The organism is uncultured Kluyvera sp., from assembly GCF_902485085.1.
GTDB lineage: Bacteria > Pseudomonadota > Gammaproteobacteria > Enterobacterales > Enterobacteriaceae > Kluyvera > Kluyvera ascorbata.
The window spans coordinates 1-55892 of sequence record NZ_CABTJS010000020.1; the positions used below are offsets into that span (position 1 = coordinate 1).

General features: G+C 55.0%; 48 protein-coding genes and 3 pseudogenes. 30 read left to right on the plus strand and 21 right to left on the minus strand.

Annotated features, from left to right (window positions below; translation table 11 throughout):
- Positions 1-12: 12 nt before the first annotated feature.
- Both RDN66_RS03450 and RDN66_RS03455 read left to right on the plus strand, forming a co-directional pair.
- Positions 13-99: a type I toxin-antitoxin system toxin Ldr family protein gene (locus RDN66_RS03450; protein WP_374043977.1), complete on the plus strand. Its 87-nt coding sequence runs from the start codon at positions 13-15 to the stop codon at positions 97-99.
- Positions 100-524: 425 nt separating this feature from the next.
- Positions 525-632 carry a type I toxin-antitoxin system toxin Ldr family protein gene (locus tag RDN66_RS03455; protein ID WP_115073682.1) on the plus strand — a complete coding sequence of 36 codons (108 nt, stop codon included), beginning with the start codon at positions 525-527 and terminating at the stop codon, positions 630-632.
- 86 nt (positions 633-718) lie between these two features.
- Here the strand turns inward: RDN66_RS03455 and bcsG are convergent.
- Positions 719-1255 (minus strand): annotated as a pseudogene (gene bcsG, locus RDN66_RS03460) (cellulose biosynthesis protein BcsG); the annotation flags it as partial.
- On the opposite strand from bcsG, the pseudogene bcsC reads away from it, so the two are divergent.
- The 4 genes and pseudogenes from bcsC to RDN66_RS03480 form a co-directional block, all read left to right on the plus strand.
- Positions 1231-2880 (plus strand): annotated as a pseudogene (gene bcsC, locus RDN66_RS03465) (cellulose synthase complex outer membrane protein BcsC); the annotation flags it as partial. The pseudogenes bcsG and bcsC overlap by 25 nt on opposite strands.
- A gap of 148 nt (positions 2881-3028) precedes the next feature.
- Positions 3029-5044 carry a biofilm formation regulator HmsP gene (hmsP, locus tag RDN66_RS03470; RefSeq protein ID WP_308537553.1) on the plus strand — a complete coding sequence of 672 codons (2016 nt, stop codon included), beginning with the start codon at positions 3029-3031 and terminating at the stop codon, positions 5042-5044.
- 145 nt (positions 5045-5189) lie between these two features.
- Positions 5190-6476 carry a dicarboxylate/amino acid:cation symporter gene (locus RDN66_RS03475; protein ID WP_035893929.1) on the plus strand — a complete coding sequence of 429 codons (1287 nt, stop codon included), beginning with the start codon at positions 5190-5192 and terminating at the stop codon, positions 6474-6476.
- 263 nt (positions 6477-6739) lie between these two features.
- Entirely contained in the window at positions 6740-8230 is a 1491-nt protein-coding gene (locus RDN66_RS03480) for a pitrilysin family protein (RefSeq protein WP_308537554.1), read from the plus strand.
- Positions 8231-8328: 98 nt separating this feature from the next.
- On the opposite strand, the gene RDN66_RS03485 is transcribed toward RDN66_RS03480, so the two are convergent.
- Entirely contained in the window at positions 8329-9258 is a 930-nt protein-coding gene (locus tag RDN66_RS03485) for a sugar kinase (RefSeq protein ID WP_035893927.1), read from the minus strand.
- A gap of 226 nt (positions 9259-9484) precedes the next feature.
- Here RDN66_RS03485 and pdeH point away from each other — a divergent pair, with 226 nt between their 5' ends.
- Entirely contained in the window at positions 9485-10255 is a 771-nt protein-coding gene (pdeH, locus tag RDN66_RS03490; protein WP_202217014.1) for a cyclic-guanylate-specific phosphodiesterase, read from the plus strand.
- A gap of 65 nt (positions 10256-10320) precedes the next feature.
- The gene (locus RDN66_RS03495; protein ID WP_308537555.1) at positions 10321-12363 is read left to right on the plus strand and encodes an AsmA family protein; all 2043 of its coding nucleotides are present in this window, start codon (positions 10321-10323) and stop codon (positions 12361-12363) included.
- Between the two features lie 77 nt (positions 12364-12440).
- On the opposite strand, the gene RDN66_RS03500 is transcribed toward RDN66_RS03495, so the two are convergent.
- The 3 genes from RDN66_RS03500 to RDN66_RS03510 all read right to left on the minus strand — a co-directional run bounded on the left by RDN66_RS03500 (position 12441) and on the right by RDN66_RS03510 (position 16006).
- Positions 12441-13757 carry an MFS transporter gene (locus RDN66_RS03500; RefSeq protein ID WP_123650924.1) on the minus strand — a complete coding sequence of 439 codons (1317 nt, stop codon included), beginning with the start codon at positions 13755-13757 and terminating at the stop codon, positions 12441-12443.
- A 263-nt stretch (positions 13758-14020) separates the two neighbouring features.
- Positions 14021-14983 carry an inner membrane protein YhjD gene (gene yhjD / locus RDN66_RS03505; protein ID WP_035893919.1) on the minus strand — a complete coding sequence of 321 codons (963 nt, stop codon included), beginning with the start codon at positions 14981-14983 and terminating at the stop codon, positions 14021-14023.
- A gap of 123 nt (positions 14984-15106) precedes the next feature.
- Positions 15107-16006, minus strand: a complete 900-nt coding sequence (locus RDN66_RS03510) for a LysR family transcriptional regulator (protein ID WP_123650923.1) — start codon at positions 16004-16006, stop codon at positions 15107-15109.
- Positions 16007-16125: 119 nt separating this feature from the next.
- Here RDN66_RS03510 and RDN66_RS03515 point away from each other — a divergent pair, with 119 nt between their 5' ends.
- Complete coding sequence (locus RDN66_RS03515; protein ID WP_308537556.1) at positions 16126-16884, plus strand: SDR family oxidoreductase; 759 nt, start codon at positions 16126-16128, stop codon at positions 16882-16884.
- Between the two features lie 346 nt (positions 16885-17230).
- Complete coding sequence (locus RDN66_RS03520; protein ID WP_035893914.1) at positions 17231-17857, plus strand: response regulator transcription factor; 627 nt, start codon at positions 17231-17233, stop codon at positions 17855-17857.
- Here RDN66_RS03520 and RDN66_RS03525 read toward each other — a convergent pair.
- Positions 17834-18274, minus strand: coding sequence for a lysozyme (locus tag RDN66_RS03525; RefSeq protein ID WP_202217015.1), 441 nt, complete (start codon positions 18272-18274; stop codon positions 17834-17836). The two genes, RDN66_RS03520 and RDN66_RS03525, sit on opposite strands and share 24 nt — an antisense overlap.
- A 56-nt stretch (positions 18275-18330) precedes the next feature.
- Positions 18331-18873, minus strand: a complete 543-nt coding sequence (locus tag RDN66_RS03530; RefSeq protein WP_202217016.1) for a GNAT family N-acetyltransferase — start codon at positions 18871-18873, stop codon at positions 18331-18333.
- Between the two features lie 134 nt (positions 18874-19007).
- On the opposite strand from RDN66_RS03530, the gene RDN66_RS03535 reads away from it, so the two are divergent.
- A complete protein-coding gene (locus RDN66_RS03535; protein WP_202217017.1) occupies positions 19008-20600 on the plus strand; it encodes an STY4199 family HEPN domain-containing protein in 1593 nt (530 codons plus the stop codon).
- Between the two features lie 57 nt (positions 20601-20657).
- Here the strand turns inward: RDN66_RS03535 and RDN66_RS03540 are convergent, their stop codons facing one another.
- The 4 genes from RDN66_RS03540 to RDN66_RS03555 all read right to left on the minus strand — a co-directional run bounded on the left by RDN66_RS03540 (position 20658) and on the right by RDN66_RS03555 (position 24374).
- Complete coding sequence (locus RDN66_RS03540) at positions 20658-21545, minus strand: bestrophin family protein (protein ID WP_035893907.1); 888 nt, start codon at positions 21543-21545, stop codon at positions 20658-20660.
- Between the two features lie 3 nt (positions 21546-21548).
- Positions 21549-21968 (minus strand): hypothetical protein, encoded by a 420-nt coding sequence (locus tag RDN66_RS03545; protein ID WP_035893906.1) that lies wholly within the window; start codon positions 21966-21968, stop codon positions 21549-21551.
- A gap of 55 nt (positions 21969-22023) precedes the next feature.
- The gene (locus tag RDN66_RS03550) at positions 22024-22911 is read right to left on the minus strand and encodes a LysR family transcriptional regulator (protein WP_035893904.1); all 888 of its coding nucleotides are present in this window, start codon (positions 22909-22911) and stop codon (positions 22024-22026) included.
- 374 nt (positions 22912-23285) lie between these two features.
- Entirely contained in the window at positions 23286-24374 is a 1089-nt protein-coding gene (locus RDN66_RS03555) for a YncE family protein (RefSeq protein ID WP_035893902.1), read from the minus strand.
- Positions 24375-24765: 391 nt separating this feature from the next.
- Here RDN66_RS03555 and fhuE point away from each other — a divergent pair.
- Positions 24766-26904, plus strand: a pseudogene (gene fhuE, locus RDN66_RS03560) (ferric-rhodotorulic acid/ferric-coprogen receptor FhuE).
- 26 nt (positions 26905-26930) lie between these two features.
- Here fhuE and RDN66_RS03565 read toward each other — a convergent pair.
- The gene (locus RDN66_RS03565) at positions 26931-27875 is read right to left on the minus strand and encodes a LysR family transcriptional regulator (protein ID WP_308537557.1); all 945 of its coding nucleotides are present in this window, start codon (positions 27873-27875) and stop codon (positions 26931-26933) included.
- A gap of 118 nt (positions 27876-27993) precedes the next feature.
- Here RDN66_RS03565 and RDN66_RS03570 point away from each other — a divergent pair, with 118 nt between their 5' ends.
- Positions 27994-28734, plus strand: coding sequence for a MipA/OmpV family protein (locus tag RDN66_RS03570; RefSeq protein ID WP_202217020.1), 741 nt, complete (start codon positions 27994-27996; stop codon positions 28732-28734).
- Positions 28735-28878: 144 nt separating this feature from the next.
- Here RDN66_RS03570 and gorA read toward each other — a convergent pair whose 3' ends face one another.
- Entirely contained in the window at positions 28879-30231 is a 1353-nt protein-coding gene (gorA, locus tag RDN66_RS03575; RefSeq protein WP_035893896.1) for a glutathione-disulfide reductase, read from the minus strand.
- Positions 30232-30335: 104 nt separating this feature from the next.
- Complete coding sequence (locus tag RDN66_RS03580) at positions 30336-31178, minus strand: 23S rRNA (adenine(2030)-N(6))-methyltransferase RlmJ (protein ID WP_202217021.1); 843 nt, start codon at positions 31176-31178, stop codon at positions 30336-30338.
- 193 nt (positions 31179-31371) lie between these two features.
- Between RDN66_RS03580 and RDN66_RS03585 the strand changes: the two genes are divergently transcribed.
- Entirely contained in the window at positions 31372-32643 is a 1272-nt protein-coding gene (locus tag RDN66_RS03585; RefSeq protein ID WP_202217022.1) for a phosphatase PAP2 family protein, read from the plus strand.
- Here the strand turns inward: RDN66_RS03585 and RDN66_RS03590 are convergent, their stop codons facing one another.
- Entirely contained in the window at positions 32644-33537 is an 894-nt protein-coding gene (locus RDN66_RS03590; protein ID WP_308537558.1) for a LysR family transcriptional regulator, read from the minus strand.
- A 120-nt stretch (positions 33538-33657) separates the two neighbouring features.
- Here RDN66_RS03590 and RDN66_RS03595 point away from each other — a divergent pair, with 120 nt between their 5' ends.
- The 3 genes from RDN66_RS03595 to rsmJ all read left to right on the plus strand — a co-directional run bounded on the left by RDN66_RS03595 (position 33658) and on the right by rsmJ (position 37160).
- Positions 33658-34272, plus strand: coding sequence for a LysE family translocator (locus tag RDN66_RS03595; protein WP_202217024.1), 615 nt, complete (start codon positions 33658-33660; stop codon positions 34270-34272).
- An 85-nt stretch (positions 34273-34357) separates the two neighbouring features.
- On the plus strand, positions 34358-36400 hold the full coding sequence (prlC, locus tag RDN66_RS03600) for an oligopeptidase A (RefSeq protein WP_035893886.1): 2043 nt from the start codon (positions 34358-34360) through the stop codon (positions 36398-36400).
- Between the two features lie 7 nt (positions 36401-36407).
- Complete coding sequence (rsmJ, locus tag RDN66_RS03605; RefSeq protein WP_035893884.1) at positions 36408-37160, plus strand: 16S rRNA (guanine(1516)-N(2))-methyltransferase RsmJ; 753 nt, start codon at positions 36408-36410, stop codon at positions 37158-37160.
- A 115-nt stretch (positions 37161-37275) separates the two neighbouring features.
- Here rsmJ and RDN66_RS03610 read toward each other — a convergent pair whose 3' ends face one another.
- Positions 37276-38475, minus strand: coding sequence for an NAD(P)/FAD-dependent oxidoreductase (locus RDN66_RS03610; protein WP_202217025.1), 1200 nt, complete (start codon positions 38473-38475; stop codon positions 37276-37278).
- A gap of 233 nt (positions 38476-38708) precedes the next feature.
- On the opposite strand from RDN66_RS03610, the gene RDN66_RS03615 reads away from it, so the two are divergent.
- Entirely contained in the window at positions 38709-39212 is a 504-nt protein-coding gene (locus RDN66_RS03615; protein WP_035894836.1) for an Rrf2 family transcriptional regulator, read from the plus strand.
- 51 nt (positions 39213-39263) lie between these two features.
- Here the strand turns inward: RDN66_RS03615 and uspA are convergent, their stop codons facing one another.
- Positions 39264-39701, minus strand: coding sequence for a universal stress protein UspA (gene uspA, locus RDN66_RS03620; protein ID WP_035894835.1), 438 nt, complete (start codon positions 39699-39701; stop codon positions 39264-39266).
- A gap of 382 nt (positions 39702-40083) precedes the next feature.
- On the opposite strand from uspA, the gene uspB reads away from it, so the two are divergent.
- Entirely contained in the window at positions 40084-40419 is a 336-nt protein-coding gene (uspB, locus tag RDN66_RS03625) for a universal stress protein UspB (RefSeq protein WP_035894834.1), read from the plus strand.
- Between the two features lie 56 nt (positions 40420-40475).
- Here uspB and pitA read toward each other — a convergent pair whose 3' ends face one another.
- Entirely contained in the window at positions 40476-41963 is a 1488-nt protein-coding gene (gene pitA / locus RDN66_RS03630; protein WP_035894833.1) for an inorganic phosphate transporter PitA, read from the minus strand.
- 230 nt (positions 41964-42193) lie between these two features.
- On the opposite strand from pitA, the gene RDN66_RS03635 reads away from it, so the two are divergent.
- Complete coding sequence (locus RDN66_RS03635) at positions 42194-43384, plus strand: NAD(P)/FAD-dependent oxidoreductase (protein WP_202217026.1); 1191 nt, start codon at positions 42194-42196, stop codon at positions 43382-43384.
- Between the two features lie 4 nt (positions 43385-43388).
- Here RDN66_RS03635 and RDN66_RS03640 read toward each other — a convergent pair whose 3' ends face one another.
- Positions 43389-44252, minus strand: coding sequence for a LysR family transcriptional regulator (locus tag RDN66_RS03640; RefSeq protein WP_035894831.1), 864 nt, complete (start codon positions 44250-44252; stop codon positions 43389-43391).
- A 96-nt stretch (positions 44253-44348) separates the two neighbouring features.
- Here RDN66_RS03640 and RDN66_RS03645 point away from each other — a divergent pair, with 96 nt between their 5' ends.
- The 9 genes from RDN66_RS03645 to RDN66_RS03685 all read left to right on the plus strand — a co-directional run bounded on the left by RDN66_RS03645 (position 44349) and on the right by RDN66_RS03685 (position 53937).
- Positions 44349-44858 carry a phenolic acid decarboxylase gene (locus tag RDN66_RS03645; RefSeq protein ID WP_202218056.1) on the plus strand — a complete coding sequence of 170 codons (510 nt, stop codon included), beginning with the start codon at positions 44349-44351 and terminating at the stop codon, positions 44856-44858.
- Positions 44859-45243: 385 nt separating this feature from the next.
- A complete protein-coding gene (gene arnB, locus RDN66_RS03650) occupies positions 45244-46383 on the plus strand; it encodes a UDP-4-amino-4-deoxy-L-arabinose aminotransferase (protein WP_202217027.1) in 1140 nt (379 codons plus the stop codon).
- Between the two features lies 1 nt (position 46384).
- Complete coding sequence (arnC, locus tag RDN66_RS03655; protein WP_185667379.1) at positions 46385-47365, plus strand: undecaprenyl-phosphate 4-deoxy-4-formamido-L-arabinose transferase; 981 nt, start codon at positions 46385-46387, stop codon at positions 47363-47365.
- Positions 47365-49350, plus strand: coding sequence for a bifunctional UDP-4-amino-4-deoxy-L-arabinose formyltransferase/UDP-glucuronic acid oxidase ArnA (gene arnA / locus RDN66_RS03660; protein ID WP_202217028.1), 1986 nt, complete (start codon positions 47365-47367; stop codon positions 49348-49350). The genes arnC and arnA overlap by 1 nt, the downstream gene beginning before the upstream one ends.
- On the plus strand, positions 49347-50249 hold the full coding sequence (gene arnD / locus RDN66_RS03665) for a 4-deoxy-4-formamido-L-arabinose-phosphoundecaprenol deformylase (protein WP_202217029.1): 903 nt from the start codon (positions 49347-49349) through the stop codon (positions 50247-50249). The genes arnA and arnD overlap by 4 nt, the downstream gene beginning before the upstream one ends.
- Positions 50246-51901 (plus strand): lipid IV(A) 4-amino-4-deoxy-L-arabinosyltransferase, encoded by a 1656-nt coding sequence (gene arnT, locus RDN66_RS03670; RefSeq protein ID WP_202217030.1) that lies wholly within the window; start codon positions 50246-50248, stop codon positions 51899-51901. Before arnD ends, arnT begins: the two co-directional genes overlap by 4 nt.
- A complete protein-coding gene (gene arnE, locus RDN66_RS03675; RefSeq protein WP_123650902.1) occupies positions 51898-52236 on the plus strand; it encodes a 4-amino-4-deoxy-L-arabinose-phosphoundecaprenol flippase subunit ArnE in 339 nt (112 codons plus the stop codon). The genes arnT and arnE overlap by 4 nt, the downstream gene beginning before the upstream one ends.
- Positions 52236-52625, plus strand: a complete 390-nt coding sequence (gene arnF, locus RDN66_RS03680) for a 4-amino-4-deoxy-L-arabinose-phosphoundecaprenol flippase subunit ArnF (protein ID WP_202217031.1) — start codon at positions 52236-52238, stop codon at positions 52623-52625. Before arnE ends, arnF begins: the two co-directional genes overlap by 1 nt.
- Before the next feature lie 121 nt (positions 52626-52746).
- The gene (locus RDN66_RS03685) at positions 52747-53937 is read left to right on the plus strand and encodes an MFS transporter (RefSeq protein ID WP_202217032.1); all 1191 of its coding nucleotides are present in this window, start codon (positions 52747-52749) and stop codon (positions 53935-53937) included.
- A gap of 33 nt (positions 53938-53970) precedes the next feature.
- Here the strand turns inward: RDN66_RS03685 and RDN66_RS03690 are convergent, their stop codons facing one another.
- Both RDN66_RS03690 and RDN66_RS03695 read right to left on the minus strand, forming a co-directional pair.
- Positions 53971-54528 carry a DcrB family lipoprotein gene (locus RDN66_RS03690; protein WP_035894816.1) on the minus strand — a complete coding sequence of 186 codons (558 nt, stop codon included), beginning with the start codon at positions 54526-54528 and terminating at the stop codon, positions 53971-53973.
- 73 nt (positions 54529-54601) lie between these two features.
- Complete coding sequence (locus RDN66_RS03695; RefSeq protein ID WP_035894815.1) at positions 54602-55267, minus strand: 7-cyano-7-deazaguanine/7-aminomethyl-7-deazaguanine transporter; 666 nt, start codon at positions 55265-55267, stop codon at positions 54602-54604.
- Positions 55268-55449: 182 nt separating this feature from the next.
- Between RDN66_RS03695 and tusA the strand changes: the two genes are divergently transcribed.
- Entirely contained in the window at positions 55450-55695 is a 246-nt protein-coding gene (gene tusA, locus RDN66_RS03700) for a sulfurtransferase TusA (RefSeq protein ID WP_035894813.1), read from the plus strand.
- The last annotated feature ends 197 nt before the right edge of the window (positions 55696-55892 follow it).

A 55892-nucleotide genomic window follows, 5' to 3' on the forward strand; every position in this document is an offset into this window, starting at 1 on the left:
GCAGAGCTTGGCGTGCTTTTCTGGCACGATCTGGCACCTCCGATTGCGGTGGGGATTATCACAAGCGCGATTCTGAGCTGGTGGCGTAACCGGAAATAACGTCAACTGACGGGCGTTTGTCCGCCGCAGTGGCAGCATGCGCCCGAACCGGGCCGCAGGGGTAAAATCCTGCGGCCTTTTTCGTATTGGTAGCCCGGGCGAGGCGTTTACGCCGACCCCGGGACTGCTCGGTACTCATCCCGGCGTCGCTGCGCTCGGCCGGGCTACGGGCAGGTCGGGTGCTATTCTGAAAATGGGGTGGAGACGGCGAGTTGAAGGGCTGATTGCAGTAGTATCGTCGGCAAGCCGGGTTTCCCGGTGAGGCGCAATGTTGCGGGGGCTTGATCCCCGGCGGCATCGGTTGCTGGAAAGAGAAAACCCCCGCACGTTGTTTGGTATAAACCAGCAACATAACGGGGGCTATCACTTGACCAGACATCAAGAGAATAGCCGCGAACTGTTGCTATTGCAACCAAGGCGGCTACATGACGCTCGCAGAGCTTGGCGTGCTTTTCTGGCACGATCTGGCAGCTCCGATTGCGGTGGGAATTATCACCAGCGCGATTCTGAGCTGGTGGCGTAACCGGAAATAACGTCAACTGACGGGCGTTCGTCCGCCGCAGTGGCAGCATGCGCCCGAACCGGGCCGCAGGGGTAAAACTCTGCGGCCTTTTTCGTTTTACTGTGGGTACGGCACCCAGGAACCGCCGTTCAGGCGAACGTATGGTTTACCCTGATACTGAACGACGACGGCGTTAGAGTTCTCTGACACCGCGGCGGTCTGCGGCAGGTTGCCGGTAAAGGCCGACCAGTCGACGCTATCTTCGGTGAAGATTTTACCGTCTACCGCGCGTGCAACCAATTCGGAAACCGCCAGGTAGCTGCTTGGCTGATTAATATCGATAGCGGCACCCTGATGCGGTGCTTTCATACCGAAGAATTTAATCGCAGCCGGTACGTGGGTAATCGACGGGCTTGGGATATCGCGCAGACCAGAAACCTGCATTTTATCGCCCTGCAGCGCCGCGCCGTGTTCCGGCACTACGATGACCATCACTCTACGACCCGACTTCTCCAGTTCGGTAAAGAAGTCGTCCAGTTCATCAAACAATTTCTGCGCTCGAGTCTTATAGTCCGCCGTTTTGCTCTGCCCCTGATAATGGTTACCGTCATGCAGTGGGAGAATGTTGTAGAAGGTCGCGGAGCGTCCACCGGCAGGCATATCCGGTGATTGTAACTAACGCCGTGCTGGCGAAAGACCCGCATGACGACGATGCGCATCTGGGCATGGCGGAAGTCTATGCTGCTGATGGCAACGCGCTGGCAGCCCGCCAGCAATTGGCGCAATTGCCCGCGGAGGGCGAACGTTCACTCAATACTCAGCGCCGTATCGCGTTGGTTAGCGCAAAACTGGGTGATACCGCCGCGGCTCAGCAAATGATGACCGCCCTGATCCCGCAGGCAAAAGCGCAGCCACCGTCAATGGATACCGCGATGGTGCTGCGTGATGCCGCCCGTTATCAGGCGCAGGATGGAAACCCGAAACAGGCGCTGGAAACCTACAAAGATGCGATGGTAGCCGCGCAGGTCACGCCAACGCGGCCGGTGGATAACGACACCTTTACCCGTCTGACGCGTAACGACGAAAAAGACGACTGGCTCAAGCGCGGCGTGCGCAGCGACGCGGCGGATTTATATCGCCAGCAGGATTTAAACGTCACGCTACAGCACGATTACTGGGGTTCAAGCGGTACGGGTGGCTATTCCGATCTGAAAGCCCATACCACGATGTTCCAGGTGGACGCACCGCTGGCCGATGGTCGCATGTTCTTCCGTTCGGATCTGGTGAACATGGACGCGGGGAGTTTCTCCACCGATAAAAATGACCAGTATAAGAAACAGTGGGGCACCTGTGATTTATCTGCCTGTAGCGGGTCAACGCACCAAAGCGACAGCGGTGCCAGCGTGGCGATTGGCTGGAAAAATGACACCTGGAACGCAGATATTGGCACCACCCCGATGGGCTTTAACGTGGTGGACGTGGTCGGTGGCCTGAGCTACAGCAGCGACGTCGGCCCGCTGGGTTACACGGTCAATGCGCATCGCCGTCCGATCTCCAGCTCGCTACTGGCATTTGGTGGGCAAAAGGATAACGACAATGGTGCACACACAGGCACGACCTGGGGTGGTGTGCGCGCTAACGGCGGCGGCATTAGCCTGAGCTATGACAAAGGTGAAGCCAACGGCGTATGGGCTTCGCTCGGTGGCGACCAACTGTCGGGTAAAAACGTAGACGACAACTGGCGTGTTCGTTGGATGACGGGGTATTACTACAAGGTTATCAACGAGAATAACCGTCGGGTGACCGTTGGGCTCAACAACATGATCTGGCACTACCAGAAGGATCTGAGCGGCTACACCCTCGGTCAGGGGGGCTACTACAGCCCGCAGGAGTATGTGTCGTTTGCGGTGCCGGTTAACTGGCGTGAACGTACGGAAAACTGGTCGTGGGAGTTAGGTGGTTCGGTTTCCTGGTCGCATTCGCGCACCAGTACGGAGCCGCGCTATCCGCTGATGAACCTGATTCCGCAACCCTGGAAGCAAAAAGCCAGCGAGGATGTAAACCACGGCGGCAGTAGCCAGGGCTTCGGCTACACCGCGAGAGCCATCATCGAACGTCGTGTGACATCCAACTGGTTTGTGGGCGCAGGTGTCGATATCCAGCAGGCGAAGGATTACACCCCGAGTCACGCGTTGCTTTACGTGCGTTACTCTGCCGCCGGCTGGCAGGGCGACCTTGATATGCCACCGCAGCCGCTCACGCCTTACGCAGACTGGTAATCCTGCCGTTCCGAATATAGGTATTCGTCTTATATAACCCGGTACTACGCCGGGTTATAATTATTACGACGGAGTCTATTTTGACTTTGTCGCCAGCCTCGTTATTCTCGTTGCCTGAGCAATACGTTCGTATTAGTGGAGAGCTCTTTTGCGCGTTAGCCGTTCCCTTACAATAAAACAAATGGCCATGGTGGCAGTTGTTACCATGTTGTTTTTATTCGTCTTTTGCTTCATCTTATTGTTCCACTTTGTCCAGCAGGATCGCTATAACACCGCGACGCAATTAGAGAGTATCGCCCGCTCGGTACGTCAACCGCTGTCGGCGGCCATCCTTAAAGCCGATATTCCCGAAGCAGAGTCCATTCTTGAACGCATTCAACCTGCGGGCATCGTGAGTCGTGCCGACGTGGTGCTGCCAAACCAGTTTCAGGCGCTGCGGATGAGCTTTATTCCAGAGCGTCCGGTTCCGGTTAACATCACGCGTATTTTTGAACTCCCGGTACAAATTTCACTGCCGCTGTATTCGCTGGAGCGTCCGGCAAACCCACAGCCGTTGGCCTATCTGGTGCTTCAGGCTGATCCTTATCGTATGTATAAGTTCGTGATGAGCGCGCTGGCAACGATAGTGACCGCTTACTTTTTACTCGTTTTGATGCTGACCGTGGCGCTGACCTGGTGCATCAATCGGCTGATTGTCAGGCCGCTGCGCAGCATTGCCTATGAGATTCACGACCTGCCGGGGGCCGATCGCATTGGCCATCAGCTTTCGCTACCGCGCCTGCATCATGACGATGAAATCGGTACGCTGGTACGCAGCTACAACCGTAACCAGCAGGCGCTGCTGCGCCAGTATGACGAACTGAGCGGCCAGTCGACCCGTTTCCCGGTCTCAGACCTGCCAAATAAGGCTTTCCTGTTAGGGCTGCTGGAGCAGAGTCTGGCGCGCAAAACGCCGGTGGCGTTGCTGACCGTCGCCTGTGAAACCTTGCAGGACACCGCGGGCGTACTGAAAGAAGAGCAGCGGGAAATGCTGCTGCTGACGCTGGCTGAGAAGATTAAACAGGTGATTTCGCCGCGCATGGTGCTGGCGCAGGTGAGCGGCTACGACTTTGCGATTCTGGCCTACGACGTCAAAGAGCCGTGGCATGCGATTACATTAGGTCAGCAAGTACTCACTATCATCAATGAACGTTTGCCGTTGCAGGGTATTCAGCTGCGTCCAAGCGCCAGCGTGGGTATTGCGATGTACAATGACGGACTCACGGCGGAACAGTTCTACCGCCGCTCGCTCTCGGCGGCCTTTACTGCCCGCCGTAAAGGGAAAAACCAGATTGAGTTTTTTGACCCGGAGCAGATGGTAAAAGCACAAAAGCGCCTGACTGAAGAGAGCGACATTCTGACCGCGCTGGATAACGAGCAGTTTTCTATCTGGCTCCAGCCTCAGGTGGCGACCACGACTGGCAAGGTGTGCAGCGCGGAAGTCCTGCTGCGTCAGCGCCAGCCGGACGGCAGCTGGGCGTTGCCCAACGATCTTATCGACAGCATTGAGTCCTGCGGCCTGATGGTGACGGTCGGGCACTGGGTGCTTGAAGAATCCTGCCGCCAGCTTGCCGTCTGGCAGTCGCGCGGCATTATGCTGCCGATTTCAGTCAACATCTCTGCGCTACAGCTTCTGCATCACGATATGGTTTCTGACATGCTGGCGCTGCTCAACCGATACCGCATCGCGCCGGGTACGCTGATTCTGGAAGTGACGGAAAGCCGACGTATTGACGACCCGAAAGCCGCCGTAGCGATTTTACGCCCACTGCGTAACGCCGGGGTCAGAATTGCGCTGGATGATTTTGGTATGGGCTACGCCGGTCTGCGTCAGCTACAGCATATGAAATCGGTCCCCGTGGACATTCTCAAGATTGACAAAATCTTTATCGACAGCCTGCCGGAAGATACCAGCATGGTGGCGGCTATCATCCAGCTTGGGCGTAGTCTTAACCTGAAGATGGTTGCAGAAGGTGTTGAAAGTAAAGAGCAATATGCGTGGCTGCGAGCGGCGGATGTCGATATCCTGCAGGGCTTTTTGTTTGCGCGCGCCGTGCCAATCGACGTGTTTGAGCAAGATTATTTGGGTAAGGACAATTCACTGCTTCCGGGAGAGCAGAGTTAGTGATTGTGCGTGTCAGCTCAAGGTTTTAACAATTAAGTATCAAATTAACGTACAAATATTTCGATTATGTTTCTTGGATGTTATTTTGTGCCGACAGGTAAAAATAATCCCTACATTTCCTGTGGCTATAGCTTAAGGACATCCTATGAAAACCTCTTTCTTCAAAAGCCTCTACTTCCAGGTGCTGACGGCGATAGTGATCGGTGTGTTGCTCGGTCACTATTACCCGGAACTGGGCGCTCAAATGAAACCGCTCGGCGATGCCTTCGTTAAACTGATTAAAATGGTTATTGCGCCGGTTATCTTTTGTACGGTAGTCACCGGCATTGCGGGCATGGAAAGCATGAAAGCGGTAGGGCGCACCGGCGCCGTGGCGCTGCTCTACTTTGAAGTGGTCAGCACCATCGCGCTGATTATTGGCCTGATTATTGTTAACGTGGTTCAGCCGGGCGCGGGAATGAACGTTGACCCCGCCACGCTTGATGCCAAGGCCGTGGCGATGTACGCCGAGCAGGCAAAAGACCAGGGCATTGTTGCCTTCCTGATGGATATTATTCCTTCCAGCGTTATCGGTGCCTTTGCTAGCGGCAACATTCTTCAGGTGCTGCTGTTTGCGGTGATGTTTGGCTTCGCGCTGCATCGCCTGGGCAGCAAAGGCCAGCTGATCTTCAACGTTATTGAAAGCTTCTCGCAGGTTATCTTCGGTATCATCAATATGATCATGCGCCTGGCACCGATTGGTGCGTTCGGGGCGATGGCCTTCACCATTGGTAAATATGGCGTCGGTACCCTGGTGCAGCTTGGTCAGCTGATTATCTGTTTCTATATCACCTGTATTCTGTTTGTGGTGGTGGTGCTGGGTTCAATTGCCCGCGCGACCGGGTTCAGCATTTTCAAATTTATCCGCTATATCCGCGAAGAGCTGCTGATTGTGCTGGGGACCTCCTCTTCCGAGTCGGCGCTACCGCGTATGCTCGATAAGATGGAAAAATTGGGATGCCGGAAGTCGGTGGTGGGGTTGGTTATTCCGACCGGCTACTCGTTTAACCTCGACGGTACCTCGATTTACCTGACGATGGCGGCGGTATTTATCGCCCAGGCCACCAACAGCCACATGGATATTTTCCATCAGGTGACGCTGCTGGTGGTGCTGCTGCTCTCTTCTAAAGGGGCTGCTGGGGTAACCGGTAGCGGCTTTATCGTGCTGGCGGCGACCATCTCTGCGGTAGGTCATCTGCCGGTTGCCGGTCTGGCGCTGATTCTGGGTATTGACCGCTTTATGTCAGAAGCGCGAGCGTTAACCAACCTGATTGGTAACGGTGTGGCGACGATTGTGGTGGCAAAACGAGTGAAACAGCTGGACGCTAAACAGTTGGACGACGTGCTCAATAACCGTCCGACGGCTAAAAAATCGCACGAATTATCCTCTTAATCTCCTCACTTAAGCCCGTACTCCCTTGCTGGAGTGCGGGCTCCTGCGCATAATTAGGCGGCGTCATTATTTGGCTGCTTATAGCCAGTATTTTATTTTCCTTAGCCATGTGACGTTTTTGCGATTGTGTGGTCTAACTGACGTATTTACTTCATTATTTTAGGCAATCGCCCGCGGCGGTTGTCTTTTATACCCTAAAGAGCCCGCGCTCAAGCAGCCCGGACTCCGCTGGGGATAACCAGGAACGTTCATCAGGGGTTCACATGCAGGGCACAACAATTCGACTTTTAGCCGGTGGTTTGCTGATGATGGCAGCAGCCAGCTATGTGCAGGCAGAAGCACTCCAGCCGGACCCGGCCTGGCAACAGGGTACGTTGTCTAATGGCTTTCAGTGGCAGGTGCTTGCCACTCCGCAGCGCCCGAGTGACCGTGTAGAAATCCGGCTCTCGATTGATATTGGTTCATTAGATGAAAGCGCCCAGCAAACGGGTTATAGCCACCTTATTCCTCGTATCGCGCTAACCCAAAGCGGCGGCTTGCAAACGATGCAGGCACGCTCCATGTGGCAGCAGAGCATTGATCCAAAACGCCCGCAGCCGCCCGCGATCGTCTCATATGATTACACCCGATTTAACCTGAGCCTGCCAAACAACCGCAACGATCTGCAAAAAGAGGCGTTGAACTGGCTGGCTACCTCGATGGGTAAATTGAGCATCACGCCGGACACCGTCAACTACGCGCTGGGCGTGCAGGATATGGTGGCAACCTGGCCGCAGGATACCAAAGAGGGCTGGTGGCGCTACCGCCTGAAGGGTTCTACCATGCTGGGTCATGACCCGGCTGAGCCGCTGAAACTGCCGGTAGATGCGAAGCACTTAGCCGAGTTTTATCAAAAATGGTACACCCCGGATGCCATGACGTTGATTATCGTCGGCAACGTGGATAGCCGTTCTACCATTGAACAAATTAGCAAGATTTTCGGCGAGTTGAAGGGCAAACGTGAAACGCCAGCCGCGGTGCCAACGCTGTCACCGCTGCGTCCGGAAGCGGTGAGCATCATGACCAACGCCGTGCGCCAGGATCGTCTCTCCATTATGTGGGATATCCCGTGGCAGCCGATTCGTGAGTCCGCCGCGCTGCAGCGCTACTGGCGAGCTGACCTGGCGCGTGAAGCGCTGTTCTGGCATATCCAGCAGAAGCTGAGCCGCACCAACGTGAAGGATATCGGCCTGGGCTTTGACTGCCGCGTACTGTATCTGCGTGCCCAGTGCGGCATTAACCTGGAATCTCCGGGCGAGAAGCTGGAGAGTAATCTGGGCGTGGTGGCGCGTGAGCTGGCCGCTATCCGAGAAAAAGGTCTGCCGGAAGATGAGTTTGATTCTCTGATTGCGCAGAAAAAGCTGGAGCTGCAGAAGCTGTTTGCTACCTACGCGCGGATGGATACCGAAATGCTGATTAGCCAGCGTATGCGCTCGTTGCAGAACCAGGTTGTTGATATTGCGCCGGAGCAGTACCAGAAGCTGCGTCAGAGTTTCCTCGAGTCTCTGACCCCGGATATGCTTAACCAGGATCTGCGTCAGCAGCTGTCTCAGGATATGGCGCTGATTCTTCAGCAGCCGACCGGTGAGCCGGAGTACAACATGAAGGATCTGCAAGAGGTGTGGGGCAATATTATGCTGACACCGACGGCGGAAGCGGCGACGGCGACGGAAGAGAGTCACCTGGATGTGACGGATATTCCGCCAGCGCAGTAGCGGTTTCCCCCTAACCCTCTCCCCAATGGGGTGAGGGGAAACGCACAGACGAAAAAAAACCTCTCCCAACCGGAAGAGGTTTTTTTATACCCGCAAACTTACGCCGGCATCGCGTCGCGTGGAATGATCGCCCCACGGTGCTGAATCACGGTGCTCGCCGTCTGGTGACCGCGCTTCGCCGCCGCCGCCGCATCGCCGCCGGTCAGGCGAACGGACAGATAGCCTGCGCTGAAGGAATCGCCCGCCGCGGTGGTATCAACCACTTTCTCTTTCGGCAGCTTAACCGCTGGCACATCAACCAGCGCTTCGCCGGTAATCGCCACCAGGCAAGAGTCTGCGCCGCGTTTCACTACCACTTCGCTGACGCCAGCGGCCTGAGTACGTGCAATAACCTCTTCAACCGGCTTCTCGCCCCACAGCGCGTCTTCATCATCCAGCGTCAGGAAGGCAATATCGGTGCACTGCAGCATTTGTTGGTAAACCTGCTGAGTCTCTTCTTTGCTGGCCCACAGGCGTGGACGGTAGTTATTGTCGAAGATGACCTTACCGCCGTTAGCGCGGCACTGTTTCAGCAGCGCAATCAGCTTCTCACGGCTTGCTGGGCTGAGGATCGCCAGGCTGATACCGCTCAGGTAGAGGTAGTCAAAGCCTGCCAGCTGTTCACAGATAGCGGCAGACTGCTCGCTCTCCAGCCAGAACTTCGCCGCGGCTTCGTTACGCCAGTAGTAGAACGTACGCTCGCCGGTCTCATCGGTTTCGATGTAGTACAGGCCTGGCATACGATCGCTCATGCGTTGAATCAGGTCGGTTTTGACGTTCTCAGCCTGCCAGGCATCCATCATCTGCTGGCTGAAGGTATCCGTACCGAGCGCGGTGACGTAATTGACGCTGAGTTCAGCAGGAGAGACCTGGCGAGCAATATAGACGGACGTGTTTAAGGTGTCGCCGCCAAAGCCGCGGTTAACTTGTGCGCCCTTCTCGGACAGCTCAATCATGCATTCGCCAATCACGGCAATTTTTTTGGACATAATCATCAACCTGATTCGGTAAATTTTTCGTAGTGTGCGCTGTGGCTAATCGTTGGTCAACTATATTAAAACAACGTTCCATTATTTTTTTGAGCTAGCGCGTGTTACGACCGATTTATTCATTTTAGCGGTAATAAAATGGCTAAAACTGAACATAAAGTTCTCACTTACCCCGCCGATAACTTTATCACTAGACCCTCTGACCCTCTCTTCACAGGAAGCTTAAATGACGTTAAAGCAGGTGAACCAGCGGGCGAGAGTACCTGATGCGGAGCTGGAAAGCCTACAGCAACTGCGATACTGGCAAGAGTGTGAGCGTGTCTATACCTACCAGCCTATCTACACTATTCATGGCCGCTTGATGGCGATTGAAGTGTTAACGATAGTGACCCATCCCTCTCAACCACAAAAGCGTATTGCCCCGGATCGTTACTTCGCTGCGGTTTCTATCGGCCAACGCATCCATGTCATCAAAGAACAGGTGGCAATGCTGGCAAAAAGAAAGCATTTCTTTGAGCAGAATAAGGTGCTGGCATCGGTGAACGTCGATGCGATGACGCTGCTGGAAATGCGTCAGGACCGGATCCTGAAAACCATGATTGAGACGCTGCCCTGGCTACGCTTCGAACTGGTTGAGCATATGGCGCTGCCGCAAGACTCTACGGTGGCCTCGCTGTGTGAATTTGGCCCGCTGTGGCTGGATGATTTCGGCACCGGCATGGCCAACTTCTCGGCGCTAAATGAGGTGCGCTACGACTACATCAAAGTGGCCCGCGATCTGTTCATCATGCTGCGCAAAACTCCTGAAGGCCGTAAATTGTTTATCCTGCTGATTGAGCTAATGAACCGCTACTGTGAAGGGGTGATTGTTGAGGGGGTTGAAACGCTGGAAGAGTGGCGTGAAATTCAAAACTCTCCCGCCGCCGCCGCGCAGGGGTATTTCCTTTCCCGACCGGTGCCGATGGATACCCTCGAAAACGTGTTAACGATCTTGTGAAACGCCCGCTTCCTTATGCCTGGACTATAGTTTTATAGACAGAGTCATCAGGAAAGGGGATAACAATGTCAAAAACAGCCAGGGCTATATCCTGGACCGCAGGGATTATTTTGTTGTTGATTGTAGCTATCGCTATCTTTATCGCTACATTCGACTGGAACCGTCTTAAGCCAACCATCAACCAAAAGGTCTCGGCCGAGCTGAACCGACCGTTCGCGATACGCGGCGATTTAGGCGTGGTATGGGAACGTCAAAAAGAGGAAACCGGCTGGCGGAGTTGGGTGCCCTGGCCACACGTCCATGCCGACGACATTATTCTCGGCAACCCGCCGGATATTCCTGAAGTGACGATGGTTCACTTGCCGCGCGTTGAGGCCACGCTAGCGCCGCTGGCGCTGCTGACGAAAACAGTTTACCTACCATGGATAAAACTTCAGCAGCCCGATGCGCGCCTTATCCGCCTGTCGGAGAAAACCAATAACTGGACCTTTAACCTCGCCGGCAGCGACGAGAAAGAGGCCAATGCACAGCCTTCCCCATGGTCTTTCCGTCTCGACAATATTCTCTTCGATCGTGGGCGAATTACGATTGATGACAAGATCAGCAAGGCTGATATCGAGATCCTGGTCGATCCGCTGGGTAAACCGCTGCCGTTTAGTGAAGTCACCGGTAACAAAGCCAAAGGGGATAACGCCAAAGCCGGTGATTATGTTTTCGGCCTGACGGCGAAGGGGCGCTATAACGGCCAGCCGCTAACCGGAACCGGTAAAATTGGCGGTATGCTGGCCCTGCGCAGCGACGGTACACCGTTCCCGGTACAGGCAGATTTCCGCTCCGGGAACACGCGGGTCGCCTTCACTGGGACGGTTAACGATCCCATGAAGATGGGCGGGGTCGATTTGCGGTTGAAGTTTGCCGGTGACTCTCTGGGAGCGCTGTATGAGCTGACCGGCGTATTGCTGCCGGAAACGCCGCCGTTTGAAACCGATGGGCACCTGGTGGCGAAGATCGACGCGCAGAAATCCTCGGTCTTTGATTATCGCGATTTCAACGGCCGCATTGGCGACAGCGACATTCACGGATCGCTGACCTACACCACGGGCAAACCTAGACCTAAGCTGGAAGGCGATATCGAGTCGCGCCAGCTGCGCCTCGCTGACCTGGGGCCGCTGATTGGCGTCGATTCGGGTAAAGGCACGAAGTCGAAAGAGGTGAAAAAGGACATTCAGCCTGCGGGCAAAGTATTGCCATATGAGCGCTTTGAAACCGATAAATGGGGCATGATGGATGCCGATGTTCGGTTTAAGGGCGGCAAAATCGAGCACGGAAGTACGCTGCCAATAAGCAACCTCTCCACCCATATCATCCTCAAAAATGCCGACCTGCGTCTTCAGCCGCTGAAATTTGGCCTGGCGGGAGGGACTATCTCGTCCAATATTCACCTGGAAGGCGATAAAAAGCCGATGCAGGGGCGAGCGGATATTCAGGCGCGGCGGCTTAAACTCAAAGCGCTCATGCCCAACGTTGAGCTGATGCAAAAGACTCTCGGCGAAATGAACGGCGACGCGGATATTCGTGGGGTGGGCAACTCGGTAGCGGCGCTGCTGGGTACTAGCAACGGTAACCTTAAGCTGCTGATGAATGACGGGCTGGTCAGCCGTAATTTGATGGAGATCCTCGGGCTCAACGTCGGTAACTTTATCGTTGGACAAATCTTCGGTGATGATGAGGTACGGGTGAACTGTGCGGCAGCAAATCTGGATTTGGTTAACGGTGTAGCGCGGCCGCAAATTTTAGCCTTCGACACGGAAAATGCCGTCATCAACGTGACCGGTACCGCCAGCATGGCCTCTGAGCAGCTTGATTTGACCATCGACCCGGAGAGTAAGGGGCTGCGTATTATCACTCTACGTTCGCCGCTGTATGTGAGGGGGTCGTTTAAAAATCCACAGGCGGGGGTTAAAGTTGGGCCACTGATTGCGCGCGGTGCAATGGCGGCAGCTCTTGCGACGCTGGTGACGCCCGCAGCCGCGCTGCTGGCGCTGGTTTCGCCGTCAGAAGGGGATGCGAATCAGTGTCGGACCATATTGTCCCAGATGAAGAAGTAATGGGGCGTTAGCTGTGGTGAACGGCAGGCCGGATGGTGGCATAAACGCCTTATCGGGCCTGCCGTATCATTTTGCTTTTATAACGAGTGATGTTTGGTTTCGTGGGTCAACAGCAACGCAATCAGCGTCAGTGCCGCCATGGCTGCCAGATAGACACCCACGTAGAACAACCCATAGCTACTCTGCAACCAAGCCGCGATATACGGTGCAACAGACGCACCCAGAATCGACGACACGTTGTAGGAGAACGATGCGCCGGTATAACGCACTTCCGTTGGGAACAGCTCCGGCAGCAGCGCACCCATTGGGCCAAAGGTCAGACCCATCAGGCTCAGACCAACCAGCAGATACAGCATAATCAGCGCCGGATTACCGGAGCCCAGCAGCGGCTGGAAGAAGAACAGTGCGAAGATAATAATCAGGCTTGTGATCACAATCATGCTTGGGCGACGACCGAAACGGTCAGCCAGCAGGCCAGCAATCGGCACCATCACGCCAAACCCAATCACCGCCAGCATTAACATCCACAGCACTTCGTTACGCGGCAGCCCCAGACCATTTGGTGCGGCGGCGGTGCTGTAGGTCATTGAGTAGACGGTCATAATATAGAACAGCGTATAGGTCGCCAGCATGATGAAGGTGCCGAGCACCGTCACGCGGACGTGCTTGCTGAGCAGGGTGCCCATTGGCACTTTCACCTGTTTCTTCGCGGCAGCGACTTTGGCGAACACCGGCGTTTCGTGCAGCGAGACGCGCACGTACAGGCCGATAATGACCAGCACCGCAGAGAAGATAAACGGTACGCGCCAGCCCCAGGTCATGAACTGCTCGTCGGTCAGCAGCCAGGAGAGCAGCAGGAAGGTACCGTTAGCAAAGAAGAAGCCAATCGGTGCGCCCAACTGTGGGAACGAGCCGTACAGCGCACGTTTGCGCGGCGGGGCATTTTCCGTTGCCAGCAGCGCCGCGCCGCCCCATTCACCGCCCAGACCCAGACCCTGACCAAAGCGTGCCAGCGCCAGCAGGACCGGCGCCATAATGCCGATGGTGGCATAGCTCGGCAGCAGGCCGATAACCACGGTGGAGATCCCCATGGTCAGCAGTGAAGCGACCAGCGTGACCTTGCGCCCAACACGGTCACCGAAGTGGCCGAAGAGCGCGGAACCGATAGGACGAGCGACGAAGGCGATAGCGAACGTTGCCAGCGATTGCAGCGTTGCCGCCGTCGGATCGCCCTGTGGGAAGAAGATATGCGGGAACACGATGACCGCGGCGGTGGCGTAAATATAGAAGTCGAAGAACTCAATGGCGGTGCCGATGAGTGAGGCCACGACGACTTTGTTACGCGAGTTAACCGGAGCGGAAGCCTGTTCGTTATCGAGTGTTGTGCTGGTCATAGTCTTTTCTAATATGTATAGCGAACGAAAGGCCATATTAGACATAGCAAAAGCGACATTTCAATCTGTAACAGGATTGTAAAATGGCGCAAAGAGCAGCAAAAAGTGGATAATTTCTATACCCGTAAATTATCAAACATGAAATGCTTCACATTTTTTGTAGATTAGATGATAAAACTGGTTTTTGGTTAAATAAAAGTTACAGGCTGGATTTATATGCTAATTCGGCGGGTTGGGCTGAAATTTTCAGCCCAACATAGCGTTTAGCGGTGGGTTTTTCCCGGCATTCTCGGGTCGTCTTTGTACTCTGCGGTGGCAATCCACGCAGCGCAGAACAGCGTCAGACGGGCGAAGAAGTAGAAGAACGCCATCAGGCCAAGCACCGAGCCAAACGCGGCGCCAGAAGGAGATTTCACCAGCGTTGGCAGCGTCCAGGTCATGATGATTTTGATCACCTCAAAGCCGATGGCAGCGATAAAGGTGCCGCGGATTAACGCCTTTTTACGCGGGCGATGGCGAGGCAGTCGCCAGAAAATCCAGAAGAACAGCAGGTAGTTGGCGAAAATTGAAATCGCCAGGCCAATCAGCCGCCAGGCGGGCTTCAGCCACTCAATGCTGTCGAGATACAGCGCTGAGATAATCATTTGCTGTGCGGAACCGGCCACCGACGTAATCGAGAGGGTGACAATCAGCGCAATCAGCAGGCCAATCAGCGAGATGAAGTCGCGCAGGTACTTAATCCAGATGGCTTCCTGATCCTGCGGCGTACGTTCCCAGACGTCTCGCGACTGGGCGCGAATGGCCTCGCGCAGGTTGCCCATCCAGTTGATCCCGGAGTAGAGCGCAATACACAGACCGACAAGACCAACGGTGGTACGCTGCTGGACGGCGGTGTTGATGGTGCTTTTGAGCGTGGCGGCGAGCGTTGGGTCGCTGACGTTGGTCAGGATCTTATTGAAGATGTCCTGCAACAGCGTCGGGTGCGAGGCGAGGATAAACCCGGCGGCAGCGAACGACACCATCAGGATGGGGATCATCGATAAGAATGAAAAATAGGTGATCGCCGCGCCAAACTGATTTCCTAGCCGATCGTTGAAGCGCTCGGCGGCGCGAATCAGGTGCGCGATAATCGGCTGGCGCTGAATCTTCTGCGCCGTGGTGGTGACGCTATCCAGCGCCTTGCTAGCCTTTTGCTGTAGACGTTTATCGTTGTTTTCCGACGTCATCAGGTTAATTTTCCTTTTTATTGCTTTTACTTAAGTATAGAAGGTTCCCGGAGTCGGTGCGTTACACCTCGTCCGGGGGACCCATCGCGACCTGTAACCCGGCCAAGCAAAGCGCCGGCGGGATCAATCCACATACCCCTGCAACACCCCGGTTAACCACTCCATAAACAGGTGCACCCGCCGCGAAAGATTCCGGCGGTGCGGATAAATCAGCGACACCGGCATCGGCTCCGCCCGGTACTGCGGGAGAATTTCAACCAGCTCACCGCTGTGCAGCGCCTCGCGCACGCCCACCCGTGGCACCTGAATAATCCCCAACCCTGCCAGGCAGGCGGCGTGATAAGTCTCGGTACTGTTCACCGTCAGCACCCCGCCGGTTTTGACCCACTGGGTGCCGTTCTCTTTGGCCACTTCAAACCCCTGCGGGCGTACGCCAAGACTGGTGGCGTAGTGGACCAGCGCATGGTTGCTGAGGTCGTCCAGTGACTCCGGATAGCCAAAGCGCGACAAATAGCCTGGGCTGGCACAGTTGATGACGGTCAGCTTACCGAGCGGGCGGGCAATCAACCCGGAATCTTTCAGCGAACCCACGCGCACTACGCAGTCGAAGCCTTCCCGAATGACGTCCACCAGGCGATCGCTACTGCTGAGTTCGATCTCAATACCGGGATAGTGCTGTAAAAAAGCGGGCAGTTTGGGGATCACGATTTTACGCGCCACGCTGACCGGCATGTCCACGCGCAGCCGCCCGCTGACGCTGCTGGGGTCGCTCTGAAACATGCTGTCCAGTTCGTCGAGGTTGCTGAGCAGATCCTTAGCGCGCTCGTAGTAGACCATCCCATCCTGAGTCAGCAGCACCCGTCGAGTGGTGCGGTGTAGCAGGCGACAGCCCAGATGGTTTTCCAGCGCCTGAATTTGCCGCGATACGCTACCTTTAGGAAGGCCCAGGGTATCTGCCGCGCGAGAAAAACTCTCCAGTTCAGCGACGCGGATGAACAGCTGCATTGCGTGAATTTTATCCATCAGAATGCCCTATTGTTGTTCCAGATGAGACAGTGAAGCGTAATCAGGGATATTTATTGTTCTTTTATCACCTAATAAGCTTGTTCTCAACGAACACACCCACTGAAATGAGGTTTCCCATGACTCAACGTATTGCATTAGTAACCGGCGGTAGCCGCGGACTTGGCAAAAATGCGGTGCTGAAGCTTGCCGCGCAGGGAACGGATATTATCTTCACTTACAATAGCCAGCGTGATGCTGCACTGGAAGTTGTGTCCGAAATTGAGCAAACAGGGGCGAAAGCAGTCGCATTGCAGCTGAACGTCAGCGATGTTGCTAGCTTTGCTACTTTCACCCAACAGGTGAAAGAGGCACTGAATCAGGTCTGGGGTCGCGAGACATTTGATTATTTAGTGAACAATGCTGGCATTGGGCTCTACGCCTCCTTTGCCGAGACGTCAGAGGCGTTATTTGATGAGCTGATGAATATTCACTTTAAGGGACCCTTCTTCCTGACCCAGGGGCTGCTGCCGCTGATAGCAGAGGGTGGGCGTATTCTGAACGTCTCGACCGGGCTGGCGCGTTTTGCCCTGCCGGGTTACGCCGCTTACGCTTCAATGAAAGGGGCAATGGAAGTGCTGACCCGTTACCAGGCGAAAGAGCTGGGCGCGCGCGGTATTTCAGTCAACAGCATTGCACCGGGGGCGATTGAAACGGATTTCGGCGGCGGTCGCGTTCGCGATAATGACGATCTGAACAAGTATGTCGCCTCGCAGACTGCGCTGGGCCGCGCAGGCCTGCCGGATGACATTGGCGATGCGATTGCCGCACTGCTCAGCGATAACCTACGCTGGATGACCGCGCAGCGTATTGAAGTCTCGGGCGGTATGTTCCTGTAAGCCACCGGATAACGCCTTTGAGAATCAAAGGCGTTATTTACACATCGTGCCAAATAATGTCCTATTCAGGACTAGCCACTTCCCATTCTCCCGAGAATAATCTACATTCCACCAATTAATATTATCCCATCGACAGCTATATCATCCAATTCTTAATTGGGATGTGATAACTTATTTGAATGCGTAATTGCAGTGAGAGGGTTGTAAACATTCATAATCGTGATGTTTAGATTGCCAGATATCTACGTAAAATGACCCAGGCCAAACGACGGGTTCTTATTTTATGCCGTGAGGATTACTCTTCACGCCATTAGAATTCGTTTTACATTTTTATGGGGAATCAATTATGCAGGTAGTGATGTTTGACAGGCAGTCAATATTTATTCATGGAATGAAAATAAGCTTACAGGAACATATTCCAGGAATTGATATTTCTGCTGTTAGTCAGGCCGATGACCTGTGGCGGCAGCTGTTACAGCATCCTGATGCGATACTGATTCTGGACGGTGGTCTGGATCACGACTTCTGCCAATGGCTGTTGCAGGAAAAACATCAGCAGTTTCCGGAGTCAAAAGGTATCATTATTGTGAATGATTATAACCGCACCTGGCTGAATGATATGCTGGCCTATAACGTACAGGCTATTATTCCACGAGATGCCAGCGTTGAGATATTCGTGCAGACAATCAAAGGTGTGATGCGGGGGCTTATTTGCCTGCCGGGCGACTGGCGTATGGATTATGAACATGATAAGCAGGGTTTGGATAATCTTAGCCAGCGTCAGCGTGAAATATTATTGTTGTTGGCAAACGGTGAGTCGAATAAAGAGATCAGCCGGGCGCTGGATATTAGCGCCGGAACGGTGAAGGCGCACCTTGAGTCGTTGTACCGCCGGCTTGGCGTTAAAAACCGCACACAGGCTGCCATGCTGCTAAATAATAGAAAATCTTCAGGTAATATCTGCCTGGAATAATTCTGCTTCAGCCTGGCGCTCTGTCGCCAGGCTGCTCTGCCGTTTCCCTTCCTGTTGCCAGCCTGCAATAGCGTCAGCAAACAGGCCTTGATTAATGCTATGCAGGATAGGGGATTGTTGTAACGCCTCGGGCCCAAGACTGAATGCCAGCGATAGCAGGGCATCGAACTGGCGCTGGCTGACTGGCACCCGTAAGCATTGATGGAGTAAATGCTGGTAATCTGCGACATCCTGCTGAAAGAGCATTTCAGCCTGGCAGAGGGTTATTGCGGTCTCGAAGCGCTCATGGCCGCGTATCAAATGCCCGTAGCCTACCACCCATAGCCCCTCTTCATCCTGGTATTGTTCCAGTGACAACCCTTGATAACGCTTAATAAACTCTAATCCCGGCTGGCTCGGCGTAGCGATATTCAACATCTTTTCCCCTCATTTAACAGAATGAAAAGTGTAAAAGAGTCGTTTTGACACCGCTATTAGCCAGATGTCTGTGAATGATTATATTCATGACTCAATAGGCTGAAGAGCCAGTCATTTTGCCACTCTCCTGCCAGGAAGTAGCTTTCTCGTAGCTCGCCTTCAAGCACAAATCCCATTTTTTCAAGCGTTCGCCGCGAGGCGATATTGCCCGCAGTGACCGTAGCCGTCAGGCGGCGTATGTCGCCGTGTTGAAAGGCGTAGTCACATACCGCACGAAGAGACTCGCTGCCATAACCTTTCCCCTGCGCTTCAGGGGCGAATAAAAAACCCACTTCCGCACAGTCGCTGTCCCGATGGATATAGCCCGTCACGCCCAGTGGCGTTTGCAGAGAGTCGCGCACCACCAGACATAACCAGTGTTCAGCGCCGGGTGACCAGGGACGCAGCCTGGTGTCAAAAGCGGCCCTGATATCCTCTTCGTGTCGGTTATCAGCCACATAGCGCATGACCTGTGGATGCTGCTGTAGCGATAAGAAAAAAGACCAGTCGCTTTCGACGATTGGGGTACAGACTAAACGTTCTGTGGTGAGCGCGATCATAATTTCACATTCTGAAGGGGGGCCGGGACTGCTAATTTGCCTGAATTGCTCTATGGTGTAACGACAAAAATAACAAATAAGTAACCTATTAATCCTAAGGCGAAAAACCTTGCTGTTGATTAAGGAATGGGAAAATGTCGACGTTATCGCGACAGGTTGGCCAGCAGTATGAGCATTGCCTGAGCGTGATACGTCAGGCTTCGTTAGAAATCCTCACGCTGCTAAAGCTGCGCGTGACGGAAGGTAAAGATCCCCGTTGGTTTCTGGAGCAGCTTGATCAAGCACGACTTAACCTTGGCGGCTGGGGCGCCGTGGCCAAGCGGCTTAATATAAACGACAGCCAGTTGAGTGAATTTATGCTCCAGTTGAGGCATCTCCAGCAGGGGATCCCCTCCTATGAGCATGGCCTCACGGCAACGGAAAATCAGCTGATTGCCGCCGAACGGTTTGTGGTGACGCTTGAGCAAATCAAGCAGCAGCAGCCGTTATTGATGTTTAATACCGGCTATGCTGGCGATGCCGAACAGCTACAGGAACAGGCCGAACGGCAGATTCGCACCATTCAGCTTACGCTGCGCGGGCTGGTGATGCAGGTCTGGCCGGATATTCCCCATCTCCACCAGTATCTTAGCGCCCAGTTTGGTTCACACGATGTGATGCGCTGGCGTTCGCGCAGCCCGACGGAAAACGTCCTTGATGGCATGACGTTTAGCGAGCTGGCGCTGTTAATTGTGGATAAAAAGGCGTTCACGCGTTACTACTCTTCGCTTTTTAACCATTCTACCTCACTGACGTTTCTCGCCGAGCAGCGTCTGACGCTGCACACCTTTCTCGACGATGTGCGCCGGATGCGCAATACGTTGCTGGCACACCACCCGTTGACGGAAATGGAGTGCCAGCTATTAGATCTCTATACCGAGCAAATCACCACCCCGGTTCAACACGCCTACGAACAGGGGCGCACGCGGGTTAACCCTGCCAGCCTGATGGTGGCGGACGGCAGTGAAATTCAGCGCTACTGGACGCTCGCACGGGACTTTACCCATGCCTGGGGCGTTGATGGAAAACCGATTGCCGATAGTATTGAGCGTCTTTCGCATAAAGCGCGTGAACGCGCTGACACCCGCGAGCGGATTGCCGCAGCGGTACTGTGGGGGGCGGTTGCGGTATCGGTGTTAGGGATGGCGCTTGGCGGTATCAGTTTGCTGACTTCATCGCCGGAGCCGTGGCCCTACGTTGAACCTCCGCAGCCGGTTGTCGTGACCGAAGCCGAGAGTCCTTCGCCGACATCACCTCGTGAGATGCTGGCTCGTCGTGGGATCCTGTGGGATCGCAATGCGCTGCGTTCGGCCATTGATCGTAATGATACTGAAGTAACCACGCTGTTTTTACGCGCCGGCATGACCTGGCAGCTTGCGTGGACGGATGCGGCGATGGCGGCCCAGCATGAGGACGTGTTGAATCTGTTGCTGGGCTACCATTTGCAGATGGATGAACCTAAGCCCTGCCGGCGGTTTATCAACACGCTGACGCACGAGCTTTCACAGGGCGCTCAGCTAACCGCGATTCGTAAATCTTACCTTCAGTCTTTCTGTACCACGCCTGCGGTGGTGGCGCGTCAGCGCCTGGCTGTGGATAACGCCGAGCGGCGCAGTAAAGCGACGGGAGATGCCGATAGTAAAAAATGGTTGGCGATTCAGAAGTCTGTGTACGACGTTATACGCTGAGGATAGGCACGGTGCGGTTCTCTCCCCCATAAGGAGAGGGAACCGCACGATTGCAACTCAAAGCAGCCGGAAGTTCGCATCAGGCGTCATTTTTGTCGGTACCAGACTGTCTTTCACCATTTCCTTCAGGTCTATCTCAATAGCGTTGCAAATCGCATTGAGCGGCAGGTCGTTATCTTCAGTACCGAAAGGGTCCTCGAGTTCGGTGGCGATAGCGTCGAGCGCCAGCAGTGCATAGGTGGTGAAAATAGAAAACAGCAGCGTCATAAAGCCAAAATCATGAATCAGCAGCAGCGGATAGACGGCGCAAAAAATACCGACCGTCCGGTGAAGCAGCAATGAATAGGCGTAGGGAATTGGCGTATTGCTGATACGCTCGCAGCCCCCCTGAATAGTGCTCATCTGATTCAAATAATCATTGAAATTACGGTACACAAACTCGTTGGGCCGATGCAGATAAAGCCACTGCCCAATATTTTGCAGCAGGGCGTTGCAGGGCGTCGTGAGGTGCTGGTAGTCCAGCGCGCGTGAAACCGGTACTGGCCCATGACGCAGTTTGGCTTTTAAGGTTGCGCAGTAGGTGACAACCAGGTCCAGTATCACCATTTTCTCTTCCGGGCTGGCCTTGGTGGTATTGATCACTTCCCGCATGAGCGATCGGCTCGCGATGAGCAGATCCCCCCACAGTTTGCGCGCTTCCCAGTAGCGAAGCCACGCCGTATTGTTGCGAAACCCGATAAAGACCGATATTGAAATCGACACGCCGATAAAATAAAACGAACTCTCTTTTGCGATAATGCCGTGCAGGTGCATCAGCGGCAGCAAAAATAGATACGCGATGTTCAGCATGATGAAAAAACAGAGCTGGGGGGAAATTTTTCTCATGATCGACCCGCGCCATGAGAATAACTTACGCAACCAGGTTTGCTCCGGCCTGACGATCATGGGTTATGCCTTCTCTGGGGACAACGCTAAAATCGAGTCATAAACCATCTGTAGGCGCTCCAGGTAATGAGCAAATACGCGGGTTTTGTCATTAATGGAAATATGGCGGTCCAGATTACCCTGCATGTCGATGCAGGCAGACGGTAGCTCAATACGACCAAGCTCGGCGGATTCCGCTTCGAAGTGGATCTCTATTTCACCAAAAAGACGTGAACGAATAATATTGATGTAGACGCCATCGAACACGCACACGCAGAGACGGCCTTTTTCACTAGGCTGAATATAATGATGGTATAAACGTCCAGTGGTGGTGATTTGGGTGATAAGTTCCATGGAATAGAGATTCCAGTATTTATCCATTTTATTTTTCTGATTAAAAATCAGAAGCGATTTTTCTTCCGCAGAAATAGCGCTAGTTGTCATCTTATTTACTTATCGATATAGGTGGTTTAGGTATATGTAATGCGGCAACGCCACATTACATGGCATTATGGATAACGTCGTACTGGGTCACAAAATTGATATAGTCACGAAGTACCGCAGGGTTATGCGTTTTGCTCTGGTAAATCATCCAGAGATCTATTTTTTGTACTTCCCATTGCGGCAAGAGGGCGGCGAGCTGGCCGCTTTGCAAATAGGGTTTAACGATATACTCAGGCAAAATAGCGACACCGGTTCCCTGCAGCGTTTGCTGCAAGATATAGGTCAGATTATCGCTGGTATGGCGCAGCGGCATCGTCAATTCATAGGACTCATCGCGCTGGAAGAGCGTAATGCTTTTCCAGGTGCGGTGGATTATTAACTCGCAGGTTTTCAGCGCGTCAGGATGCTGAATATCGTGCAGTGATTTGTACTCTGGCGTGCAGACGATAAAACGGTTAAACGTCCCAAGAAAACGGCCAATGCAGGTATCATCGGATGGTTTACCGATGCGGTAGGCCACGTCAAACTCACTGCCCACTGAGCCGTAAAAGGAGTCGGCGGTTAACAGCTCAAGTTCGATATCCGAATGCGTCTGCAAAAACTGATGGTGTACCGCGGGAAGAATGCTCGCCATAAAACCCGGTGGCGCGATGATTTTCAGCTTTCCTCCGGTCTTGCTATGCAGCGCCTGGACCGTTTGGTCTCCGCGAACGCTGGCATCCACTATCTCATGGCAGTAGGCAAGGTAGCGCTCTCCGTCGGCCGTCAGCGATATTTTGCGCGTCGTGCGATTTAACAATCTGAGGTTGAGATACTCCTCAAGAGCGCTAATTCTCTGGCTGATGCGAGATTTTGTCATACCCAGTTCAGCGGCGGTTTTCGTAAATGAACCGTTTTCAACCAGCAGCGCAAAAAGCGCCATATCCTGAACGTGCTTGAGCATAACTTAACCTTAATGTATGACAGCGCGAAATTATACGGAGGGGTAATTGTCCTGTATATACCGGATTGTTTAATTCCTCACAGCGAATTGTTTAATTAGCCGCACTAACAAAATAACATACTTCCGATATGAACAATGTGGCAATAAGCGTAAATAATAAAGTAGCTGTTGAATGCCTCTTACTGGTTATAAATATAATCAATGATGATTATTTTTGCTGATTATTTTCCTCGCCGTGATAGCCAGGTTAAAAAACGGTACGAAAGGAAGTGAATAATAAATATATGTTTCTAAAGCGTAAATAAGGTAGGCCGGATAAGCGAAGCGCCATCCGGCTCGATGTTGCACCGTGCCGGATGGGCCAGTTTGCCAGGTTAGTTCAGCGTAATACGCGCGACGCTATCCGGCCCTTTAGTGGAGTTATCTTTGTTGAAGTCCTGCTTCAGCGTCACGTACAGCGTGTTGCCATCATCAGAAAGCAGCAGGCTGTTCGGATGCGTACTGAAATCCCAGCTCTGCTTCACGGCATAGCTGGTGGCATCAAGACGCAGGACTTTTTTCGACTCGCGCTGGCTGATGAAGATCTCATTGCGCTTCGCGTCAAACTTAATACCCAGCGCATCGCCGTCAATACGTTTAATCACTTTGCCGGTGTGCTCATCAAAGACCAGCGTGGTTTTGGCCTTAGAATCATCGGTGACGAACAGGCGGCCGGTTTTTGGGTCTTCCGCCATATTCAGCAGTAGATATTCCTTACCGTCGCCAGGCGTCCAGCGCTGCTCGATTTTGTAGCTTTGCGGGTTGATGACCAGCACTTCGCCGCCGCCGTTGGTCGCGTAAATGCGTTTGGTTACCGGAGAATAGATGATGCCGGTAACCCATTTACCTGCGTTATCGATACGCGCTTTCACGGTCATGGTTTTAGCATCGACCACCGAAATATAGCCCGGGTCGGCGACGCGGCCGATAAACAGCAGACCTTCGTGGAACAGCACCTCACGTGCGCCCGCAGGGTCACCGTCTTTGTCTTTGCCGTCGAGCATCAGACGTTGCATCACCTTGCCGCTTTTCGCGTCCACTTTTGAGACCCCGCCATCCAGCGAGTTGGTGACGTAGAACGTCTTGCCATCGCTATCGACCGCCATGCCAAAGTTTTTCAGATCGGTATGGGTGATACCGGTGACGGCAAGCGAGGTAGGGTCTACGCGATAAATCACGCCGCCGTTCACATCTTTAAAGCTCTGCGCGCTGGCAACAAACAGTGATTTCTCGCCGGAGAACAGCGCCATTTCATACAGACCATCGCCCAGCGCATTTTGCGTGACGCCAGCAGCGGTTTTCAGCGCCGCGGCGCTCTCGGCAGGCTGCGCATTTTCAGCAAGGGCAGGCAGCGAGTGGAGGGTAAAAGCAGCGACGAGTGCGGCGCAGAGCGCCGTTTTGCGCGGGCTGAATAACGTTACCATTCGAAACTCCATCATTGGATAAGCGGTTCCCGGCAGAGGCTGTGCGGTGACGGGACAATGTAATAAGAATGAGAATCATAATTATTTATCACAAATGCGCAAATTCGCCGATCCTATTTTTCAGTGGTCACGCACCCACATCTGTGCAAATTGAGCGCAAGCGAAGCGGGGAATTATGTCAACACTTTGATAATAAACATGTATACATTTCCTTACATTTAACTGATAAAACAGACTGCTTCATTTAAAGCGAGTAATTATCATTGGCATTCTCATTTGTGGTCGTTATCGCTTTTTATGCAGCTCAAAAGCTTACGGAAAAGCGCGTCATTTCTTGGCGCTGCGAGCGGAAAGACCTCACTCACAACAACAAGATCTGATGGGACCTAATATGTTTTTTAACGGCAGGGAAATCAGCGGGAAACCGCTCACCGTTTCGCTTCTTGCGCTAGCGATTCATGGCTTCGTTCACCAGGCTCAGGCCGCAGAAACCAGTCAGGAGATGGTGGTCTACGGCAGCGGAGAAAGTACGTCCGACGAGCAGCAGGATTACGCGGTAAAAACTACGCATGCGGGCACCAAGATGAATCTGGCACCGCGTGATATTCCGCAGTCCGTCAGCGTCGTCACGCACCAGCGCATGTAGGATCAGGACCTGCAAACGGTAGACGAAGTGTTGACCAACGCGACCGGCGTGTCGTCGCAGCAGATTGACTCTGAACGCAGCTATTACTACTCGCGCGGTTTTGAAATCACTAACTTCTCCTACGACGATATTCCCACCTCGCTGGGCGATGCCTGGAACTATGGTGATGCGGCGGAAGATACCGCCATCTATGACCGTATTGAGGTGGTGCGCGGCGCTAACGGGCTGATGACCGGGGCGGGCGACCCGGGCGCGACGGTCAACATGGTGCGCAAACGGGCTGACAGTAAGGTGGCAACCGGCAATATCAGCGCCAGCTATGGCAGCTGGAACAAGCAGCGCTATGTCGCCGACCTCTCTACGCCGCTGAACTCTGACGGCAGCCTGCGTGGGCGCATCGTCACCGGCTATCAGGATCAGGACAGCTGGCTTGACCGCTACCATAAAACCAAGAAATTCTTCTATGGCGTGGTGGATGCGGATCTTACCGACAGCACCACCGTGTCGCTGGGTTGGGACTACCAGAAATCTAATACCGGCAACCCAACCTGGGGCGGGCTGCCAAGCCTCTACAGCAACGGTACGCGCACGCACTATGACCGCAGCACCAACACGGCGGCAGACTGGACGCGCTATCAGGTTGAGTCCCGCAAGGTGTTTGTCGACCTGACCCACGAATGGGATAACGGCTGGTCGTATCGCTTTAATGGCACCCACGGCGAGCAGACCTTCAATGACACGCTGCTGTACGTGATGGGCAACCCCGATGCCGATACCGGCGACGGTGCCACCGGTTGGGGAAGTAAAGATAAAGGCAAACGTACCGTCGACTCCTTCGATACCTACGCCAACGGGCCATTTAAGCTATTGGGGCGTCAGCATCAGCTGATGGCCGGTGCGAGCTACAGCCGTCAGCACAACGCCACCTTCAGCCAGGATGGGCCGATGGATGCCAGCCAGATTGGTATCTTTGATAACAACTGGAACGGCAGCGTAGCGCAGCCGGAATGGGGCGACTGGTATCAAAATGCCGACGACATTGTGCGGCAGAAATCAACCTATACGGCGGCTCGCCTGTCGCTTGCCGATCCGCTATCGCTGATTATTGGCGCGCGCTATACCCAGTACAGCACCGACGGCAGCAGCGGCGATATGCGCAAATATAACATCACACCGTACGGCGGGCTGGTCTATGATCTGACCGAAAGTCTGTCGGCTTATGCCAGCTATACCTCGATTTTCGCGCCGCAGACCAAACGTTCCGCCGATGGATCATGGCTGTCGCCGGTGACCGGCAAGAACTATGAAACGGGTCTCAAGGCTGACTGGGCGGACGGGCGTTTAACCACCAACTTCGCGGTGTTCCGTATTGAGCAGGATAACGCGCCAGAAGCGGTGAGCGGTGAGTTCGTCAACGGCTCCAGTGAACAAGCGTATCGTTCGACCAGCGGCGCGGTGAGCAAAGGGGCGGAATTTGAGGTTAACGGTGCGGTCACTGACAACCTGCAACTGACCTTCAGCGCCACGCGCTACGTTGCCACCGATAGCGATGGTCGCTACAACAGCTTTGCGCCGCAGACGCAGCTCAAACTGTTCACCCGCTACCGCGTGCCGGTGATGCCTGAGCTGACCGTCGGCGGCGGTGCGACCTGGCAAAACCGGGTCTATCAAGACGTGACCGGGCCGGACGGCGAAACTCAGCGCCTCTACCAGAGCAGCTACCCGCTGGTGAGCCTGTTCGCGCAGTATCAGGTCACCAAACAGCTGGCGGTACAGGCAAACGTCAACAACCTGTTTGACCGTGAATACTACTCGTATCTGGATGATTCCGCGGTCTACGGCGAGCCGCGTAACGTCTCGGTCAGCATGACCTACGCTTTCTAAAATCACGCCCCGGCTTCGTGCCGGGGTTATTCTTCTCGCGGCTGCGCCACCTGGCGGCGAAGCTCCTCCAGAACTTCATCAAGAATAAACTGCACTCGCCATGGCTGATATTCGCGTTTGCGGTAGATAGCCACCAGATCGAGCCACCATTCGTACTGTTCGGCGAAGCAGGGAGCGAGTACTCCGGATTGAATATCGGCCTGCACGCTACTTTTAGGTGCAAAGACAATGCCCAGCCCGTTGCGCGCCAGCTCAAGTGCCGCCTGAGTGTTGTCGCAGATGTAGTTGCCGGTAACGCGAAAGTCACGAACCTCCTGGCTTCCGGCGAGGCTAAAGCGCCAGATGTTGGCGTCATTAATCAGCATTGAATCCATCAGAATACAGGAGTGTTTGTCGAGATCGTCCGGCGAGCTGATAGGGTGCTCCGCAAGATACTGGGTGCTGGCATAGGCGCTGGCCGCATATTTCGCGATAAAGCTTGCCACTAAGGATTCATTTTTGGGTTGCACGCAGGAAATTAAAATATCGCAGTCATCAGGAAATTCGGAACCTTCATAAAATGACTTTCGTTCCAGATTAAATGTTTTCAGATATAAACTGATGTTTCCGATATCTTTTATGGTATTTACCACGTTGCGTGCCAGATAGGCGTTAATCATTGTTGGTGAGTAAATCGTGACGCGGCCATTTTTTTCATGCTTATAGTCAGCCACGAAATGATTAAGCTGGTTTTCTTTTTCCAACAGGTCGTTAACGTAAGGCAGCAGTGATTCGCCAAAGCGAGTTGGCGTGAGCTTACGCGAACTACGCTCAAAAATTGTAAGCCCAATTTTTGATTCAACATCAGAAAGATAGCGGCTGACATTGGCCTGAGCCATGCCCAGCACGGTAGCAGCGTGGCTAATATTTTCGCTGGCGGCCACCACCGATATTATTTTTAATTCCTGAGGCTTAATCTGAAGTTTCTTCATTGCCCAGCTCTATATATAAATTGATATAGATCTATATAAATATTGAGATTGCATCAATATAAATACGAATATTATCATACTTGACACTAGGGTATTATATTAGGTCGGGACAACGGGAATGTCAATTAAGCGTAATGCGGCGCTGCTTTTAATTATGTCTTTTATTTCAGGTACGTCATCGGCAGCGTTATCGGTTGGGGCAGGAGCGGTATTTAATGAATCTATTTATCGCGGATATAATGAAAATACTCATGCGGTGCCTATTGTTAATTACGAAGGCGATTCATTTTATATTCGCCAGACCACGCTAGGCTACGCATTCTTTAAAAATCAGCTCGATGAAGTCAGCCTGACGGTCTCCTGGCTGCCGCTGACCTTCGATCCGTCGGATAACGACGATAGCGCTATGAAGCAGTTAGATAAGCGTAACAGTACCGCAATGGCCGGCGCGGCGTGGTATCACCACGAAAAGTGGGGCAGCCTGAAAGTTTCGGCGGCGGCGGATATTCTGGATAACAGCAACGGCTGGGTGGGGGAACTCTCTTATTTCCGCGTGCTGCCAGTGGGCCGTTTGGCGATTATCCCTGCGCTGGGGGTTTATTACTATGACGATAGCTTCAACCGCTATTACTACGGCGTGTCGAGGGCGGAATCTCGCCGTAGCGGATTAGCACAATGGTCGCCGGGCAGCAGTTGGATGCCGTACGTTGGGCTGACGATGAAGTACCCGCTGACCAACAACCTGATGCTGACGGCAAATGCGAGCTACAGCGTGCTGCCGGATGAGATTAAAAATAGCCCGATGGTTGATCGTGATGGCAGTTTTACCGTGTTGACTGGGGTGACCTGGCGGTTCTAGGGTTTAGTGCAATCCCGGCGGCGCTTCGCTTGGCCGGGCTACACGCGCATGCAGCCCAGGCGAGGCGTTTACGCCGACCCCGGGGAAGCGCGCATAAAAAAAGCCAGACATTCGTCTGGCTTTTTGTCGTTCAGGCAATGTGCCTTAGCGCATGGTCACGAACTCTTCCGCCGCCGTAGGATGAATCGCCACGGTGTTATCGAAGTCCTTCTTGGTCGCGCCCATCTTCAGCGCCACGGCGAAGCCCTGGAGGATTTCATCCATGCCGAAGCCAATACCGTGAATACCGACGATCTTCTCTTCCGGGCCAACGCACACCAGCTTCATGCGGCACGGCTGACGGTGTGAAGTCACGGCGGTATACATCGCGGTGAAGGAGGATTTATAGACCTTCACGGCGTCGTCACCGTACTGCTCACGCGCCTGCGGCTCGGTTAAGCCCACGGTGCCGATTGGCGGGTGGCTGAAGACCACGGTCGGGATATTGCTGTAGTCCAGATGTTCGTCCGGCTTGTTGTTAAACAGACGCTCGGAGAGACGACGGCCTGCGGCTACCGCTACCGGGGTCAGCTCTACCGCACCGGTGTTATCACCCACGGCATAAATACCCGGAACGTTGGTGTTCTGGAACTTATCAACGACGATGTAGCCTTTATCGTTGGTTTTCACGCCCGTTGCGGCCAGATTGAAGTTATCGTTCGCCGGTTCGCGACCAATCGCCCAAATCAGGCAGTCGACGGTCTGGCTGCGGCCGTCTTCCAGCTCCAGGGTCAGGCTGCCATCGGCATTCTTGACCACCGCTTTTGGAATCGCATTGGTATGCAGCTGCGGGCCTTCGGCGTTCATCACCTCAAGGAGCGTCTCGACGATTAACGGGTCGAAGCTGCGTAGCGGCGCGTGTTTACGTACGAACAGGTGGGTTTCAGAACCCAGACCGTTGATAACGCCCGCTAATTCCACGGCGATATAGCCTGCACCCACCACGGCAACGCGCTTCGGCAGCGCCGGCAGCTCGAAGAAACCGTCGGAGTCGATACCGTATTCCACGCCTGGAATATTCGGGTGGCTCGGACGACCGCCTGTCGCGATCAGAATATGATCGGCGGTGATCGTCTCACCGTTTACTTCGATGGTTTTGGCATCGACGAAGCGCGCAAAGCCCTTAATCACATCAACCTTGTTCTTACCCAGTACGTTGTCGTAAGAGGTATGAATACGGTCGATGTAGGCGGTACGGCTAGCAACCAGCTTGTCCCAATCGAAGTTATTGATGGTGGTGTCGAAACCGTAGTCCGGGCCATACATGTGAATTGCTTCGCGAATCTGCGCGGCATGCCACATCACTTTTTTCGGTACGCAACCAACGTTCACGCAGGTGCCGCCGAGATCTTTGGCTTCGATTAACGCGCACTTCTGGCCATACATGGCCGCACGGTTAATGGAGGCGATACCGCCGCTGCCGCCGCCAATGGCGATGTAGTCGTAATGTTTGGTCATGGCCGCTCCTGAATGTTTATTGTTGAGTGGGTGAGCCTCATGCTCCCCGTCAAAATACTCGCGATTGTATACCTGAAACTGATAGGTTCCACCGATGCCTGCAATTACTCCGGCACGATCCAGTTTACCAGCGTATGACCGGTACCTGCCGGAACCAGCTTGCTGTGCAGCCACGGCAGCACGTTGTTCATCTGTGCTTCCAGCTTCCACGGCGGGTTGATAACAATCATGCCGGAAGCGGTCATGCCGCGCTGATCGCTGTCCGGACGCACCGCCAGCTCAATTTGCAGAATTTTGCGAATGCCGGTCTCTTCGAGGTCGCGGATCATGCGCTTGATTTGCTGGCGTAGCACTACCGGATACCACAGGGCATAGGTGCCGGTGGCAAAACGCTTGTAGCCATCGTTGATACCGCTCACGACCGCCTGGTAGTCGGTTTTAATTTCGTACGGCGGGTCGATAAGGATCAGGCCGCGACGAGAAGCCGGTGGCAGCTTGGCTTTCAGCTGCTGGTAGCCGTCGGCACGATCAACGCGGGCGCGGTTATCTTTCTGGAATTCAGAGCGCAGCAGCGGGAAATCGCTCGGGTGCAGCTCGGTCATCTGCAGGCTGTCCTGCTCGCGCAGCAGCTGGCGGGCAATCAGCGGGGAGCCAGGGTAGTAGCGCAGCTGGCCGGTACGGTTGAAGTGTTCCACCACGGAGATATACGGCACCAGTTCTTCCGGCAGGTCGTCCTGCTGCCAGATACGGGCGATTCCTTCCAGGTATTCCCCGGTTTTTTCGGCGTGCTCGCCACTCAGCTGATAGCGGCCTGCACCGGCGTGGGTGTCCAGATAGAGAAACGGTTTCTCTTTCTCTTTCAACGATTCGATGATCAGACTCTGAACGGTGTGTTTTAAAACGTCGGCGTGGTTGCCTGCGTGAAAGCTGTGGCGATAACTGAGCATGGATGCGGATATTCCGGGAATTAAACAAGATAGCTGACAGTTTACCGCAGATCCGCGCAGATTACCGCTGTAGCGCTGCGTCGTTTCCATTTGTGGCAATACTGTTGCAAAACGTGAACGTGTCATAAAAACGTCAAGCGACGGGTTTAGCGTCAACGGCAGGCAAGGTAATTGTTTGAATAAAAGGAAAATAATGAAACTGCAAATCACACTGCTGGCCGCTGCGATGGCGCTGGCAATGCCGGTACTGGCAAAAGACGTTTCCGTGAATCAGGCGGCGACAATCGCTAACACCGTGACGCCAACGGCGGTCAGTCCGGCATTTGACGCGCTGGAAGGGCAATCGCTGACGGCGCTGCGTGCGGCGCTGAAAGGCGACGCGCCGACGCTCACCCGCGACCAGCTGGAAAAAGCGAAGCAGAGCAAAACGCAGGCCGATAAAGCCTGGCTCAAGGCCAGCGGCTATGACTTCCAGACCAAAGCCAACCAGCAGGCCGGTATCGAACTGCTCTCGGCGTTCAGCGCCCTGCCTGAGACGGTAGTGAAGCAGAACCTGGCGACGGTGACCGATATTAACCGTGATGCGACCCAAACTGCCCGCCACCAGGCGCTGGCGGATGCGGAAGGCATCAACCACCTTTACTTCCTGAGCGATGCAATGGGGCCACGTTTGGGCAAAGCGTTTATCGCGGCCTACGACAAAGGTGAGCTCAGCAAAGCGGCAGCGCTGATTAAAGCCTCCGAAGTGAGCACCAGCGCGGCGAAAAAACACTTCAATAACCCGCGTCCGTTCCTGATTCAGGGCAACACCATTCACCTGGTGCCGGACGATGTGGTGATTAAAGATAACCATCCGTATACCGCCGACGGCGGCTCATTCCCAAGCGGCCATACCAACACCGGCTATACCGACGCGCTGCTGATGGCGGAGATGATCCCCGAGCGTTTTGACGCGCTGGTGACTCGCGGCGCGCGCTATGGCTACTCGCGTATCGTGCTCGGCGTGCACTATCCGCTGGACGTCATGGGCTCCCGCATGGTGGCGCAGCGTAACGTCGCCCACTACCTGAACGATGCGAAGTTCCGCGCGCTGTTTAACGAAGCGCGCGACCAACTGCGCGCGGCGCTGGAGAAAGAGTGCGGCACGACGCTGGCTGAATGCGCGAAAACGGCGGGTAAAGATGACCCGTACCGCGACCCGGCGATGCGCGATTTCTACCGCTTTACCATGACCTACGACCTGCCGCAGCAGAAGGGTGAGAAGCAGACCATCACGGTGCCGCAGGGCGCTGAAGTGCTGCTGGAAGCGGCGCTGCCGAATCTCTCTGCCGCGCAGCGTCGCGCGCTGATGGTGAAAAGCGCGCTGCCGGCGGGTTATCCGCTGTCAGGCACCACCGCTGACCAGCAGTTCTGGCAGCGTCTGAACCTGCCTGCCGCCTATGAAATGGCGAAAAAGCCGCACTAATTAGCGCAGCATGTTGAGGGAAGGCGGTACCGGCTGCGGTATCGCCTTTTTTAAATGTGCATGTAGCCTTGCAATCTCCTGCGATTGCGCCGAAGCCTTCGGCCACACCAACCAGTAACCATCCCCGGTAGCGACGGCGTCGTTAAAGGGCAGCGTCAGCAGACCGCTGGCGAGCGCCTCCTGGCTCAATAGCAAATCACCAATGGCGACCCCATGCCCACCAATGGCGGCCAGATAGCCCTGCTCAAGGGTATCGAACACCGTACCGCGTGCGGTATTCAGCGTTGAGAATTGCCCGGTTCGTTTTAGCCAGCGCCGCCAGTCGCGGCGATCCGGTGAGGGGTGAATCAGCTCGCAGCGCTCGAGATTTTCCCTGGCCTGTGCGGTGAGCTGGGGGGCACAGATAGGTATCAGCCACTCTTCAAACAGCAACTGACTTTGTGTCCCGGAACCAAATTGGCCGTCGCCCAGCAAAATGGCGCAGTCGTAGGGTTCCCGGCTGAAATCAACCGTATCGGTATCCATCCACACGCTGGAGAGCGCAATTTGCGGTGAGGTGAACGGTTGAAGTGCTGCCAGCAGCCAGCGCATTGTCAGCGTGGACGGTGCTTTCAGGCGAAGCTCGCGACGACGATGACCAAATGCCTCGCAGGCTCGCTCCAGACTTTGAAAGCCCTCACCGAGCTGTGCCGCCAGCGTTTGTCCGGCGTCGGTCACGGTGACGCGCGGCCCGTGGCGCTGAAAGAGCGCGCAGTCGAACCATTGCTCCAGCGTGCGGACATGACGGCTCACCGCGCCGGGCGTCACGTTGAGTAATTCAGCGGCTTTGCTGAAGGAGCCTAAGCGAGCAGCGGCTTCAAAAGCGCGCAGGGCGTACAGCGGCGGTAGCGACATAGTGATGTTCTATTGTGAGTTTTACTCACATTGAAGCGTAGTTTTTTCCGTTTTTCAATGCGCGGCCCGCGCCGAATAATGGGTGTGCCGTGCAGGTCTGTTAATCATCAGGAAAAAACCATGAATCTGACGTTACTTGCCGCCTATATGCTGGCGGTATTATTGCTGCTGGCAACGCCCGGCCCGGTGGTGGCGCTGGTCACGGGAACCGCCGCGCGGGAAGGCAGCCGCCGGGCGTTTATCACGGTGATAGGAACTAACGCCGCGTCGCTGGTGCTGATTGTGCTGGCAACCCTGATGCTGCTCGGCGTGGTGGCATTGTCGCCGGTCATGCTGTCGCTGCTGGGGATGGCGGGCTCGCTCTATATCGGCTGGAGCGCCATCAGCAGCTTGATGCACAAGGCGCAGGAGGTGCAGATGACTCCTGCGCGCGGCGGCCTGCTGAAGGGCTTTCTTATTGGTATTTCAAACCCGAAGGACATTCTCTTTTTTGTCGCCTTCTTCCCACAGTTTATTGCCGTCACGCAGGACTTCACGCTGAGCATGCTGACGCTCTCGCTGGTGTGGGTGCTGTTTGATATTACCGTTCTATCGCTCTATATCCTGATGGTTCAGCGCTTGCTGTCAGGGCAGTATGCGCTTCGCCTAGAACGCCTCTCCGCGCTGTTTTTACTGGCAGTTGCGCTGTTCGGCATCGTTTACAACGTCGGTGAAATGAGTGCCCACTATCATTGAAATTCCCCCAACTATCCCCCATTCTAGATCTATCGCTAAAGCGCCGATGAGCGCTTCATTTCTTTCTTAGACCAGGACTGCGCATATGACCAATCCATTACTGACCCCCTTCGACCTACCGCCGTTTTCCCAGATTCAGCCCGAACATGTTGTCCCTGCCGTGACCAAAGCACTGAACGACTGTCGTGAGAATGTGGAACGCGTAGTGGCGCAGGGCGGGCCGTATAGCTGGGAAAACCTCTGCCAGCCGTTGGCGGAAGTGGACGACGTGCTGGGGCGTATTTTCTCGCCGGTGAGCCACCTGAACTCGGTCAAAAACAGCCCGGAGCTGCGTGAAGCCTATGAGCAGACGCTGCCGCTGCTGTCGGAATACAGCACTTGGGTCGGTCAAAACGAAGGGCTTTACAACGCCTACCGCGACCTGCGTGATGGCGATAACTACGCCACGCTGAACACCGCACAGAAAAAAGCGGTCGATAACGCGCTGCGTGATTTTGAACTGTCCGGCATCGGCCTGCCGAAAGAGAAGCAGCAGCGCTACGGCGAAATTGCGACGCGTCTGTCAGAGCTTGGAAACCAGTACAGCAACAACGTGCTCGATGCCACCATGGGCTGGAGCAAGCTGGTTGCCGATGAATCTGAACTTTCCGGCATGCCGGAAAGCGCGCTGGCCGCGGCGAAAGCCCAGGCTGAAGCCAAAGAGCAGGAAGGTTACCTGCTGACGCTGGATATCCCAAGCTACCTGCCGGTGATGACCTACTGCGACAACCAGGCGCTTCGTGAAGAACTGTACCGCGCCTACTCCACTCGCGCCTCCGACCAGGGACCGAACGCCGGGAAGTGGGATAACACGCCGGTGATGGAAGAAATTCTGGCGCTGCGCCACGAGCTGGCTCAGCTGTTGGGCTTTGAAAGCTACGCCTTTAAATCGCTCGCCACCAAAATGGCGGAAAACCCACAGCAGGTGCTCGACTTCCTGACCGATCTGGCCAAACGTGCCCGTCCGCAGGGTGAAAAAGAGCTGGCCCAGCTGCGCGCCTTCGCTAAAGCCGAATTTGGCGTTGATGAACTGCAACCGTGGGATATCGCCTACTACAGCGAAAAACAGAAGCAGCACCTCTACAGTATCAGCGACGAGCAGCTGCGCCCGTACTTCCCGGAAAACAAAGCCGTTAACGGTTTGTTCGAAGTGGTTAAGCGCATTTACGGCATCACCGCCAAAGAGCGTACCGACGTTGACGTCTGGAATCCGGAAGTGCGCTTCTTCGAGCTGTATGACGAAAGCAACGAACTGCGCGGCAGCTTCTACCTCGACCTGTACGCCCGCGAGCACAAGCGCGGCGGGGCGTGGATGGATGACTGTGTCGGCCAGATGCGTAAACTCGACGGCACGCTGCAAAAACCGGTCGCCTACCTGACCTGTAACTTTAACCGCCCGGTGAACGGCAAACCGGCGCTGTTTACCCATGACGAAGTGATCACCCTGTTCCACGAGTTTGGTCACGGCCTGCATCATATGCTGACCCGCATCGAAACCGCTGGTGTTTCCGGTATCAGCGGGGTGCCATGGGATGCCGTCGAACTGCCAAGCCAGTTTATGGAAAACTGGTGCTGGGAGCCGGAAGCGCTGGCGTTTATCTCCGGCCACTATGAAACCGGCGAACCGCTGCCGAAGGAACTGCTGGATAAAATGCTGGCGGCGAAAAACTACCAGGCGGCGCTGTTTATCCTGCGTCAACTGGAGTTCGGTCTGTTCGACTTCCGCCTGCACGCCCAGTATGACCCGCAGCAGGGCGCGAAAGTGCTTGAGACGCTGGCCGAAATCAAGAAACAGGTCGCCGTGGTACCAGGTCCAACTTGGGGTCGTTTCCCGCACGCTTTCAGCCACATCTTTGCGGGTGGCTATGCGGCAGGCTACTACAGCTACCTGTGGGCCGACGTGCTGGCGGCAGATGCCTTCTCTCGCTTTGAGGAAGAAGGCATCTTCAACCGTCAGACCGGGCAGTCGTTCCTCGATAACATCCTGACCCGCGGTGGTTCTGAAGAGCCAATGGCGCTGTTCAAACGCTTCCGTGGCCGTGAACCGCAGCTTGATGCGATGCTTGAGCACTACGGCATCAAGGGCTAACTCGTTCGTGAAAATTTGTTTACTTGATGAAACGGGCGCCGGAGACGGCGCCTTATCTGTTCTTGCCGCCCGCTGGGGGCTGGAACAGGATGACGACAACCTGATGGCGCTGGTGATGACGCCGGAGCATCTGGAACTGCGCAAACGCGACGAGCCAAAGCTTGGCGGCATCTTCGTGGATTTTGTCGGCGGGGCGATGGCGCACCGGCGTAAATTCGGCGGCGGTCGCGGTGAAGCGGTGGCGAAAGCCGTGGGCGTGAAAGGCGGCTATCTGCCTGACGTGGTGGATGCGACGGCGGGGTTGGGGCGTGATGCGTTCGTGCTGGCTTCCGTTGGCTGCCGCGTGCGGATGCTGGAGCGTAACCCGGTGGTGGCGGCATTGCTCGACGATGGCCTGGCGCGCGGCTACGCCGACCCGGAAATTGGCCCGTGGTTGCAGGAGCGGCTACAGCTGATTCATGCCTCCAGCCTGACGGCGTTAACGGATATCACCCCGCGTCCGCAGGTGGTGTATCTTGACCCGATGTTCCCGCATAAGCAGAAAAGCGCGCTGGTGAAAAAAGAGATGCGCGTGTTTCAGTCGCTGGTGGGACCGGATCTGGATGCGGATGGTCTGCTGGAACCGGCGCGTCAGTTGGCAACCAAACGCGTGGTGGTGAAACGCCCGGATTACGCGCCGCCGCTGGCGGACGTGGCGACACCGAATGCGGTGGTCACCAAAGGGCATCGGTTTGATATTTATGCGGGGACGGCGGAGTAATTTCCCCTAACCCTCTCCCCAAAGGGGAGAGGGGATCGACCGCGCGGCCTGCACTCTCTGCCTTTCCCCCTCGCCCCTATGGGGAGAGGGCCGGGGTGAGGGGGCTTGCACAATCTTAAACAAACGGTGCCAGCGGGTCCGCAATCTCAAACGCCACTGCACGGTCCGCTTTCGGTGGATAAATCAGTTCGCTGACAATCGACACTTTCAGCTTCTTCGCCTCTTCACGCGTCAGCTTCACCTGCTGATCCCAGCCTTCGCTGTACACCGCACCCCATGCGCCCAGATCCAGACAGGTAACGTACATCTCCTGACGATACGGCAGCGGTGCCACGTCCAGCACGCTTGCCGCCGCGTTGTTCCCGGCAAACTTGCCCAGCAGAATGGCGTGCTGGCAGGTCATCAGGGCATGGTTGCCTTTGTCGTCTGTCGCGGCGTAAGCCACATCGCCCGTGGCGTAGATATCGTCATGGCCGAGCACCTGCAGATTACCGTTCACGTGCAAACGACCCTGGCGGTCGCGCGGCGCATCAATCTGCGCCGTCAGATCATTAGCCTGAACGCCGACGGTCCAGATAACGGTCTGGGAGGCGATAACCTGCCCATCTTTCAGCGTTACGCCGGACGCATCCACGCTTTCCACTTCCGCATTTACCAGCCACTCCACGCCCAATTCGGCAGAGGCTTCGATAATCACATCGCGTAACTCTTTGCTCCAGCGCCCGCCCGGCTGCGCGCCGCGCTCAACTACGACAACTCTGGTCTTAGCATCTTCACCCAGAATTTCACGCAGACGGCCCGGAAGCTCCAGCGCCATCTCAATCCCGGTGAATCCGCCGCCGCACACGACTACGGTGTTACGCGCGTCGCTCTCAGGCTGGCCGGCCAGATCTTTCAGATGCTGCTCCAGCACCGTCGCGCTTTCCAGTTGGTCAAGGTCGAACGCATGTTCGGCGGCACCGGCAATGATATCGCGGTTGACGTGGCTGCCGCTGGCAAGCACCAGACGGTCGTAGCGACGCAGGCGCACTTCACCGTTCTCGTCTTTCCAGCTCACCTCTTTCGAGGCCGGAAGGATCTGCTCAACGGTGCCGCGTAGGAATTTAACGCCGGTGACGTCGAACAGCGGCATCAGTGGCGAAACCAGCGTCTGAACGTGGCTTTCATAAAAACGCGGACGAACGCGCAGCTCCGGCTGTGGCGCAATCACCGTAATATCAACGGCCTGCTGGTGTTTGTCTGCCAGACGCGCGGCGCTCAGCGCTGCCCACATACCGGCAAAACCGGCACCGACGATCAGAATTTGTTTACGCATTAGGTTTGTCTCACTGTTCACTACGATTGATTGACTCGGATTTTATTGGTCGCAGTTAAAGATTGCAATGTGATTCGTGTCAGCAATCGCACCAGAAGACACATTTTGATTTTATCTATTTGATATTCAATTAATTAAATTTTTAACCTCTCGGTATTTATGCTTGCCTTATGGAATGCGTCTGGCGAAAAAGCTACAATAACTCAGATTCATTTTGGCTGAGATAAGAGCGCATGGCATTCTACAGTTCTGGGGTTGAGTACGGCATACATAGTCTGATGTGCATGGTGGACGGCAAAGGGGATGCCCGCGATATGAGCGTGCGCGAAATTGCCGAGCTGCAAAGCGTGCCCTATGACTATCTGGCCAAAATCTTTACCCGCCTGTCGAAAGCCGGGCTGGTGCGCAGCATCGAAGGCAAGGGCGGCGGTTTTCAGCTGGCGAAACCGGCTGAGGACATTACGGTACTGGACGTGGTCAACGCTATTGATGGCGATAAGCGTATTTTCGAGTGCCGGGAAATTCGTCAGCGTCTGGCGGTCTTTGATGAACAGCCGCCGGAGTGGGCCTGCGAAGGTATCTGTGGCGTGCGTTCGGTGATGGACATGGCGCAGCAGCGAATGGAAGAGGCGTTAGGCCAGCATACGATTCTGGACCTGGCGCGTAAGATGTACCGCAAAGCGCCTGACACCTTCGTGGTGGAAGTGCAGGAGTGGATTGCCGGGCGCAAAGGCTAGAAATAAAAACGCCTGCATAGGCAGGCGTTTTCACGATGCTCGATGAGAGATTTATTCTTCTTCGTCGTCGCGCAGCGGAACAATCAGCATATCAACGTGAACGGTGTTGATAAGCTGGCGAGCAGAAGACATCAGTTTGCTCCAGAAATCCTGGTGATGACCGCAGACAACCAGGTCCATATCGTATTTCTTGATAGCATCAACCAGCACCTGACCCAGGTCGCCGCTACCGCTCAGGGTTTCGGTGATTGGGTAGCCTGCACCAGTAGAGAGTTCGCTCAGCGCGTGGTGAGTCTCTTCGGAGATTCGTTTCTGCATGTCGCCCAGATTGACGTCAATCAGCCCGGTGTAGAGATCGGAATAGTTCACGTCAACGTGAATCAGAGAGACTTTCGCATTGTAGGGGCGAGCCATTGATACCGCTTTCTCTACCAGTACTTTGCTCTCTGGTGAAAGGTCGACGGCGATAAGAATGTGTTTGTAAGCCATAGTGTTACTCCTTCCATAAAGTTGTCGATGACTGTTGGACCAGACAGCCCATGCGCTGTCCCTTGCCCGCGTCCTGCGTGCTATCTGCGCGGGGTTTGCCCTTAAAGACCTAATTGTAGAAGATATTTCTACCTTATATTGGCCTTGGGGCGCCGTCAATGCATCCGGTTCGCCAATTAGTTAAACAAATTTTTCCATCTTACGTATTGATAACGATTAACCTTGTGGTAAAAAATTTAACTGATCTCCTACACTATTTAATGAGCCGGTCGAATAAATAAACGTGATCGGAATCGCACTCTTTTACTGAGGTGTTGGTGGGAAATTGGGGAGCGGTATGCCCTGGGGGATATCTCTGAGGGCTGGTCGCCGGGGAGGAGTTATGATCAGCACAATTGCGCTGTTTTGGGCCCTGTGTGTCGTTTGTGTGGTGAATATGGCACGTTACTTCTCATCGTTACGTGCGTTATTGGTTGTACTACGAGGTTGCGATCCCTTGCTCTATCAGTATGTCGATGGCGGTGGTTTTTTCACCTCTCACGGCCAGCCGGGTAAGCAGATGCGTCTGGTCTGGTACATCTACGGGCAGCGTTACCGCGACCATCACGACGATGAGTTTATCCGTCGCTGTGAGCGCGTTCGCCGTCAGTTTATTTTGACCAGTTCACTTTGTGGATTGGTGGTCATTAGCTTAATTGCTTTGATGATTTGGCACTGAGTAAAAAAAAACGGGCCAGTTTCCTGACCCGTTTTTATGTTTTTATCACTGTGAGCTTAGATAAGCTTCAGCGAGATCCAGTACAGCACGCCGGACAGAATGATAGAGGCCGGCAGGGTGAAGACCCAGGCCATCAGGATGTTGGTCACGGTTTTACGCTGTAACCCGCCGCCATCGACCAGCATGGTACCCGCCACGGAAGAGGAGAGTACGTGCGTCGTGGAAACCGGCATCCCGGTATAACTTGCCAGGCCGATGGACACCGCAGAGGTCATCTGCGCGGCCATGCCCTGTGCGTAGGTCATACCTTTCTTACCGATTTTCTCGCCGATAGTGGTAGCAACACGGCGCCAGCCGATCATTGTACCAATGCCCAGCGCCAGTGCGACGGCCATAATAATCCAGATTGGCGCGTACTCAATGGTGCTCAGCATGTCGGTTTTCAGTTTCTTCAACAGACGCTGATCGTCGGCATTCACTTCCGGCATCTTCGCCACTTTATCGGTGGTGTCAGAGATGCAGAGCATGATGCGACGAAGCTGACCACGCTGCTCTACCGAGAGCTTATCGTAGCTCTCGATTCCTGACAGCATCGCCTTCGTGCGGTCAAGCGCGTTCATGGTGTTCGCCGGGTGACAATGGAACTCAGTGGCTTGCAGTGCTTCAGGGGTTAACGGGTCAGCGCTGTTCTGCACTTTCAGCAGCAGCTCAGGGCGCTGCTGGAAGAAGGTTTCAACGTTGTTGACCGCATCGCGGGTACGGGTGATTTCGTAGCCGGAAGCGTTCATGTTAACCACGAAACCTGCCGGAGCAACGCCAATCAGTACCAGCATCACCAGACCAATGCCTTTCTGACCATCGTTCGCACCGTGGGAGAATGCCACGCCAATTGCGGAGAGGATCAGAGCAATACGGGTCCAGAACGGCGGCTTTTTCTTGCCGTCTTTCTTTTCACGTTCAGCAGGAGTCAGGTGGATACGAGCACGTTTTTTGGTACCGCTCCAGAAACGACGCAGCACGAAAATCAGACCGCCAGCAAACACCAGACCGACAATTGGCGACACGATCAACGACGCGAAAATGTTAATCACTTTCGGGATGTTGAGTGCATCAACCACGGACGTTCCGGTCATCAGCGCATTGGTTAAACCAATACCGATGATGGCACCGATAAGCGTGTGGGAGCTGGACGCAGGCAGACCGAAATACCAGGTGCCGAGGTTCCAGATAATAGCCGCCAACAGCATGGAAAAGACCATGGCGAGGCCGTGAGCGGAGCCCATATTGAGCAACAGATCCGTCGGCAGCATATGCACGATGGCATAAGCTACACTCAGGCCGCCCAACAGAACGCCGAAGAAGTTAAAGATTGCGGCCATTGCAACAGCAAGCTGCGAACGCATGGCGCGGGTATAAATTACGGTGGCCACTGCGTTAGCCGTATCATGGAAGCCGTTAATCGCTTCGTAGAAAAGAACAAACAACAGTGCCAGTACTAACAACAGCCCGGTATGTAAATCCAGACCAGCAAACAAATGTAACATAGGACGTTACGCCATTTTGAGGACATGAACGCGCGGCATTATCAGGGACATTGGCGGCGCGGGCAAAGTGAAATCTCTATTTTTTTTGATATTTATCCATGTAATTTTAAAGGTCGAAAAGAATTATTTATTTTGTATCAATCGGATAAGTCGGGTTTGTGGATATTTCACTGGTACGACTTCGGTGAAAAATTTACAATTCCCGACAATACCTAAGTTGAGGATAGTGCGTGGAAAGGTTTGATGCCATTGTAGTGGGTGCCGGAGCGGCGGGAATGTTTTGTGCCGCCATGGCTGGACAGGCAGGGCGCCGCGTTTTGCTGCTGGATAACGGCAAGAAACCGGGGCGTAAAATCCTGATGTCCGGCGGCGGTCGCTGCAATTTTACTAACCTTTATGTCGAACCCGCGGCATATCTGAGCCAGAACCCGCATTTCTGCAAATCTGCGCTGGCGCGCTATACCCAATGGGACTTTATCGACATGGTCGGTAAGCACGGCATTGCCTGGCATGAAAAGACCCTCGGGCAGCTTTTCTGCGATGACTCCGCCGATCAAATCGTGGCGATGCTGGTTGCCGAGTGCGAAAAGGGCAATGTCACCACGCGCCTGAGAAGTGAAATCCTGAGCGTCACCCGTGATGACGAGGGCTACACGCTTGTGCTTAACGGTGATGAAGTGTCGGCCAATAAGCTGGTCATTGCCAGCGGTGGCCTGTCGATGCCGGGACTCGGGGCGACGCCTTTCGGCTATAAGGTGGCCGAGCAGTTTGGTCTGAAAGTATTGCCAACCCGCGCGGGCCTGGTGCCATTCACTCTGCATAAACCGATGCTCGAACAGCTACAGGTATTGTCTGGCGTGTCGGTGCCGTCGGTCATCACCGCGCAGGACGGCACGGTATTCCGCGAAAGTCTGCTTTTCACCCACCGCGGACTATCTGGCCCCGCAGTGCTGCAAATCTCAAGCTATTGGCAGGCGGGTGAGTTCGTGAGCATTAATTTACTGCCGGATATCGACCTGGCGGACTTCCTCGACGTGCAGCGCGCCGAGCACCCGAACCAGAGCCTGAAAAATACGCTGGCGATGCAGCTACCAAAACGGCTTGTCGAGTGCCTGCAACAGCTTGGACAAATTCCGGACGTCACGCTCAAACAGCTTAACGTCCGCGATCAGCAAACGCTGGTCGATACGCTGACCGACTGGCGCGTGCAGCCAAACGGCACCGAGGGCTATCGCACGGCGGAAGTGACGCTGGGCGGCGTAGACACCAACGAACTTTCTTCGCGCACCATGGAAGCGAAAAAAGCGCCGGGGCTCTACTTTATTGGCGAAGTGATGGACGTGACCGGCTGGCTGGGTGGCTATAACTTCCAGTGGGCGTGGTCCAGCGCCTGGGCGTGTGCGCAAGCGCTGGCGGAATAAGCCATTAATTCTGCTGGCTAAAGAGCCGCAGCAGCATCTCCACCTGTTCGTCGAGCGGGGCTAAATCCCGTTTGACGATCAGATGCAGCGGCGTGGCGCGCCGTACGCCGTGGCTAAGCGGCAGCGTCTTTAAAATCCCCTGCGCCAGTTCGTTCTGAATTCTCTCCTCCGGCAACCAGCCGTATCCTACCTGATACATCACCGCATCGATGGCCGCATCAATAGTCGAAAAGGTCCACGCGTCGCGTTCGGCCTGTTGGTCACTGTTGTTATCGGCGATGCGGATCAGCGGCCAGGCGCGAAGGTGCTCATCGCTGAGCGTCTCTTCGTGCTGGAAAAGGGGATGATCGCGATGGGCGACGGCAACAAAATCAATGTTCATCAACCATTCGCCGCGCCCGGTAATGTCCTGGCGGCGGGTCAGCACCATCACGTCTGCCTCGGCCTGAATGGCATCGTTGCCGCTGGCGTTCTCCAGCACTTCAGTTAAGCGCACCTGAGTCTGAGGATAGCGCTGCTGAAACTGGCGCAAAATGGCAAACAGCCGCTCGCGCGGGAAAATACTGTCGACCACTAAATCCAGCCGGGTGCGCATACCTTCGCGCAGTGTGGCTGCGCGGGTCTCTACCCAGGCAAAGGCCTTCAGTAGCGGTTTGACCTGGGCCAGCAGCAGTTCGCCTGCCGGGGTTAATACCGCACGGCGGCCTTCCGGAATCAGCAGCGCCACGCCGAGACGCTCTTGTAATAGCGCCAGGTTGTAGCTCACCGACGACTGGCTGCGATGGGTCTCTTCCGCCGCTTTGGCAAAGCTCCCGAGCGCTACCACCTTCTCCAGCAGCGCCCATTGTTCCAGCGTTGTCTTGTGCATAATTGATTCAAAAAGTAGATGGGTTTCATTAAAACATAGCGTTATTCATTTATTTTTTAAAGCAATAAGATCTCTGCATCGACACAAGGAGATTTAATCATGAGCAACTTTGATAAACACGATTTGAGCGGTTTCGTTGGCAAACATCTGGTCTATACCTACGATAACGGCTGGAACTACGAAATTTACGTCAAAAACGACCACACTCTGGATTACCGTATCCACAGCGGCATCGTGGCGAATCGTTGGGTGAAAGACCAGCAGGCGTATATTGTCCGCGTAGGTGAAAACATCTACAAAATTTCCTGGACTGAACCGACCGGTACCGATGTGAGCCTGATTGCAAACCTGGGCGACAAACTGTTCCACGGCACCATCTTCTTCCCACGTTGGGTGATGAACAATCCGGAAAAAACCGTGTGCTTCCAGAATGATCACATTCCGCTGATGAATAGCTATCGTGATGCAGGCCCGGCCTATCCAACAGAAGTTATTGATGAATTTGCAACGATTACCTTCGTTCGCGACTGTGGGGCCAATAACGACAGCGTAATTAACTGCGCGGCGAGCGAATTGCCGAAAGATTTCCCTGCTAATTTACGCTAGGGCTTACCACAGCAATACGCGTTATTTATTACACTAATATTCAACGGATATTAAAATGAGCCATAAATAAAGTACTTGTTTAGAAAACGTTGAATTATGTGAGTCTGAGCCCAGTTTCAATGCAAACTGGGCTTTTTTTTTACAAAAATTCAGTGAGAACAATGACCTTTATAAAGTATTGATTTTGTTTATTAATCATTTATTGCATGAATCCGTATTTCTTTCTTAATCTTATCCTAAGATAACACTGATACTTTTACTGCAATTCAATGTTGTAGGTTTAATTATCACGTCTATCTATTCCTGATTTTAACAACACCGCGATAAGCACCGTTTTATTCTCGAATCAGGCGTACTCATTTGCGTTATAGGGTAAGGAACATTCATGAGTGATTTTCTGCCGTTTTCACGTCCCTCTATGGGCGAGGCGGAGTTCGCAGCGCTGAAAGAGGTGCTGCAATCGGGTTGGATCACCACCGGACCAAAAAACCAGGCGCTGGAAGAGGCGTTTTGCGCCCTGACGGGAAACCGTTTTTCAATTGCCGTGAGTTCCGCGACCGGCGGTATGCACGTTACGTTGATGGCCCTCGGCATTGGTCCTGGCGATGAAGTCATCACCCCTTCGCAAACCTGGGTTTCTACCCTCAATATGATCGTTCTGCTGGGCGCGACCCCGGTGATGATCGACGTCGATCGCGACAATCTGATGATCACCCCAGAAGCGGTTGAAGCGGCAATTACTCCGCGCACCAAAGCGATTATTCCCGTGCATTATGCTGGCGCGCCGGCGGATATCGACGGGCTGCGCGCAGTGGCTGAACGCCACGGCATTCCGCTGATTGAAGACGCGGCGCATGCGGCGGGCACCTACTACAAAGGCCATCATGTTGGCTGGCAGGGAACGGCGATTTTCTCCTTCCACGCCATCAAAAACATGACCAGCGCGGAAGGCGGGCTGATTATTACCGACGACGAACAGCTGGCAAACCGCATTCGTAGCCTGAAATTCCACGGTCTTGGCGTTGATGCCTACGACCGCCAGACCCATGGCCGGGCGCCGCAGGCGGAAGTGATTAGCCCCGGATTTAAGTACAACCTGGCCGATATCAACGCCGCGCTGGCGCTGGTTCAACTGGGCAAGCTGGGTCAGGCCAATCAGCGTCGTAGCGATATCGCGCAGCGCTACGTGCAGGAACTGGCGGATACGCCTTTCCAGCCGCTGGCCGTACCGAGCTGGCCGCACCTGCACGCCTGGCATCTGTTTATTATTCGCGTAGATGAGCAGCGCTGCGGTATCAGCCGCGATGCGTTGATGGAACAGCTCAAGGCGCAAGGTATCGGCACCGGGCTGCACTTCCGTGCGGCGCATACGCAGAAGTACTACCGCGAGCGCTTCCCGGAACTCTCTTTGCCCAATACCGAATGGAACAGCGCGCGTATCTGTTCGCTCCCTCTTTTCCCGGATATGACCGATGACGACACCACCCGTGTCATTACGGCGCTCCATCAGTTAGCAGGCCGTTGATATGTTTGAGTACCCTTTAGTCAAAAAAGTCTCCGTCGTGATACCGGTATACAACGAGCAGGATAGCCTGCCGGAGTTGATCCGCCGTACCGACGCAGCCTGTGCGACGCTTAATCGTGACTATGAAATTTTGCTGGTTGATGACGGCAGTAGCGATGACTCTGCACGCATGCTGGTGGAAGCGGCAGAAGCCCCGGAAAGCCACATCGTGGCGGTGCTGCTGAACCGTAACTACGGCCAGCACTCGGCGATTATGGCGGGCTTCAGCCACGTTACCGGCGACCTTATCATCACTCTCGATGCTGACCTGCAAAACCCGCCGGAAGAAATTCCGCGCCTGGTGGAAAAGGCAGACGAAGGCTACGACGTGGTCGGCACCGTGCGCCAGAACCGTCAGGACAGCATCTTCCGTAAAACGGCATCGAAGATGATTAACCGTTTGATCCAGCGGACCACCGGTAAAGCGATGGGCGATTATGGCTGCATGCTGCGCGCCTATCGCCGCCATATCATCGACGCGATGCTCAACTGCCACGAACGCAGCACCTTCATCCCGATTCTGGCGAACACTTTTGCTCGCCGCGCCGTGGAGATCCCGGTGATGCACGCCGAGCGTGAGTTCGGTGATTCAAAATACAGCTTTATGCGCCTCATCAACCTGATGTACGACCTGGTGACCTGTTTAACCACCACGCCGCTGCGTCTTCTGAGCGTGGTCGGTAGCGTCATCGCCGTGCTCGGCTTTGCTTTCTCCATTCTGTTAGTGGTGCTGCGCCTGGCGCTGGGCCCGGAATGGGCGGGTGACGGGGTGTTCATGCTATTCGCCATTCTGTTCATGTTTATCGGGGCTCAGTTTATCGGCATGGGCCTGCTCGGGGAGTATATCGGCCGCATCTACAACGACGTGCGCGCCCGTCCTCGTTACTTTATTCAACGTGTTGTTCGCCAGGAAAATCTGGAATCTGAAGAGGAAAATCGTTAATGAAAGCTGTTGTATTTGCCTATCACGACATGGGTTGCACCGGTATTCAGGCACTGCTGGACGCCGGATACGACATTGAGGCGATCTTCACTCACCCGGATAACGCCGGTGAAAACAACTTCTTTGGCTCCGTTGCCCGTCTGGCAGCCGAGCAGGGCATTACCGTTTATGCGCCGGAAGATGTTAATCACCCGCTGTGGGTTGACCGTATTCGTGCGATGGCGCCGGACGTGATTTTCTCCTTCTACTATCGCAACCTGCTGAGCGACGACATCCTCAATCTGGCACCGAAGGGGGCTTTCAACCTGCACGGTTCCCTGCTGCCAAAATACCGTGGCCGTGCGCCGCTGAACTGGGTGCTGGTCAACGGTGAGAAAGAGACCGGCGTTACCCTACACCGCATGACCAACCGCGCGGATGCGGGCGACATTGTGGCGCAGCAGACTGTCGCTATTGCCGACTCTGACGTGGCGCTGTCGCTGCACCGTAAGCTGTGCGCGGCTTCCCAGACTCTGCTGGGTGATGTGCTGCCGAAAATCCGCAGCGGTCAGACTCAGGAACGTGCGCAAAATGATACAGACGCGACCTACGTCGGTCGTCGTACCCCGGAAGACGGTCGTCTGACCTGGGAAAAACCGGCGCAGGAACTGCACAACCTGGTGCGCGCGGTGAGCGATCCGTGGCCGGGCGCGTTTGGCTATGTCGGCACCAATAAATTCATCGTCTGGAAATCCCGTGTGCGCACCGATATGGCAGCCGCGAAGCCGGGTACCGTGCTGTCCGTGGCACCGCTGGTGGTTGCCTGCGGTGAGGGCGCGCTGGAAATCGTCACCGGTCAGAGCGCTAACGGCGTTTACATGCAGGGTACTCAGCTGGCGCCAGCGATGGGCCTGGTGGCCGGTGCGCTGCTCTCCAGCCGTCCGTTTGTGGCGGTGAAGCGTCGTACCCGTGTGCTGATTCTGGGCGTGAACGGCTTTATCGGTAACCACCTGACCGAACGCCTGCTTCAGGATGATAACTATGAGATTTACGGCCTGGATATTGGCTCTGACGCTATCAGCCGCTTCCTCGACTGCCCGCGCTTCCACTTTGTAGAAGGCGACATCAGCATCCACTCCGAGTGGATCGAATACCACATTAAGAAATGTGACGTGGTGCTGCCGCTGGTGGCAATTGCGACGCCTATCGAATATACCCGTAACCCGCTGCGCGTATTCGAACTGGACTTCGAAGAGAACCTGAAGATTATTCGTGACTGCGTGAAGTACAACAAGCGCATCATCTTCCCGTCAACTTCCGAAGTGTACGGCATGTGTACCGACGCGAACTTCGACGAAGACACCTCCAACCTGGTGGTGGGGCCAATCAGCAAACAGCGCTGGATCTACTCGGTTTCCAAACAGCTGCTGGACCGCGTGATTTGGGCTTACGGTGACAAAACCGGCCTCAAGTTTACCCTGTTCCGTCCGTTTAACTGGATGGGTCCGCGTCTGGATAACCTGAACGCCGCGCGTATCGGTAGCTCCCGTGCGATCACTCAACTGATCCTCAACCTGGTAGAAGGTTCGCCGATCAAACTGATCGAAGGCGGCAAACAGAAACGTTGCTTCACCGACATCAGCGATGGTATCGAAGCGTTGTTCCGTATCATCGAAAACAAAGATGGCCGCTGCGATGGGCAGATCATCAACATCGGTAACCCGGACAACGAAGCAAGCATCAAAGAGCTGGCAGAAATGCTGCTCGACTGCTTCGAACGTCACCCGCTGCGCGATCGTTTCCCGCCGTTTGCTGGCTTCCGTGAAGTGGAAAGCAGCGACTACTACGGTAAAGGCTATCAGGACGTAGAGCACCGTAAGCCAAGTATTCGTAACGCTAAGCGTTTACTTGACTGGCAGCCGACGGTAGAAATGCAGCAGACCGTTGAAGAGACGCTGGACTTCTTCCTGCGCACGGTTGAACTGACGGATGAAAAACCATCATGAAAAAAGTAGGTTTGCGCGTTGATGTGGACACCTTTCGCGGTACTCGCGAGGGCGTACCACGGCTGATGGCGGTGCTCAAAAAGCACCGCATACAGGCCAGTTTTTTCTTCAGCGTCGGGCCGGATAACATGGGGCGCCACTTGTGGCGCCTGGTAAAACCGAAGTTCTTGTGGAAGATGCTGCGCTCGCGCGCGGCATCGCTGTATGGCTGGGATATTCTCCTCGCCGGTACGGCTTGGCCTGGACGACGCATTGGTGCGGCGAACGCGGAAATCATCCGCAGCGTTGCGCAGGTACATGAAGTCGGTCTGCACGCCTGGGATCATCACCGCTGGCAGCAGTGGAGCGGCGTGTGGAAAGAGGAACAGCTGGTCGCGGAAATCGGCCGAGGTCTCAGCGAGCTGGAAGCGATTCTGGGTCGCCCGGTCACCTGTTCTGCGGTAGCCGGCTGGCGTGCGGATCAGCGCGTGGTGAAAGCCAAAGAGTCGTTCGATTTTCTCTACAACAGCGATTGTCGCGGTACGCAGCCGTTTCTTCCGCAGTTGAGTAATGGGGATACCGCTACCGTGCAGATCCCCGTCACGCTGCCAACCTGGGATGAAGCGGTGGGCACCGTGGTCAGCGCTGAAGGCTATAACCGCTGGCTGCTGGAGCAGATCCGCAAAGATACCGGTACGCCGGTATATACCATTCATGCAGAAGTTGAAGGCGGTGTCTGCGCCGAACAGTTCGATTATCTGCTGACCCTGGCGGCGCAACAGGAGATCCTGTTTTGCCCGCTGAGCCAGCTTCTTCCGGATGACTTCCGTCAGCTCCCGGTTGGGAAGGTGGTACGGGGAGAATTGGCTGGCCGTGAAGGCTGGCTTGGTCGCCAACAACTATTGAGCCCCGATGTATGAAATCCCTTCGCTATGGTATTTCGTTAGTTGCATTGTTCGTTCTTTACTATCTTCTGCCCCTCAATTTTCGGTTGCTGTGGCAGCCGGATGAAACCCGCTATGCGGAGATAAGCCGTGAAATGCTGGCCACCGGTGACTGGATTGTGCCGCATTTCCTCGGCCTGCGTTATTTTGAAAAGCCGATTGCGGGCTACTGGATCAACAGCATTGGTCAGTGGCTCTTTGGGCATAACAACTTTGGCGTGCGCTTTGGCGCGGTGTTTTCAATCACCGTATCTGCGCTGCTGGTGGCCTGGCTTGCCTGGCGTATCTGGCGCGATAAAAAAGTGGCGTTGCTGTCCGGAGTTATCTTCTTAACGGCGTTCCTGGTTTACGGTATTGGTACCTATGCGGTGCTCGACCCGATGATCACCCTGTGGATGACGCTGGCGATGTTCAGCTTCTGGCTGGCGGCATCGGCGAAAACCACCGGTGAACGTTTCTGGGGCTACGTGCTGCTCGGCATTGCCTGCGGAATGGGGGTGATGACCAAAGGGTTCCTGGCGCTGGCTGTGCCGGTGATTGCTGTACTGCCGTGGGTTATCGTACAGAAACGCTGGCGGGAGGTGCTTATCTGGGGCTGGCTGGCGGTACTGGTATGTGTACTGACCGTGTTGCCCTGGGGGCTGGCGATTGCGCAGCGTGAAGGCGACTTCTGGCGCTATTTCTTCTGGGTCGAGCATATTCAGCGCTTTGCGCAGAGCGATGCCCAGCATAAAGCGCCGTTCTGGTACTATCTGCCGTTCCTGATTGCCGGGAGCCTGCCGTGGCTGGCCCTGCTGCCGGGCGCGTTAAAGCTTGGCTGGCGCGGGCGTGAAGGGCAGAGCAGCGCATTCTATCTGCTGGGCTGGATAGTAATGCCGTTCTTGTTCTTCAGTATCGCCAAAGGCAAGCTGCCAACCTATATTCTGCCGTGCTTTGCGCCGCTGGCGATGCTGATGGCGCGCTATGCGGTGGATGCGGCAAAAGTGGGGGCGAAGGCACTGCGGATTAACGGCATCATCAACATAGCTTTCGGCGTGATTGGCCTGGTGGCGGTGTTTGTTGTGTCGCCGTGGGGGCCGATGAAGCAACCGGTGTGGATGCAGATTGAGCTGTATAAGTGCGTGCTGGCAGCGGTGGCGTTCTTTGTCTGGGCGCTGATGGGCTGGCTGTCAATCAAGTCGGATGCGCAGCGTTGGACGCTGGCGGCACTCTGTCCGTTAGGACTGGCGCTGCTGGTGGGGTTTGCCATTCCGGATCGCGTGACTAACAGCAAGCAGCCGCAGTTCCTGGTGGATATTGTGAGTGAGTCTCTGACACCGAGCCGCTATGTGCTGAGCAACAGCGTCGGTATTGCTGCTGGGCTTGCCTGGGAGCTGAACCGCAGTGATATCATCATGTATGCGCAGACGGGTGAGTTGAAATACGGTCTCGCTTATCCGGATGCCAAAGGGCGCTTCATCTCCGACAGCGATTTCCCGCAGTGGCTGGAAGCGCATCGCCAGGAGGGACCTATCTCCCTGGTGCTGCAGTTGCCGCGCAATGCTAAAGTCGTGGATTTACCGCTGCCAAAACCCGATGAGGTATATGTGATGGGACGAACCGCATTTATTCAGTATCGTCCGCAATGATAACCTGGGCCTGTCTGCTGCTCGCCAGCTTATTGAGCTGTGCCGGGCAGCTATGCCAGAAACAGGCCACGCGCCCGGCGCCAGCCGGGCAGCGTGGGCGCCATCTGTTGACCTGGCTTGGACTCGCGTTGGCGATGCTCGGGCTGGGGATGCTGCTGTGGCTGCTGGTATTACAGCAAATTCCGGTCAGCGTGGCTTATCCGATGCTGAGCCTTAATTTTGTCTGGGTGACGCTGGCGGCACGTACCATCTGGCACGAGCCGGTGAGCCGCCGTCACTGGGCGGGCGTAGCGCTGATTATTGTTGGTATTATATTAGTAGGGAGCAGCGCCTGATGGGGCTTATCTGGGCATTAATGAGCGTAGTGCTGGTCAGCGCCGCTCAATTGACGCTGCGCGTGGCAATGACCACGCTGCCCTCGGCGGAGCAGCCGCTGGTGTTCCTGCTGCATTTGCTGCATTTCGGCGCCGGAACGCTGGCGCTTTTCCTCGGTCTGTTCGGTTACGTGGCGTCGATGGCCTGCTGGTTCTTTGCGCTGAAGCGACTGCCGCTGGCAAAAGCCTATGCGTTATTGAGCCTGAGCTACATGGTGGTGTGGTGTGCCGCTATCTGGCTACCAGGCTGGCACGAACCCTTCTCCTGGCGTGGTCTGCTGGGCGTCGTGGTCATTATTGCGGGTGTTATCACCATCTTCTGGCCAAACAAATCCTCCCATACCGCGTAGCCCGGCCAAGCGAAGCGCCGCCGGGAATGACTCCGAGCCTTCCGGGGCCGGCGTAAACGCCTCGCCCGGGCTACAAAATGTGCAATAATGCCTTTTTCGATGCATCTATAAGGGATTATCTATGCCTGCGGTCGACGCTGAGGGGCAGCTTAGCGGTCTGCGCCTCAACCTGCGTATTGTCTCCATCGTTATCTTCAACTTCGCAAGTTACCTCACCATTGGCCTGCCGCTGGCGGTACTGCCTGGCTATGTCCATGACGTTATGGGATTCAGCGCCTTCTGGGCGGGGCTGGTGATAAGCCTGCAATACTTCGCCACTCTGCTCAGTCGCCCGCACGCCGGGCGTTATGCCGACCTGCTGGGGCCAAAACGTATTGTGGTGATGGGGCTGTGCGGCTGCTTTCTCAGCGGGTTGAGCTATCTGCTGGCGGCAACGGGCAGCGACTGGCCTCTGGTGAGCCTGGTCCTGTTGTGTCTGGGGCGCGTGATCCTCGGTATCGGGCAGAGTTTTGCCGGGACGGGCTCCACGCTATGGGGCGTTGGCGTGGTGGGCTCGCCGCATATTGGCCGGGTGATCTCATGGAACGGGATTGTCACCTACGGTGCGATGGCGATGGGCGCGCCGCTCGGCGTGGTGTGTTATCGCTATGTGGGTCTACAAGGGCTGGCATTGGCGATTATGGCCGTCGCTGCCGTCGCCATCCTGTGCGCGTTGCCGCGTGCAGAAGTGAAAGCCAAAAAGGGCAAGCCGATGTCCTTTCGCGCGGTGTTGGGGCGCGTCTGGCCTTACGGTATGGCGCTGGCATTGGCCTCCGCTGGCTTTGGGGTTATCGCTACCTTTATCACCTTGTTCTATGACGCGAAAGGCTGGGACGGCGCGGCATTTGCGCTCACCCTCTTTAGCTGTGCATTCGTAGGCACACGTCTGCTGTTCCCGAACGGTATCAACCGCCTCGGCGGCCTGAACGTGGCGATGATTTGCTTCTCAGTGGAGATTGTTGGCCTGCTGCTGGTGGGCGTGGCGGATACGCCGCTGATGGCAAAAATCGGCACCTTCTTCGCGGGAGCGGGATTCTCGCTGGTGTTCCCGGCGCTGGGCGTTGTTGCGGTGAAGGCCGTACCCCAGCAAAACCAAGGGTCGGCGCTGGCCACCTACACCGTGTTTATGGATTTATCGCTGGGTATTACCGGTCCGCTGGCCGGGCTGATGATGGCGTGGATGGGGATTTCGACGATTTATATTGCCGCAGCGGGGCTGGTGGCGGTGGCGCTGCTGCTGGGATGGCAGCTAAAAAAACGGCCCCTGGCGTAAGCACGCAAGAGGCCGTGTCGTGGTCAGCAAAACTTAGTTGATGACCAGCGTATTGATGATTTTCTCAGCGTCAGATTGCGCCTGCTGCTGGTTGTCCGCTGGCAGCGTAACCTGCATAGTCAGCAGCTTGCCATCGATTTTACCCAGTACGACGGAAGAGTACGCGGTCTGCCCTTTCGCGGAGATGATGCTGTCGAGCTGTTGCAGCGTGTGGCCTTTCACCTCGATGGATTTATTGGTCACCACCTGCAGCTGCGGGTCGCGGCTGCGCTGCTGATCTTCAAGACGTTTTGCCATCACCGCTAAATCTTCGGTGGTGTCGTCGCCAACGATGACGATGACCGCTTTCATGCCGGTGGCGTCAGAGTAAACGTGCATGTTATTGCTCTGGGTGCCCAGCTTACCGCTCTGGTCGGTCATCCCGGCCGGCAGCGTAAAGCTCAGCTTACCGTCTAACAGATTGATTGCCTGACCTGCGGCATCGCTTGCGGCAGCCGAACCCTGTGCAGGGGTGCTGGTGTCGCTGTTGTCACAGGCCGCAAGGCCCATTACCAGCAGGCCAATACCAGCATATTTCACCAATTTGCGCATTGACATCTTCCTTTCGATAAATAGCCACTAACGGCTCATCTGCGTATCTTATCACAACCCGTGTAATGAACTCTCAACCTGGCTGCATTGCTGACAAATCAGATTTATCTGCCAGCTTTTTCAATAGCATATTCAGCAGTACGCCGTACATCGGCAGGAAGAAAACAATGCTGATCAGCACTTTAAAGCAGTAGTCCACGAGGGCGATTTCCACCCAGTGCGTGGCCATGAACGGGTCGGTGCTGCGCCAGAAGGCGATAAAGAAGAACGCCAGCGTGTCGCTGATGTTGCCGAACAGCGTAGAGGCTGTTGGTGCGAGCCACCAGTGGCGACTCTGACGCAGGCGGTTGAACACGTGTACGTCAAGGATCTGCCCCAGGGCATAGGCCATAAAGCTGGCGGCGGCGATACGGGCCACGAACAGGTTAAAGTGCGCCAGCGCGCCGAAACCTTGCCATTCGCCCATATAGAACAACGACGAAATGACGTAGGAGATCATCAGCGCCGGGACCATCACCGCGAAAACGATACGGCGAGCCAGCGGTGCGCCAAAGATTCGCACGGTCAGGTCGGTCGCGAGGAAGATAAACGGAAAGCTAAACGCGCCCCAGGTGGTGTGGAAGCCGAAAATAGAGACCGGCAGCTGTACCAGATAGTTACTGGAAGTGATCACCAGCAGGTGAAATAGCGATAGCCAAACCAGCGCATGACGGCGCTGTAAGGATGTAAAGGGAGTCATATTGTACCTTTTTAGTGGTTGGGGTGAGGGAACCCAATAAGTCTGCAAACCCATTGCAGGGGCGGAATGATACTGCTTTCGCGTTTCATTGCAATGGTTGTTTTTCGCGCAATCGTTAACCTGGTTGCGTTGAGGCAAGGTCAGCGTAAACTAAGCGCGTTTTTTCTGACGACGAGATTCTCATGACCGATTTGTTTTCCAGCCCCGACCACACCTTAGACGCGCAAGGGCTGCGCTGCCCGGAACCGGTAATGATGGTGCGTAAAACCGTGCGGACGATGCCAGTGGGGGAAACGCTGCTGGTGATTGCCGACGATCCTGCCACCACGCGCGATATTCCCGGTTTTTGCCGTTTTATGGAGCATGAGCTGATTGCCCAGCAAACCGAGTCTTTGCCGTACCAGTATTTGCTGCGTAAGCGCCATTAATCGGCATCGAGCCAACCCGGGGTCGGCGTAAACGCCTCGCCCGGGCTACAGATCTAGCACCGTAGCCCGGCCAAGCGGATGTACGACCGGATACATAGGTAACACTTCAGACCGGGAACATAGGTAACACTTTCCTAGTCTATCCGGATAATACTACGGCTTTTCCGGTCATAGTAAGCAAGCGTTATTCCGTTAAA

Excerpts from the sequence above, each read along its gene's own strand:
- RDN66_RS03455 (WP_115073682.1), top strand. The coding sequence starts at position 525 with ATGACGCTCGCAGAGCTTGGCGTGCTTTTCTGGCACGATCTGGCAGCT.
- RDN66_RS03475 (WP_035893929.1), top strand. The coding sequence starts at position 5,190 with ATGAAAACCTCTTTCTTCAAAAGCCTCTACTTCCAGGTGCTGACGGCG.
- RDN66_RS03480 (WP_308537554.1), top strand. The coding sequence starts at position 6,740 with ATGCAGGGCACAACAATTCGACTTTTAGCCGGTGGTTTGCTGATGATG.
- RDN66_RS03485 (WP_035893927.1), bottom strand. The coding sequence starts at position 9,258 with ATGTCCAAAAAAATTGCCGTGATTGGCGAATGCATGATTGAGCTGTCC.
- pdeH (WP_202217014.1), top strand. The coding sequence starts at position 9,485 with ATGACGTTAAAGCAGGTGAACCAGCGGGCGAGAGTACCTGATGCGGAG.
- RDN66_RS03495 (WP_308537555.1), top strand. The coding sequence starts at position 10,321 with ATGTCAAAAACAGCCAGGGCTATATCCTGGACCGCAGGGATTATTTTG.
- RDN66_RS03500 (WP_123650924.1), bottom strand. The coding sequence starts at position 13,757 with ATGACCAGCACAACACTCGATAACGAACAGGCTTCCGCTCCGGTTAAC.
- yhjD (WP_035893919.1), bottom strand. The coding sequence starts at position 14,983 with ATGACGTCGGAAAACAACGATAAACGTCTACAGCAAAAGGCTAGCAAG.
- RDN66_RS03510 (WP_123650923.1), bottom strand. The coding sequence starts at position 16,006 with ATGGATAAAATTCACGCAATGCAGCTGTTCATCCGCGTCGCTGAACTG.
- RDN66_RS03515 (WP_308537556.1), top strand. The coding sequence starts at position 16,126 with ATGACTCAACGTATTGCATTAGTAACCGGCGGTAGCCGCGGACTTGGC.
- RDN66_RS03520 (WP_035893914.1), top strand. The coding sequence starts at position 17,231 with ATGCAGGTAGTGATGTTTGACAGGCAGTCAATATTTATTCATGGAATG.
- RDN66_RS03525 (WP_202217015.1), bottom strand. The coding sequence starts at position 18,274 with ATGTTGAATATCGCTACGCCGAGCCAGCCGGGATTAGAGTTTATTAAG.
- RDN66_RS03530 (WP_202217016.1), bottom strand. The coding sequence starts at position 18,873 with ATGATCGCGCTCACCACAGAACGTTTAGTCTGTACCCCAATCGTCGAA.
- RDN66_RS03535 (WP_202217017.1), top strand. The coding sequence starts at position 19,008 with ATGTCGACGTTATCGCGACAGGTTGGCCAGCAGTATGAGCATTGCCTG.
- RDN66_RS03540 (WP_035893907.1), bottom strand. The coding sequence starts at position 21,545 with ATGATCGTCAGGCCGGAGCAAACCTGGTTGCGTAAGTTATTCTCATGG.
- RDN66_RS03545 (WP_035893906.1), bottom strand. The coding sequence starts at position 21,968 with ATGACAACTAGCGCTATTTCTGCGGAAGAAAAATCGCTTCTGATTTTT.
- RDN66_RS03550 (WP_035893904.1), bottom strand. The coding sequence starts at position 22,911 with ATGCTCAAGCACGTTCAGGATATGGCGCTTTTTGCGCTGCTGGTTGAA.
- RDN66_RS03555 (WP_035893902.1), bottom strand. The coding sequence starts at position 24,374 with ATGGTAACGTTATTCAGCCCGCGCAAAACGGCGCTCTGCGCCGCACTC.
- RDN66_RS03565 (WP_308537557.1), bottom strand. The coding sequence starts at position 27,875 with ATGAAGAAACTTCAGATTAAGCCTCAGGAATTAAAAATAATATCGGTG.
- RDN66_RS03570 (WP_202217020.1), top strand. The coding sequence starts at position 27,994 with ATGTCAATTAAGCGTAATGCGGCGCTGCTTTTAATTATGTCTTTTATT.
- gorA (WP_035893896.1), bottom strand. The coding sequence starts at position 30,231 with ATGACCAAACATTACGACTACATCGCCATTGGCGGCGGCAGCGGCGGT.
- RDN66_RS03580 (WP_202217021.1), bottom strand. The coding sequence starts at position 31,178 with ATGCTCAGTTATCGCCACAGCTTTCACGCAGGCAACCACGCCGACGTT.
- RDN66_RS03585 (WP_202217022.1), top strand. The coding sequence starts at position 31,372 with ATGAAACTGCAAATCACACTGCTGGCCGCTGCGATGGCGCTGGCAATG.
- RDN66_RS03590 (WP_308537558.1), bottom strand. The coding sequence starts at position 33,537 with ATGTCGCTACCGCCGCTGTACGCCCTGCGCGCTTTTGAAGCCGCTGCT.
- RDN66_RS03595 (WP_202217024.1), top strand. The coding sequence starts at position 33,658 with ATGAATCTGACGTTACTTGCCGCCTATATGCTGGCGGTATTATTGCTG.
- prlC (WP_035893886.1), top strand. The coding sequence starts at position 34,358 with ATGACCAATCCATTACTGACCCCCTTCGACCTACCGCCGTTTTCCCAG.
- RDN66_RS03610 (WP_202217025.1), bottom strand. The coding sequence starts at position 38,475 with ATGCGTAAACAAATTCTGATCGTCGGTGCCGGTTTTGCCGGTATGTGG.
- RDN66_RS03615 (WP_035894836.1), top strand. The coding sequence starts at position 38,709 with ATGGCATTCTACAGTTCTGGGGTTGAGTACGGCATACATAGTCTGATG.
- uspA (WP_035894835.1), bottom strand. The coding sequence starts at position 39,701 with ATGGCTTACAAACACATTCTTATCGCCGTCGACCTTTCACCAGAGAGC.
- uspB (WP_035894834.1), top strand. The coding sequence starts at position 40,084 with ATGATCAGCACAATTGCGCTGTTTTGGGCCCTGTGTGTCGTTTGTGTG.
- pitA (WP_035894833.1), bottom strand. The coding sequence starts at position 41,963 with ATGTTACATTTGTTTGCTGGTCTGGATTTACATACCGGGCTGTTGTTA.
- RDN66_RS03640 (WP_035894831.1), bottom strand. The coding sequence starts at position 44,252 with ATGCACAAGACAACGCTGGAACAATGGGCGCTGCTGGAGAAGGTGGTA.
- arnB (WP_202217027.1), top strand. The coding sequence starts at position 45,244 with ATGAGTGATTTTCTGCCGTTTTCACGTCCCTCTATGGGCGAGGCGGAG.
- arnC (WP_185667379.1), top strand. The coding sequence starts at position 46,385 with ATGTTTGAGTACCCTTTAGTCAAAAAAGTCTCCGTCGTGATACCGGTA.
- arnA (WP_202217028.1), top strand. The coding sequence starts at position 47,365 with ATGAAAGCTGTTGTATTTGCCTATCACGACATGGGTTGCACCGGTATT.
- arnD (WP_202217029.1), top strand. The coding sequence starts at position 49,347 with ATGAAAAAAGTAGGTTTGCGCGTTGATGTGGACACCTTTCGCGGTACT.
- arnT (WP_202217030.1), top strand. The coding sequence starts at position 50,246 with ATGAAATCCCTTCGCTATGGTATTTCGTTAGTTGCATTGTTCGTTCTT.
- arnE (WP_123650902.1), top strand. The coding sequence starts at position 51,898 with ATGATAACCTGGGCCTGTCTGCTGCTCGCCAGCTTATTGAGCTGTGCC.
- arnF (WP_202217031.1), top strand. The coding sequence starts at position 52,236 with ATGGGGCTTATCTGGGCATTAATGAGCGTAGTGCTGGTCAGCGCCGCT.
- RDN66_RS03685 (WP_202217032.1), top strand. The coding sequence starts at position 52,747 with ATGCCTGCGGTCGACGCTGAGGGGCAGCTTAGCGGTCTGCGCCTCAAC.
- RDN66_RS03690 (WP_035894816.1), bottom strand. The coding sequence starts at position 54,528 with ATGCGCAAATTGGTGAAATATGCTGGTATTGGCCTGCTGGTAATGGGC.
- RDN66_RS03695 (WP_035894815.1), bottom strand. The coding sequence starts at position 55,267 with ATGACTCCCTTTACATCCTTACAGCGCCGTCATGCGCTGGTTTGGCTA.
- tusA (WP_035894813.1), top strand. The coding sequence starts at position 55,450 with ATGACCGATTTGTTTTCCAGCCCCGACCACACCTTAGACGCGCAAGGG.